This window comes from Actinoplanes sp. NPDC049599 (assembly GCF_044465625.1).
In the GTDB taxonomy this organism is placed as follows: domain Bacteria; phylum Actinomycetota; class Actinomycetes; order Mycobacteriales; family Micromonosporaceae; genus Actinoplanes.
The window spans coordinates 1-55,461 of the sequence record NZ_JBITLX010000043.1 but is presented as its reverse complement, the minus strand read 5'-3'; the positions used below and the strand labels follow the sequence as shown (position 1 = coordinate 55,461).

Sequence of the window (55,461 nt, the reverse complement as noted above, 5' to 3'; positions counted from 1 at the left end):
GCGACTCCGAAGGGCCAAACCTTCATCTCTCGCACAGCATCAACTCCAGAGCCTGCCTACAAACACAACTCCTTCGCTGTTCAGGGCACAAACACGGCTACAAGGTCCACCACTCGCGCCCCTTTCCTCCTGAGATGAACCCTTCAACCTCCACTACCGCCAATCCCGCATACCGGATGAACCCGGCAACGGGCTGGATCACGGGAGGACCGTGATCCAGAAGCGGCGAAAGTCGAGCGATCAGGTCTGCGAAGGAGCGGTTCGCGCTGGTCGCACACCCGCGCCGCGGGGTGATCGCTGACAGCGACGGCACGCCCTGACGCCGACTGCCCAGATTGCCCCGGCGTTGATCATCGGCGTCCACAGCCAGCCCGCACCGCATCCGCCCGCCCGCCCGCACCGCGCCCGCCCGCACCGCATCCGCCCGCACCGCGCCCGCCCGCCCGCCCGCCCGAGCCAGCCCGCCCGAGCCAGCCCGCCCGAGCCCGCCGCGGCTCCGAGCAGCGGGCCGGCCGAGGACGGCGCGCCGATGTAGCCGATCAGCGTCAGCACACCGATCAGCGTCAGCACCGATCGGCTTGGCCAACAGGGAGAGGCCCCGACCTACAGGCGTTCCGGCGTGTCGATGCCGAGCAGGTCCAGCCCCTGCCGCAGCGTCCGCCCCGTGAGGTCGCACAAGCCCAGCCTGCTCTCCCGCACCCCCTCCGGCGCTTTCAACACCGGGCACGCCTCGAAGAACGTGCTGAAGCTCTGCGCCAGCCCGTGCAGGTAACCCGCCAGCCGGTGCGGCTCCAGCGACTCCTCCACCCCCGTCACCACCTGCCCGAAGCCCAGCAGTTCCAGCACCAGCGCCCGTTCCGCCGGCGCCGTGAGCTGGATCGGGCCCGGGGTCGACGCGGCTTTGCGCAGGATGCCACGGGTCCGGGCGTACGCGTACTGCAGGTACGGCCCGGTGTTGCCGGTCAGCGCCAGCATCCGGTCCCAGTCGAAGACGTAGTCCGACATCCGGTCGCCGGACAGGTCCGCGTACTTCACCGCGCCGACGCCCACCGCCCGGGCGATCTCCGGTGCCGGGGCCAGCGCCGCCGCCCTGGTCTCCGCCTCGTCCAGGACCGCTGCCAGTTTCACCGATTCGCCGGAGCGGGTGCGGTACATCCGGCCGTCGGTGCCCAGGATCGAGCCGAAGCCGACGTGTTCCGCCCGCACGTCTGCCGGCAGCCAGCCCGCCGCGGCCGCCACCGCGTAGACCATCGCGAAGTGGTTACGCTGCGGCGCCCCGACGACGTAGAGCAGCCGGGACGCGTTCAGGTCCACCGTGCGGTAGCGCAGGGCGGCCAGGTCCGTGGCCGCGTACCCGAAACCGCCGTCGCTCTTGCGGACGATCAGCGGGAGCGGATCGCCGGAGCGGCCGGTGAAGCCCGGCGGGAATGCGCAGAGCGCGCCCTCGCTCTCGGTCAGCAGGCCCTTCTCGGTCAGCTCGGCCACCACGGCGACCAGCCTGTTGTTGTAGAAGCTCTCGCCGAGGAAGTCGTCCGGGCCGAGCGTGACGCCGAGCCGGTCGTAGGTGGCGAGCAGGTGCCGCTGGGAGGCCGAGACGAAGTGCTGCCACTGGTCCCGGGTGCGTGCGTCGCCGCTCTGCAGCGCCACCACGCGCAGCCGCGACCGGGTCCGGAAATCCTCGTCGGCGTCGAAGCGGGTCCGGGCCGCCTGGTAGAAGGCGGTCAGGTCGGTGATCGTGCCGGCGTCCTGCGCGCCCAGGTGCTCGATGAGCATGCCGAATGCCGTGCCCCAGTCCCCCAGGTGGTTGGCCCGCACCACGTCGTGGCCCCGCCACTGGAGCAGCCGGGCGATCGCGTCGCCGATGACCGTCGAGCGCAGGTGGCCGACGGTCAGTTCCTTGGCGATGTTCGGCGACGAGTAGTCGATGACGACCCGCTCCGGGTGCGCGGCCGTGGGCACCCCGAGCCGCGGGTCGGCGGTCATCGTGTTCGCGCCGGCGGCGAGCACCTCGTCGGTCAGCCGCAGGTTGAGGAAGCCGGGGCCGGAGATCTCCGCGGTGGCGACCCCGGCCAGGTCGGCCGCGGCCAGCACGCCGGCGGCGATGTCGCGCGGCGGGCGGCCGAGCGGGCCGGCCAGCGGCAGGGCCGCCCCGGACTGGTAGTCGGCGTGCCGCGAGCGCCGCACCGCCGGATCGACGGTCGCCTGTGCTACCTGGGCGAAGGCGGGTGCGAGCCGGGCGGTCAGGAGAGCTTCGAGGTTCATCGGTCAACCCATCATCTGGTACGTGATGACGGGTCGGACCGGCGCACCGGCGGGGTCGACCCGCCGGCTGAAGGCACGTGCTAGCGCAACCGGAGGGGGTTCATCCGGCGTCGCTCGCTGCTGGTGCTGTGCACGACGGTGACTGTACCGGGTCGATCCGGGCGGCAGCGAGGAGAATCGACCACCGCGGAGGAGGCACGCATGACATGGGACCCGGCAGCTCCAGGGGTGCTCGCGCTGCCGTCCGGGCGGCTGGTGCGCGGACGGCGCTTGCGGGCGCCACTGCCCGCCGGACCGCCCCCGGAGTTCGGGGTCTTTCTGCTCGGCGCCGAACCACCGCCGGTGGAGTGGGAGAGCCGGTGGCTGCGCTGGCCGGACTTCCGGCTGCCGGCCGACCGGGAACGAGCGGCCGAGGTGCTCCGCGAGGCCTGGCTGCGGGCCGCGGACCAGCGGGTCGAGCTCGCCTGCGGTGGCGGCCGGGGCCGGACCGGCACCGCGCTGGCCTGCCTGGCGGTGCTCGACGGGGTCCCGCCGGCGGAAGCGGTCGCGTACGTCCGCGCGAGCTACCACCGGCGCGCCGTGGAGACGCCCTGGCAGCGCCGCTACGCCGAACGCTTCGGATGAGCGCGGTCAGGTGGCCCGGAGCGCCGCGCCCTCGACCAGGTCGGCGACGTAGCGGTCGATCCGTTCGGCCAGGACGTTGTCGGGCACCATGAACTGCAGGCCGACCTCGCCCTGCTCCTCCCCCACGCCGAGGCTGACCACCCGGGCCTCGATCGAGTCCCGGATCGGCCCGAGGCCCTCGATCCGGATCGCGTCGCCGATGCCCAGCCGCACGTCCGGCGCGACGCGCACCCGCACGCCGCCCCGGCTGACGTTGATCAGCTCGGTGCTCAACAGGTCCTCGCCGCGCAGCAGCCGCACCTTGCCGGACATGGTGACGCGGTCGCTCTCGCGGCGTTCCAGCTGGGCGGAGAGGCCGGACATCTCCTCGACCCGGCCGATGGTCCGGCTCATCTGGTCGGCCAGCCGGCCCACCACCGTGCCCTGGTCGGCGGCGACCGCCCGCAGCGACGTCGCGGCCTCGCCCACGCTGGCGATGCCGGCCACCATCGCGGCGATGGTCTCGGCCATCTGCGCGGTGTCGCGTTCCAGCTCGCCGATGGTCCCGGCGATCTGCTCGGTCGACATCGACGTGCTGTTCGCCAGCTCCTTGACCTCGTCGGCCACGACGGTGAAGCCCAGACCCAGCTCACCCGCCCGGGCCGCCTCGATGGTGGCGTTGAGCGCGAGCAGCCGGGTCTGCCCGGCGATGCCCTTGACCAGGGTGGCCGTCTCGGCGACCCGGCGCAGGCTCTGTTCCAGCGAGCTGATCACGTCCTCGGCCCGCCGGGCGTGGCCGACCACCGTCGTGGTCGCCACGTCGGTCGCCGAGATGCCGCTGTCGATGGTCTCGGCGGCCTGCCGCACGTCGCCGACCTGGTCGGTGACCCGGCGCAGTTCCTCTGCGATGACCGTGGTCGAGCCGTCGATGATGTGCTGGGCCCGGTCGCGCAGCCGCAGCTCGGCCTGGCGCTGGTGCTGGAAGCTGACCCGCAGCTGTTCCTCGCGGATGGCCTGGGCGCGGACCAGTTCCTCCTCCTGCGCCAGCATCCGGGACCGCGCGGTGGTCAGCGCCAGGCCGATGTCGCCCAGCTCGTCGCGGCCGGCCGGCAGCCGGCGCGCTGCCAGGTCGCCGTCGGCGATGGCGGTGACGCCCCGGACCACCAGCGCGACGTCGTGCCGGGTGCGCCACAGCACGGCCACCGCGAACCAGGCCGCCAGCACGAATCCGCCGATGGTGACGACGAGCACGAGCAGCCGTTCCCGGGCGAAGCCGGCCACCCGGGCCGCGAGCAGGTCGTCGAGCACGGCGCCGAGCGGGTCGACCGCGGCGGCGAAGGCGGCGGCCAGCGCCACCACGTCGTACGCCCGGGGGCGCTCCAGGTTGTCGGTGAGCTCGTCGGCGAGTGCGGTCGCCGTCTCCGCCGCCGCGCCGACCTCGGTCAGCCGGTCGGCCAGCCCGGCCATGGCGGTGCTGGCGTCCGCGGTGGCCACGTCGTACGTCAGATTGGCGGCCGCCGTGGCCAGCTCACCGGCCCGCACCGCCTGGGTCGCGACGGCGTTGGTGCCGCTGGTCGCGCCCGCCGCCGCGATCTTGGCGGCGGTCAGCAGCGCCCGCGGCAGCTGCACGATCTGGGCGTCCATGACGTAGAACGAGTCGAGGTCCGGGTCCAGGATCAGGTTCGAGTTGTTGCCCGCGTCGGTGATCAGCCCGGCCAGCGCGGTGGCCAGCGAGAACCGCTGGATCGGGGTGGGACCGAGCCGGCCCGGCACCGCCCGCATCGAGTCCGCCAGCCGCAGGTCGGGGTGGGCCGCCACCGCCGACCGCACCGCCGCCAGGTCGGGTTCCTGGGCGGCCACCGTGTTCGCCAGCGCGAGCAGGGCCGGCCGGACCACCGCGAGGCCGTCCCGCTCGGCGGAGCTGAACGCGATCCGGCTCCTCGCCTGGAGCACGTAGCCGGACGTGGCGAAGATGCCCGGGATCATCAGCACCAGCACCAGGGCGCCCAGGCGCAGGCTGGTGCGCATCCGGTCGGCGATGGGCAGGACCGGGCGCAGCAGTGCCGGGACGGCGGTGTCGTTCCGCATCGCCGGTTAACGCCGATCCGGGCACATCGTGGCCGGTTCGGCGCCCACCGTCATCCGCATTCCCCGATTGCATCATGCACAGGGCCCTTCATCAGCCGAAACAGCGCAGCGGGCACCGTCGCTCCGGCTGACGAGGGCGCGGCCGGCGCTGCCCCGGCGCCGGCCGCCGCCGCTCAGACCCGCGTCGCCAGCACCTCGACGTACGCGGACCGGATCTTCGCGGTGCCGTCCGTGGCCGAGTTGTACCGGCTGACCAGCTCGACCAGGTCGGCGTGCAGCAGCTTGCCCTGGTCCTCGTCGAGCGCCTCGAAGGCCTTGAGCGTGGGGCCGTAGTGCGCCCGGAAGTAGTCGGCGAAGTCCTCCGCGGACCGGAACCGGAAGACGAACTCGCGCCCGGCGACCCGCAGGTCGCGGACCCGGTCGCCGAACAGCTCCCGCAGCCGCGGCTCGCTGCCCCACTCGGCGGGCGCGCGCACGCCGGGCGGCGGCGGCACCCGGCGGCCGATGGTGCGGAAAAGCTCGCCGATGAACCCGTCCGGGGCCCAGTTGGCCAGCGCGATCGTGCCGCCCGACCGGCAGACCCGGGTCAGCTCGGCGGCGGTCTGCTCCTGGTCGGGCGCGAACATGACACCGACGACGGAGAGCACGGCGTCCCACTCGCCGTCCGGGAACGGCAGCGCCTCGGCGTCGCCCTCGACGAACTCGACGGGCAGGTGCTCGGCGGCCGCCCGGGCCCGGCCCCGCTCCAGCAGGTCCGGTACGTAGTCGACGCCGGTGACCGTGCACAGGCAGCGGGCGGCGGCGATCGCCGCGTTGCCCGTACCGGTGGCGACGTCCAGCACCCGCGAGCCGGCGGACAGATCCGCGGCCTGCACGAGCGTCTCGGACATGGCGTGGATGACGGCCGCGACCGCGCCGTAGTCGCCGCTGGCCCAGGTCTTCTGCTGGCGTGCCTTGATGCCCTCAAGCGCAAGTGAACTCGTCATGCGGCAGACGCTACGAGCGCGGACCGGGCGGGCGCGTGGGGAGTTCTCCCTATGTTGGCCGCGCGGGATGACTCAGCCGGCGGCGAGCAGGCCGAGCCGGCGGGCGGCCGCGGCGGCCTGGCCGCGCGACGGTACGCCGAGCTTGCCGAGCACCGCCGACACGTGGTGGTCGACGGTCTTCGCCGACAGCGTCAGGCGGGCGGCGATGTCGGCGTTGCTGAGCCCCTCCGCCACCAGCGTCAGCACCTCACGCTGGCGGGCCGTCAACCCGGTCGGGTGGGCCGCCGTGGACGCCCGCGGCCCGCGCGGCACCTTCGCGCCCCGGTCCCGCAGCTCGGCGCGCAGCCGCCTGGCCGTCCCGGCCGCGCCCAGCCCGTCCACGATGCGCAGCGCCTCCCCGGCCGCCTCCTCGTCGCCGCGGCTCAGCGCCTCGGCCCGGGCGTAGTCGCAGCGCCGGTCGGCCCACTCGGCGGCGGCGCCCCGCCAGTCGCCCTCGATCAGCAACCGGTGCGGCGCCCCGATCCACTCCGGCAGCGCCACCGCCTCGCCGGCCCGCCACTGCCAGTAGGCGAGCTGACCGGCGAACCAGGGGTGCTTGACGCGCAGGGCCAGCGCGTATCCGCGGCGGGCCTCGGCGGCCGACCGGGCCGGGTCGCCGGCGATCCAGTAGTGCTCGGCGAGCCCGACCGAGACCGGCCCGACGAACTGCATCTCGTTCGCCTCGTACGCGGACAGCTCGGCCTTGTGCAGGATGGCGGCCGCGTCCGGCTCCCCGCGCCGCGAGCGCAGCCGGCCCAGCGCCACCTGGGCGGTGCACCGGGACGGACCGGGCCGGGCGAGGCCGGCGAGGGCCGCCTCGGCGTCGGCGCGGGCACCGGCCCAGTCGCCGCGGGCCAGCAGCATCGCGGCGCGGTAGCCCAGCAGATGCCGCACGTAGCCGTCCAGGTCGCGGGCCTCGGCGAAGGTCAGCACCCGCTCCAGCACGTCCGCGGCGGCGGTGTAGTCGCAGAACTCGACCAGCTGGCAGGCCTTGTTGGCCAGGGCCCGGGTGGCGTGGTCGTCGAGCCCGGCCGCGACGGCCAGCGCGTGCGCGCGCTCCAGCTCGGCGCCGCCCGCGGCCGGGTCCCGCTCCATCCGCGTCGAGCCCACGTTGACCAGCGCGTGCACCTCGGTGTCCCGGTCGCCGAAGCGCCGGGCCAGGTCGATGGCGCGCTCGCCCCACTCGATCGCGGTGCTCTCCCCGGCCAGCATGTGCAGCTGCGACAGGTTGCTGTAGGCCATCGCGAGCTGCGGGCCGGGCGGGATCGACTCCAGCACCTCGACGGCCCGCTCGCCGGCCACCCGGGCCTGCGCGGTGTGACCCCGCCACCAGGACAACCGGGAGAGCCAGCGCAGGTTCTCGCCGACCCGGGCCGGGTCGCCCTGCTGCTCCCGCAGGCCCAGCGCGAGCCGCCGGGCGGCCAGCGCCTCCTCGATCAGCCCGGCCAGGTAACCGGCGGTGGCGTACGCCTCCAGCAGCGCGGCCCGCTCGTCCGCGGGAGCACCGGCGGTGTGCCGCAGCGCCAGCTCGTAGTGCGCCGCGGCCTGCTTGTTGGCGCCGACCTCGGCGGCCCGCCGGGCGGCGACCGGGGCCCAGCGCAGCACGGCGGCGGCGTCCCCGGCGTGGTGGGCGTGGTGCACGAGCCGGGCCGGGTCGACCCCGGCCCGGTCGGCGAGCCGGGCCAGCACGTCGGCGTGCAGGGCAGCCCGGCGCACCGGTGACAGCGCCTCCTCGACGGCCCGCCGCAACAGCTCGTGGCGGAACGCGACGCCGTCGGCGGTGGCGCTGAGCAGGCCACCGGCCAGGCACTCCTCGACCCCGTCGCCCCGCGAGGCGAGCAGCGCGGGCTCGGCCTGCGACGGCACGACGGACACGAACCCGGCCGCGTCCCGGGCCGCGGGCGAGAGCGCGGACAGCCGGGACAGCACCAGGTCACGGACGGTCGCGGGCACCCCCGACTCGGCCGCGGCGAGGACCTCGGTGACCAGCAGCGGGTTACCGCCCGTCACCTCGTACACGGAAGCGGAGGACCGGCCCGCGCGGCGGGCGAGCTCGTCGACCGCCGCAACCGACAGCGAGGCCAGCGGCAACCGCCGGACCAGGGCCCGCGGCAGTCCGGCCAGGACGGTCCGGAGCTGGTGATCGGGACCGACCTCATCATCACGGTACGTGAGCACGAGCAGCACCCGGCACAACGCCAGCCGGCGCCCGAGGAACGCGACGAGGTCAAGCGTGGCCTCGTCGGCCCAGTGCAGATCCTCCATGACCACCACCGGCCGGCGCCGCTGCCGCGGCCCGTCCAGCACATCGAGCAGCGCGTCGAAGACGGCACCCCGCTCCCCCGCGGCGAGCCGCTCCCGCAGCGCGCCACCGACCTGCCGGGCGATGTCGTGCAACGGCCCGAGCGCCCGCGGCGTGAGCAACGGATCGCAGGCGCCCCAGAGCACCCAGGCCCGGCTCCCGACAGCAGCGGCAAACGCGGCGGCCAGGCTCGACTTGCCGGCCCCGGCCTCGCCGGAGAGCACAGCGATCCGCCCGCCGCCGGCGGTGTCGGCCAGCAGCGCGTCGAGGTCGGCGAGGGCACGACCCCGCTCCAGCAGCTCCATCCCGGCCGAGCCTACTGACAAGGTCGCCACCGGCACTGCCGTCAACCGGACAGAATCCGCAGCTCAAAGAGGCGAGATGGGACCATCGGTGTTCGCGAAGGACCTGCCCGACTGGAACCCGTTCTTCTATTCGTGCCCGCGGGCGTGGACCTCACGCTGGAGGGCAACCGCGACGGCGGGTCACGCCCATGAGGTCGGCGACCTCGCGCTGGGTGAGACCGAGCCGCTTGCGCTCCTCCGCCAGGTGAAAAGCGGAGACCCAAGCTTCGGTACGCGACCGGATGGCGACATTGACCGACCGGTAGGTGTCGGCGTCGGTCTGGCGCAGAGCCCGCAACCAGTCGCGGATCTCGTTGGTGGCCCGGACAGCCCACTGGCACGACCGGACCGTCTCCGCAGTTCAGACAGGAGACATCGGGATCGCTGCAGGGATCCGGGGGTATTCGTCGCGGAGGTCCTCGATCGGGGTTGCCCGGCCGAAGTGCCAGCCCTGGCCCAGCCCGGCGCCCAGCATCGCCAGCGTGGTGGCGTCCGCCTCGGTCTCGACGCCCTCGGCCACCACCTGGGCGCCGGTGGCCCGGGCCAGGTCGACCAGGGCACGCACCACCACGGTCAGGACGGGGTCGTCGCTCAGCCCGGTGACGATGCTGCGGTCGAGTTTGATGACGTCGGGCGCGGTGACGACGATGTGCCGCAGCGAGGAGAAGCCGGCACCGACGTCGTCGATCGCCAGGCGCATGCCCCGGGCGCGCAGCGGCGCCAGCAGGGTGCGCAGCGCGTCGTAGTCCTCGATCGGCTCGTGCTCGGAGAGTTCCAGCACGACCCGGTCGAGCGGCAGCCCGGCCAGGAAGTCGAGGCAGCCCCGGGTGGCGAGCGTCGCGGGTGAGACGTTCATGGCGACGTAACCCGACACCCGGCCGAGGTGGGCCCCGGCCCGGCGCAGGGCGAGCAGTTCCAGGTTCTCCCGCTCCCCGATCAGATCGGCGTCGGCGAAGCACCGGTCCGGCGGCAGCTGCCAGTGCCCCGGGAACCGGCTCAGCGCCTCCGTGCCGACCCGCCGGCGGGTGACAAGATCAACGATCGGCTGCAACAGCACCACCGGCCCGCCGCCGTCGAGCACCGGACGCAGCCGGCCCTCGATCTCGGCGTTGCGCGCCCGCTCCCGTACACCCGGCTCGATGATCAGCGAGGCGGCCCGGGACAACACCTCCATGAGCGCCTTGTCCCGCTTGCTGAGCTGCTTGTCCGCGGCGAACCCGGCGGCGCAGAAGGTGCCGTAGACGGTGCCGTCGGCGAGCACGACCGGCACCGAGACAAAGCTGCGGATCCGCGGCATCCGGGCCGACGGCAGCTTCATGGCTTCGGGAAAGTCCCGGACGTTCGGCATCACCGCGGGCAGCCGGCCATCCATGATCGCCTGACAGAACGAGGTGTCCTGGCGCTGGGTGTTGCCGTCCCGGAACACCCAGGGGATCGACGAGTCGATCACCTCCAGGTGCTGGGTCGTCCCGTCCATCCGGGTCATGAAGGCCAGGCTGAGCCCGAGCGAGTCCCGGGCGGTCCGCAAGAGCTCGGCGACCTGCTGCTCGGCCCCGCTTCGCTGCTTGCGCACCATCGACGCCTCCTCATCGGGCCGGACGCACGACGGTGCCGCCGGACTGCCACCTCATCGGCCGCCGGACCCGCGAGCTGAGGGCAGGAGGGTGCGGGCTGCGCGCAGTTGCTCCAGGTTCTCGTCCACCCAGCCCTCCCTCAGCGATTCCGTGCCGCGCATCGCCGGTTTCGCGTACAGGTGGAAGTGCAGGTAGTCGATCCGGAGCAGGACGTCCAGCCAGGGCAGCGCCGCCTCGTCCGCCGCGCCCAGCCGTCGCACCTTCCGATAGCCGGCCAGGAACGCCGGCCACTGCGGCGTCGCCGCCACCGGCGAGAGATCCGCCGCCCGGTATCCGTCCGCCGCCCGGTCCAGGTCGAAGAAGACGATCCGGTCGCCGGCCACGTGGATGTTGTCCAGCGTCACGTCGCCGTGGCACACCCCGCGTTCCAGTTCCTCCGCCTCGACCCGGCGGCCGGCCTCCGCCGCCAGCGCGGCGATCAGCGCCCGGTCCGCCGCGTCCGGCACCCGGGCCAGCACCTCCTCGACCAGCGAGCCCACGTCGAACCCCGGGCGGCCGGGGAAGCCCGCGGTCGCCTCGTGGAACAACGCGGTCGCCGCGCCGAAGCGGTGGTACAGCTCGTCGGTGCGCGGTTTCGGCGGTTTGCCGCCCGGCACCCATTCCCAGAGCGTGAAGGCCCGTGGGCCCTCCGCTGCCTGCAGCACACCGGCCGGGTGGCCGGTTGTCAGCGGTACGCCCTGAGCAACTCCCGCCCCCACGTGCGCCGCCAGCGCCACCTCCCAGCCCGCCGAGTCGTGGCCGGTCCGGTAGAGCTTCAGCACCCGCGGGCCGGACGGCGTGTCCAGGCGGTAGACGTCGTTCACGAGCGAGCGCAGCAGCACGCAGCCGGTGACGTCCAGCCCGTACTCGCGGGCTGCCAGGGCCGCCAGCGGGGCCGGGTCGACGATCGAGCGCAGCGCCGGGATCATGCGGCGCTCAGGCCAGTCGCCGCTGGCGGGCCGCCTCGTACAGGGCGACGCCGGCCGCCGAGGCCGCGTTCAGGGAGCTGGCCGCTCCGGTGATCGGGATCCGGACCAGCTGGTCGCAGGCCTCCCGCCAGCCGGCGCTCAGCCCGTGCGTCTCGTTGCCGACCACCAGCACGGTCGGCCCGGTCAGGTCCTGCTCGGCGATCTCCACCGGGCCGCGCTCGTCGGTGCCGACGACCTGCGCGGGTACGCCGTCCGCGCGCAGCTCGCCGACCCGGTCGAGGACCTCGCGGTGGCTCGGCACCCGGACCACCGGCAGGGCGAAGAGCGAGCCCGTGCTGGCGCGCACCGCCTTGGGGTCGTACGGGTCGGCGGCGTGCCCGGTGACGATCACACCGGCCGCCCCGAACGCGTCCGCCGAGCGCACCAGCGTGCCCACGTTGCCCGGGGTGGTGGGCCGGTCGAAGACCACCACCAGCAGGTTCGGGCCCGCGGTGATCCGGCTCAGGTCGTCCGGCGGCATCGCCACCACGGCCAGCAGCTCGGGTGTGTCCTCGTCCTTGCCGCCCAGCTCGCGCATGAGCTCGGCGGCGACCACCGCGCGCGGGGCGCCCGCGGTGTCGATCACGTCGCGGCCCCAGCGGGACAGCCCGGGGCCGTCGGAGACCAGCAGCGTGCGGATCTCCCAGCCACGTTCCACCGCCAGCGAGATCGGGCGTACGCCCTGGACCAGGAACTCGCCGGTGTGCTGCCGCTTGGTCCGGTTGGTCAGCAGCGCCTGCCACTGCTGGAAGGTCGCGTTACGCGTGCTGATCCGCATCGTCCTGGCCACGGCGACCAGTCTGCTGCAGCCGCCCGGTCACATGTCGGGCGGGTAGCTGCTGTAGTCGGGGAAGTTGCCGTACAGCCGCTCGCCGGGGTCGCCGACCGTGACCGCGTGCACGAGCAGGTCGCCGCCGACGAACGCGCCCTTCCAGGAGGCGCCGCGGCCGCCGAAGCACTCGTCGCGGTCGCCGCGGGACCGGGGCCGGTTGATGCCGACCTTGAAGGCCTGCACGTCCCGGGCCAGCTTGGCCGCGAGTTCCTCGTCGTCGACGGCGAGGCTGGCGACCAGCGCGCCGTTGCTGGCGTTCATCGCCGACAGCAGCTCGTCCTCGGTGTCCACCACGATGATCGTGTCGACCGGCCCGAACGGTTCGGCGTGCCGGAGCCGGGACCGCCCCGGCGGCGCCAGCAGCGCGGTCGGCGCCACGTACGCGCTGGTGTCCTGGCCGTCCAGGAACCGGCCGGCCGTGCCCGCGCCGCGGTGCAGCGGCACCGCCCCGCCGCGGATCGCCTCGGTGACCTTGCGCCGCAGCTCGTCGGCCTTGGCGGCGCTGATCAGCGGTCCGAAGTCGAGCTCGGGCAGCGGGTCGCCGGCGTTCTCGACGGCGAGCGGGTGGCCGAACCGGATGCCCTTGACCACCGGCAGGTACACGTCCAGGAACGCGTCGACCAGGTCCCGCTGCACCACAAAACGCGGGTACGCGGTGCACCGCTGCTTGCCGTACTCGAAGCCCTTGCGCAGGTGGCCGGCGAGCAGGTCCCACTGGGAGAACTCCCAGATGCCCCAGGCGTTGAGGCCCTCCTGCTCGATGAAGTGCCGCTTGTCGGAGTCGAGCAGCGCGGCGGCGACCTTGCCGCCGTTGGACCGGCCGCCGACGAACGCCACCGCGCCGATCTCGGGCGCCCGGACCAGCACCTCGGAGAGCTCCTCGCCGCTGCCGGAGAGCAGGGTCACCGGCAGCCCGGCCCGGACCATCAGCGCGTGCGCCAGCGTCAGGCAGACGGCGCCGCCCTGCGACGGCGTCTTGGCGATCACGGCGTTGCCGGCCAGCAGCTGCACCAGCTCGGCGTGCACCAGCACGCTCATCGGGTAGTTCCAGGAGGCGATGTTGCTGACCGGCCCGGGCAGCGGTTCCCGGCCGGCGACCTGCCGGTCGATCTGCGCGGCGTACCAGCGGACGCCGTCCAGCGCGCGGTCGACGTCGGCGCAGGCCAGCCGCCACGGCTTGCCGATCTCCCAGGCCAGCGTGAGGGCCAGCAGGTCGCGGTGCGCGGTCAGCGCGTCGACGGCGGCGGCGACCCGGGCCTTGCGCTCGGCCAGCGGCGTGCCGGACCAGGCCCGGTGGGCCGCGGTCGCGGCCCGCACGGCGTCGGCCGCGGTGGCTGCGTCCACTTTGGCCAGGTGGATGAGCAGGCTTCCGTCGACGGGGGTACGCAGCTCGGCCGGCGTTCCCACGTCGTGCCACCGGCCGGCGTAGAGGTTGCGCAGCCGGTCGGCCGTGAGCGCCTCGGGTGCGGCGGCCGCGACCCGGGCGAGGACGTCGTGCCAGGCGGTTCCAGGGGCGAGGGTCAGGCTCATGCCCCACTCTGCGAACAGCCGCGCCCCGGGCGCCATCCGGATGTGACGTCGCGTGCGGATGTTCTTGCCGCGAGCGAAAGTATGCGGATTTTTCTGGCGGCAGGACGCCGATTCTTCCACGAGCGGGGACGGGGCAGAATGCCGTTCATGGCCAAGTTGCCGTATTCCGTGACCGGACGTTCCGGGGCGACGACCCGTACCGGGGCACTCCCGGTGAGGGTGAGGCGGCTGTTCGAGGTGCCGGGTGGCCGTACCGTCGATCTGGAGCGGATCCATCTCTCGGGCGTGCCGATGGCCTCGATGTTGCGCTTCCGGGTGCGGCCCGCCGGCTGACCGGCGGGCCGGGCCCGGGCCGTCAGATCCGGTCGGTCTGGAGCAGGCCGCCCTCGTCGAGCGCGGCGGGATCGGGCAGCGCGGTCTCCCGCAGGTGACGGTTGTGCCGCGGCTCCTGCTTGGTCTTCGCGTCGTTGAGCTTGCGTCGCAGGTCGTCGCGGACGTCGTTGAGCGCGGCGTGCAGGTCGTCCTCGGAGGAGGTGGTCACGACCTTCTGCCGGCCCGCGATCCAGCACTCCAGGGTGACCTTCTGCCCCGGCGCCTCGCGGTCCTTGACCGATACCTCGAGCTCGGTCGTGTCGGCGTGGAAGCCGGCCAGCCGGGCGTCCAGCGTGCCGAACTGCTCGGCGATCCAGTTCCGGTCGCCCTGGGAGAAACCGGCGCCTACGCGCAGGCACTCGTCGACGGTGGCGGGATTCGCGACAGCGCTCATCGCTGCGCCTCCTGCCGTCGGGCGGACCCGGACCGAGTGATGCACAGCCGTACGGTCACCATCATCGCTGACCCTTCGCTCGGGGGATGTTCCTGATCTTATTGTCCCCCGGGCGGAGGCTTCGGAAACGGACGAGGTCCCGCGATTCGCTCCGGCGGTCAGCGCTGCGGCGGGGTGCGGCGGATCGAGTGGACGTTGGCCTCCACCGGGCCCTCACCGGTCGCCACCCGCATGCCGTTGAGGTAGCCGTCGGTCTCGCGCTGCTCGCCGTACTCCTCGGTCAGCTCCGCGATGCGCTCCTCGAGCACCTGCAGCTCCCGCTCGCGATCCACGGCGAGCTGCGCCCGCAGCTCGACGATGAGCTGGTCGAGCTGCCGCTGGTCGGCGGCCGGGGCGCGCAGCTGCTCGATCCGGCGCAGGATCTGATCGCGGGAGAACGCCACCACGACGGCGAGCCAGGCCAGCACGAACAGGCCGGTGACGACCGGGAAGACCGCCAGCGAGGTCAGCGGCGGCGGGGGCGGCATGGTGCCGGGAGCCGGTGGCGGCGGATGCGCCGGCGGCAGCCCCGCGACCACGGTGATGATGAGCGCGCCGGTGGCGGCCACGGCGGCGATCAGCGCACCCAGCAGCAACTTGCTCACTTGCAGGTGCAGTCCGCCCACGATGGACCCCACTTCGGCGCGGGCCCGCTCAGTCATGGTCCGAGATTACGGACATCGGCCCCCGCGCGCGACCTCCGGTCCTCCCGGGCTGCGCCGATCGTGGCCGCCGTCCGGCGCACCGGCCCTCGATCAGGCCGAACGGCGGCGGCGGAGCACCTTGCGATACGGCTCGAGCATCCGGTTGAGGACCGACTCCAGCGCCGCCCGGTCCGGCTCCGGCACCGGGGAGTCCGGGGCGAGGATCCGGCTCAGCTCGTGCACCAGCGGATGCGCCACCGGCGGCGCGGCCGTCGGCCCGCCGACCCGGTCCGGATAGGCGGCCACCACGATCTCCGGAATGCTGCGGCCCAGCACCGGCGCGATCCGCTCGATGGACCGGATGGTGGGTCGCTGCTCCCCGCTCAGCCAGCGCAGCACGACCGACGGGTCGGTGCCGGCGGCACGGGCGAAGTGCGTGGGCGTCGGGAACCGCGCAGCCTGGATCGCTTCCTTGAGGTAACCGCCGAAGCCAGGCTCCGGCGTGGAAGGCGTCATGGCCCAAGGATAGGCGCGGCCGACCGTCGCCGGGCCGTCCCCGGATCGGGCAATTGGTTGAAGACGCAGGCACTGCTACCGTCATTGGTTAGATAACCAACGGCTCGGGGCGGATCGGAAGGTCGTGGGCAGCATGATGCAGGCGATGGTCCTGGTGGGCATTCTGGCGATCTGTGCCGCGTCGGGCCTGCTGCTGACCTACCGGCACCGGTGGGCGCCCGATCCCGACGAACCGACCGGCAGCTACGCCGCGCCGACGCCACCGGTGCCGAGCCCGCCGCCGGCCACCGCGGCGCCGGGTCCGGCTCCCGTCCCCGCTGCGCCCGGCTCACGCCCGGCGGCCAGCGCGCCGTCGGCCACCGCGTTGCCGCCGGCCGCTGCCGGCGTACCGGTGAAGCCGTCGCAGCCGCTGCCGGCCGCACCGGCCGACGCCTCGCCGGTGGCCGCGGCGCGCCTCGGCCGCAACAGCGGCTTCAACCGGTTCGCGCCGGCCCCGGTGCGCCGGATCACACCCGGGGTGTATCGGTAACCGTCACACCCCGGCGGGCCCGCTCGTCCAGGTGGCATGAAGGAAAACAGCACCAGCCGGCACCGGGTGGTCATCGTGGGCGCGGGTTTCGGCGGCCTGTTCGCCGCCAAGGCACTGCGCCGCGCCGACGTGGACGTGACCCTGATCAACGGCACCACCTACCACCTCTTCCAGCCGCTGCTCTACCAGGTCGCGACGGGCATCCTCTCCGAGGGCGAGGTCGCGCCGCCGATCCGGGAGATCCTCCGCCGGCAGCGCAACGTGGACGTCCGCCTCGGCTGGGTGCGCGACGTCGACGTCGCGGCGAAGTCCGTCGCGGTCGACGGGCCGGGCGTCAGCTACACGGTCGGCTACGACACGCTGATCTTCGCGGCCGGCTCGTCCCAGTCCTACTTCGGCAACGACGGCTTCGCCGCGGACGCCCCCGGCATGAAGAGCGTGGACGACGCCCTGGAGCTGCGCGCCCGCATCTTCACCGCGTTCGAGATCGCCGACCTGCAGACCGACCCGGCCGACATCGAGCGCTGGATGACCTTCGTGATCGTCGGCGCCGGCCCGACCGGCACCGAGATGGCCGGCCAGATCGCCGAACTGGCCCACCGCACGCTGCCCGGCCAGTACCGGCACATCGACCCGCACCGGGCCCGGATCGTGCTGGTCGACGCGGTGGGCACGGTGCTGAGCACCTTCGGCGACCAGCTGTCCACCCGCGCGCTGCGCGAACTGCACCAGCTCGGCGTGGAGGTGGAACTCAACACCAAGGTGGTCGGCGTCGACCCCACCGGCATCAACGTGCAGACCGTACGCGGCCCCGAACGCATCCCCGCGATGACCAAGGTCTGGGCCGCCGGGGTGGCCGCGCCGCTGCTGGCCCGCAGCCTCGCCGAGGCCACGGGTGCCCGTACCGACCGGGCCGGCCGCATCCACGTCGAGCCGGACGGGACGATCCCCGGCCACCCGGAGATCTTCGTGGTCGGCGACCTGATGGCGCTGCCGGGCCGCGACGGACACCAGTTGCCGGGCGTCGCCCAGGTGGCGATCCAGAGCGGCCGGCACGCCGCGGGCCAGATCCGGCGCCGCCTCGCGGGCCGCCCGACCGGCCAGCCGTTCCGCTACTTCGACAAGGGCAGCCTCGCGGTGATCTCCCGCTTCTCGGCGGTGGCGAGCATCGGCCGGTCCCGCCTGTCCGGCTTCCCGGCCTGGCTGATCTGGCTCGGCGTGCACCTGTTCTACCTGGTCGGCTTCAAGAACCGGGTGTCGGCGGTGCTGCACTGGACGGTGAGCTTCCTGGGCCGCGGCCGCTCGGAACGGGTCACGACCCTGCAGCAGGTGCACGCCCGCGCCGCCCTGCGCGAATACGGCGACCCGTTCTCGCCCACGACCGAGCCGGTGGCGGGCCGACGCTGAACCGCGAACCTCAGGCGTCGGGTCGGCCCAGATTCCACGCCACGACGTCCAGCACTCGAAGGGTCGTCACCTCGCCGGCAACCCGCGCGGCGAGGTGACGCCAGACGTCGTCCTGGTCGGCGAGATCCCGGGCGACCCACTCGCCCAACTCGCCGGCGAACCCGGCCCAGCTCCTGGCGCGATCGACCTGGATCGGGAAGCGGCCCCGCTCACCGACGTAGCAGGCCCGGACGAACTGGTCGTACAACGGCACGAAGCTCGGCCGCTTGCGGTGCAACACCTTGGACAGCATTGTCAGCCGGACGCCGCGCAGACCCTTGCCGTCCAGGACACCGGCCAGGTTTCCCAGCCGTTCCCGCAGGGACCCGTCCGCCGCCGAGGCCTGCAGTGACAGCCCGCCGGGAACGGCTCGCAGCCCTTGCTCCAGTCGCGGCCGGGCGGCTTGCAGCGAGTAGAAGGCGGCGATCGTCGGGGCGGCGTTCAGCATTGTCGGGGCGAGCAGGTCGCCGTCGTTGAGCTGGTCCGGACCGCTGCCGGTGCACAGCTCGTCGTAGGCCGGGTAGGCGAACGGCTTGTCCGCCGTACGGTTCGCCGGGCCGTCGAAATACGTGTCCACCCAGCGTTCGGCTCGCGCGAGCGAAACGGCCTTGCCGCCCACCCGGACCGCCGGCCCGGTCGTCACTCCGGGACCGCCGCCGGGGAACGTTCCTCCGCCTGCGCACGCACGCCTCGGGTCAACAGATAGCCGACCATCCACAGCTCCCCCACCGTCGCGGGCACCGTCAGGATGTCGGACACCGCACCCGCCGACGGTACGAGATAACCGACGAACGGGCTCAGCACGTAGCCGATCCCGCCCGCGATGAGCACCCACCCGAGCGCCCGCGGCATCCAGCCCGTGCGGAGCACGCACCAGCCCATCGGGATCAGCCACAGCCCGAAGAACAGCGAGCCCACCGTCCACAGCTGCCCGCTCACCAGGTACAGCATCTGCACGTTCACCGCGGCGTCGCCGATCGGGCTGAGCGCGACCTCCAGCGCGGTGCCGAGCAGCGCCGCGCTGCCCAGGATGGCGACGGCGTTGACCAGGCCGAACGCGGCGATGCTGCCGGCCGCGACCGGGTCGGCGCGGCGGAACAGGCGGTAGAACCAGACCGCGGCCAGCGTCTGGGTGAGCACAACGAGCATCTCGAGGACCACCCCGAAGCGCGCGAGGCCCTCGTGCTCGACCAGGTTGGCGAGGGTCGCCGCCGGGTCGTCGGCCACGAAGAGCCGCGACCGGACGAGCAGGAAGCCGAGCCCGCCGGTGACGGCCAGGCCGAGGTAGAACAGCCCGGTGGTCCGGGCGGTACGGGTCAGGGTCTGCATGCTGCCACTCCTTCGGCCCTGCCTTACAACGTAAGGCACCATACGTTGTAAGGTACCGGAGGCAGTCAAGGAGGCACATGGCGAAGACCGACCGGGAGCCGCTGAGCCGCGAACGCGCGCTGGCGGCAGCCGTCACCCTGGCCGACACGGAAGGCCTCAAGGCGCTGACCATGCGCCGCCTCGCCGCCGACCTGGGCGTCGAGGCGATGTCGCTCTACTACCACCTGCCGGGCAAGGGCGGCCTGCTCGACGGCCTGGCCGAAACCGTCGTCACGGAGATCGCTGCCGCGGTCGCGCTGACGTCGGACCCGGCAGCCGACTGGCGGACGAGCCTCCGGCGCCGGTTCCTCGCCGCCCGCCAGGTGATGCTCCGCCACCCCTGGGCGCCGGGACTGCTCAGCTCCCGGCCGGCCATCCCGTTCGGCGTGTTCGCCTACTACGACGAGATCGTGGCCACCCTGCTCGACGGCGGCTTCTCCCACCGGATCGCGCACCGGGCGCTGCACGCGTTCGGCAGCCTGGCGCTCGGGGTCGCCCAGGAGATCTTCAGCCCGGCGGCGGCGGGCGGGAACACGGACGTGGAGGCGGCGGAGGCCGACCTGCCGGCGATGGCGGCGGCGCTGCCGCACCTGACCGCGATGATGGCGGCGGAGGCCCACGACGCCGCCGAGGAGGTGCTGGGCTGGTGCGACAGCCAGATCGAATTCGAATTCACCATCGACCTGCTGCTGGACGGCATTGATCGCGCCCGTGGGTGACGGACGAGGGCGCCGCCCCGGCGGACGGCGCCCTCTCGTACTTTCCCGGCCCTCACGGCGTGGGCGTCAGCACCACTTCGTCCGATCCACTCAGCGGCGGCAGGCCGCCCTCCGGCGCGTCCGTGTAGCTCGCGACGAACACCCCGCGCAGGTTGGTCGCCCCCGCGTGCCCGGTGTCCACGAACGTCTGGATCGTGCCCGAGCAGCCGGCCGTCGAGCTGAGCGGGTGCCCGTGCTCGTCGTGGCCGAGGATGTACGCCACCGTGACCCGGGCGCAGTCGATCGGCGCGTCGTCCTCGACTGTCACGGTGAAGGTGACCACGTCGCCGAACTGGAACGTGCCGCCGGCCGGCTCCGCGGTGAGCGTCACCACCGGGATCGTGTTGCCGACCACGATGCGTACCGAGGCCGCGGCCCGGCGGCCGGTGGCGTCGGTGACGTTCAGCGTCGCCTCGTAGACGCCGTTCTCGGTGTACGTGTACGTCGGGTTCGGCTCCCGGGAGTCCACCCGGCCGTCGGCGTTCAGGTCCCAGGCGTACCGCAGGGCGTCGCCGTCCGCGTCCGTGGTGCCGGCGCTGCTGAAGTGCACCGTCAGCGGCGCCAGGCCGGCCTCGACGTCGGCTGTCACGACCGGCACCGGGGTGCGGTTGCCGCGGGTCCAGTCGACCCGGGCCAGTTGCGCCTCGGGCAGCTCGGCGAAGTAGCCGGTGCCGTATTCCAGCACGTAGAGCGCGCCGTCGGGGCCGAACTCCAGGTCCATCGGGTTGTCGAACACGACGTCCGGCGCGACGTCCTCGATCGCCGTCACCTCGTTGTGGGTCAGCGAGAACGCCTTGATGTAGTCGCGGGTCCACTCGTAGAACAACGGCTTGCCCTCGAACGCGCGCGGCCACTTGAACCGCGACCGGCTGCGCGGCGAGTAGTCGTACGCCGGCCCGGCCATCGGGCCGATGCCGCCGGTCTCCAGCTCGGGGAAGAGCGGGGACAACGCGTACGAGTAGTAGACCTGGGGTTGCTCCACCTTGGGCAGCACCCGGCGCCCGGTGTTGTACCGGGAGTCGTTCACCGGCGCGGCGCAGTTGAACGCCGGCCCCGCGGTCTCGGTGGCGAAGTCGTAGTCGCGGTACGGCATGGTCGGCGTGACGCAGTACGGCCAGCCGTAGTTGCCGGGCCTGCTGATGACCATCCACCGGCCCTGCCCGGCCGGCCCGCGCTCGGGATCCGGCGCCTGCGCGTCCGGCGAGTAGTCGGCCAGGTGGACCCGGTCGGTCTTGGTATCGACGTCGAACCGGAACGGGTTGCGCAGCCCCATCGCGTAGATCTCGGGCCGGGTCAGCGGCGTGCCGGGCGCGAACAGGTTGCCGCGCGGGATGGTGTACCCGCCACCCGGCTTCACCTTGATCCGCAGCAGCTTGCCGCGCAGGTCGTTGGTGTTGCCGGCGCTGCGGCGCGCGTCGAACGCGGGGTTGCGGCCCACCCGGTCGTCCAGCGGCGCGTAGCCGTCGGACTCGAACGGGTTGGTGTCGTCGCCGGTCGACAGGTACAGGTTTCCCTTGCTGTCGAAGTCGATCTGGCCGCCGACGTGGCAGCAGATGCCGCGGTCCACCGGCACGTCGATGATCTGCTGCTCGCTGCTCAGGTCGACGGTCTTGCCGCGGAGCTTGAACCGGGACAGCCGGAGCGCGCCGGAGAACCGGTCCCAGTCGGCCTGGGTGCCGGTGGTGGGCGCGTCACCCTCGTTGACGTCGGGGGTGCCCGGGTCGTCCACCGGGGTGGTGCCGGGCGGCGAGTAGTAGAGGTAGACCCAGTTGTTGTGGCGGAAGTCCGGGTCGATCGCGACGCCCTGCAGGCCCTCCTCGTCGTGCCGGTAGATGGGCACGTCGGCGGCGAGCGGGTTGAGGCCGGTGCGCGGGTCGTTGATCCGTACCTGTCCGGTCCTGGCGGTGTGCAGCACCCGCAGGTCGGGCAGCACGGCCAGGCTCATCGGTTCGCCGGGCCGGTCGTTCAGCGTCACCTTCTGGAAGGCGGACTGGTCCGCCGGTACGGGCGCCGGCTCGTGACCGGGGTGCGCGGCGGCGGGCAGCGACGTCAGGCCGGCGAGCCCGGCGAAGGTCGCGACCAGGACGGCCACCGTGGTGCCGCGCCTCGGGGTGGTCCGGTAGGCCATGGTGATCACCCCTCAGAACCGGAGATCCCGCAGGAACCGGTAGCCGACGGCCGCCGAGTCCAGCGCGTCCTCGGGTGCGCGGTCGCCGGTGCCGGCGTCGTCGCGTTCCACGATGTACTCCCGCACCCCGGCCGCCTCGGGCCGCGCGAAGATCCGCCGGAAGTCGATCAGGCCGGTGCCGAGGTCGGCGAACCCGCTGTCGATGTTCATGTCCTTGCAGTGGAACTGCCGGACCCGGCCGCGGTGCTCGCGGAGCAGGTCCACCGGGTCGGCGGTGCCGCGCCACGACCAGTACAGGTCCAGTTCCAGGTGCACCAGGCGCGGGTCGGCGACCGAGGTCAGCAGCTCGAACGGGGTCCGGCCGGAGCCGTCGGCCAGCGGGAGGAACTCGAAGTGGTGGTTGTGGTAGCCGAAGTCGAACCCGGCCTGCCGGGCGATCGCGCCGGCCCGGTTCAGATCCTGGGCGAACGCGCGCCACACGGCGGCGTCCCGGATCGGGCCGTTCGCGCCGACGCCGAAGAACGGATGCACGACGAAGTGGCAGCCCAGCGTGCGCGCGTCGGCGAGCGTGGCCCGCCAGGCGGTCGCGTCGAACGGCTGCGGGATGCCGAAGTGCCCGGAGGTGGCGCGGATGCCGTTCGCGTCGAGCAGCGCCCGGAAGGCGGCCGCGGTGAGGCCGGCGGTGCCGGCGGTCTCGACCTTGGTGTAGCCGATGTCGGCGAGGGCGGCGATCGTGCCGGCCGGGTCGGCGGTGAGCACGTCACGCACGGTGTAGAGCTGAATGCTGATCCGGTCGACCGGGATCCGGCGGCGACCGCCGGGTGCGCCGGCGGGAGCCCGGCCGGCCTGGGCGGGCGCGGCCACCGTGCCCGCGACACCGGCGGCGGCCGCCAGCACGGCGCCCGAGCGCAACAACGCGCGACGACCGAACAGCCGTCCGGTCTCGGAATGGTCGGTGAACATGAGCGATCTCCTTCCCGGCCCGCGCGGGGGCGGACCGCGACGACATCGGCGCTGCGGTCTGGAGAGTGACTAGAGATCAGCGATCGCAAATGAACTGCACGCGCGCCTGTGACGTTAACCAGCTTTTTCGGGGCTGTGAAGGACACCACACATCGGCCATTTGACCTTTGTCGGCAGAGGCCGATTTCGACCTTTCACGACAGAGGCCGATTTGAAGTGCCGAGTGTCAATGTCCCGGGCACCGGCCCACAGATACACGAACGCCACTGTCACCCTGACCTGCGCGCGGCAGGCGCGCCGCGCCGGCTGAAGGCACCCTGACCCGGTAACAGCGTGGATCAGTGCCGCTCGGCCTCGTCGATCACGTCACGGAGAAGGTGGCGGAGCTCCCGCAGGAACTGGGCGGCGCCGGCATCCGACGGGTCCTCGAGCACCCAGTTCGCTTCCCAGCCGACCAGGCGCGCCAGGGTGCCGGGCGGCTGAGGCTCGGTGACCACGGCTTCCAGAGCTGCCAGATCGCCGTAATGGCGGGCAGTGGAGAAATGTGCGGTCCGGCGGAGATCGGCGCGAACCTCCTCGAGGTTGTCCGCACCCACGACATGGCTGCTGAGGAACTCGCGGACCCGCTCCAGCGGCGGGAGCGCATTCCGCGCCTCGATGCGCGCACGCATCGGCTCAGGGAGGCGGGAGATGTCCATGGGACTCACATTATCCCGACCGGGAACGCGGTGAGGATGAACGTTTCCGGCGGGTCCGAGCCCGGTACGAGGCGGATTCGAATCTTGACCAGGCTGGTCTCGGCGTAGCGGGAATGGCGTGGGCCGGCGCCGTACATGCCGTCGTTGTAGTAGCCCTGACCCACCCGGTGCCCCGCATCAAAACCGCCGTCGTGCGCGCCTTCGAGGGCCAGGTCGTCGCGGATGCGATCCCAGTTCCGCCGGACGTAGTCGTTGACGGTTCGATTCATGGTGGACGGATCGGTCCACCGGTACGACCAGTTCTCCGGCCTCGGCCAGGGATCGTCACCGTGGACCCGGCCCTCGACCGTCTGCCGGCCCGGCGCCCTCGGCAGCGGAATGCCGGGGCCGTGCCGGTCGTCGGTGTGTGCCCCGTGAGCGCCGTACCCCGCGTCGTTGGCCGCGATGTCGAACCGCGGGGGTTCGTCGCCGAGCTGGTCACGACGACGCATGATCTCGGCGAGCCGGGCATCGTCCGGGCGCCGGGCGGGGGCCGGTGATCCTCCGGCGGCGCTCGCCGAAGGCCGTCCGCGCTGGGCAAGCCCGGCAACGGTCTGCTGCGCCTCGGCCACGTTGCGGGCCGCCGGCGCCGGCGGTCTGGCCGCGCGGGATTCTTGCGGCGCTTCGTCGTCGCCGCTGTGGGGTGCCCGGGGGCGCCCCGTCATTGCACCGAGGGGTCGGGGTGGTCCCGGCGATAGCGATCCGCCGCGTCTTCGTCGATCAATTTGTTGTCCAGCAGCCGTTCGACTGCGCGGCGCGCCGCCCGGGTATCGCGGAAGGCGTTCCAGGCCGGGACCAGTTCGGGGTGTTCGTCGTGCAGTTCGTTCCGGAACCGGCGGAACGACCCTCTGCCCTGCAACGACCGGGCCAGTCGCCGCGCCGCCCGCTCGTCGGTGAGCAGGTCGGTGAAGTCGGCCATGTCCCGGAACCAGACCCGGGACGGCAGCGCCTCGATCGGCGTCAGGCCCAGTTCCTCCAGGTCGTCCGGTGGCTCGCCGGAAATGGCGCTGTCGAATGCCGTGGAGATCTCGCCGGTCGCCGGATCGATCGTCCACTGGTATTCGTCGGCGCTCTGATCGGCCAGCGCGGTGGCCAGCAGGTCAAGATCAATCTGTTCGATCTTCAGCATCGGCACTCCCGGCGGCGAGTCAGGACGGCGTCGGGTCAGCTTGCCACAATCGGCCTCAACCGGCCGCTTCCCATCGATGGGTGAGTTCGGCCAGGTAGGGCAGGTACAGACGGGCGCCGGCCGCCGAGGCTGCCTCGACCGCGGCGGCGAGCAGGGCCGGCGCGGTCGGGTCGCGGCGTGCCACGGCCAGCGCCGCCGCCGCCCAGCGTGCCTCGTGCCGGCCCAGTGCCGGGCCGGTCGCGAGCGCACGGGCGATCAGGTGGTCGGCCTCGGTGAGCCGGTTCAGGTCGATGGCGGTCAGGGCGGCGCGGGCCGCCGCCCAGCAGCCGAAGAGGTCGAGGTTGGCGCAGAGATCCAAGGATCGGTGGAACGCGTCGAGCGCGGCCGGCAGGTCACCCTGGTGCTGGTGGGCGATGCCGATTGCCCGCCACGCGGTCGCTGTCCAGCCGCGGTGGTGCAGTCGCTGGGCGATGGCCAGCGCGGCCCGGCCGTCGGCGAGCGCATCCTCGTGGCGGCCGAGCGCGGAGAGCGCCTCGGAGCGATGCCACAGCGCGTACGTCTGGCCGTCGGGGTGGCCGAGGGTACGGGCCACGTCGAGGGCCCGCTCGGTGTCGGCGAGCCCCTGGGCGGCCCGGTCGAGCAGCACGCGGCCGTGTCCACAGGTCGAGCGCGGGGTCACCGCGCGCATCAGGTCACCCGAGCTCTCGAAGAGGTGGGCGGCACGATCGAGCTCGTCCACGCCTTCCTCGATGCTGCCGTGCAGGAACGCGGCCATCGCCCGCGCGTCGAGGATGCGCGCGGCGCCACGCGAGTCACCCGTACGGGTGTAGATCGCCAGCGCCTCCGCGGCGCGGGCGGCGGACCGCGCGGGCCGGTCGAGGTTCATGTCGATGACCGAGGCGACCTCGAGCACGGACGCTCGGACCTGGTCGTCGTCGCCGGCTTCGATCAGGGCCAGTTCGGCGACCTCGGCCGCACGCCGCATGTCGTCGGCGCCGGAGTCGAGCGCGGCGAGCTGGGCCAGGACGCCCGCGCGCGCCGGGCCGCCCGGATAACCGGCGAGCGCCGCCCGGAGGTCGTCACGGGCGGCGGCGATGTCGCCGCGCCGCCGGCGGGCCTGGGCCCGTGCGGCCAGCAGCTGCGCCCGGACCGGTCCGTCGGCGCCGCCGGTGGCGAGTCCGGCGTCGGCGAGCTGGTCGGCCTCGGCATCGGCCACCTGGTCGAGGGCGTTCGCGGCGGCGCGGGCATATGCCTCGGCCGCCCTGGTGACGTCGCCGGCGCCGAGCCAGTGCCGCGCCTGCTCGGGCGCGTCGCCCTGCGCCGCGTCGAGGACGGTGGCCAGCCGGCCGTGCAGCCGGGCCCGGGTCACGTCGGTGAGACGATCGACCACCACCTCGGCGACCATGTCATGGGCGGTCCGCCAGCCGTGCTCACCGAGGCGGACCAGATTCGCCGCGGCCAGCTCCTCCAGCGAACCGAGCAGTTCCTTCAACGACAGCTCGGCGGCGGCCGCCAGCGTCCGGGCCGGCACCTCGCGGCCCAGGAGCGCCAGGAGCCCCAGCACGGTCGCCGCCTGGCCGGCGTGTGCGGCAGCCCGGTTCTCGATGGCTCTGCGCTGCCCGGCGCGGCCGGCCTGCCGCGCGCGCCGCACGGCCTCCGGCGAAGTGGCGCGCCAACGGCCACCGGCGTCGGCCTGGTCCAGCAGCCCCTCGGAATGCAGCAGCCGGAGCACCTCGGCCACCGCCATCGGGGTCCGGTCGGTCTGGTCGGCGATCGCCGCGACCAGGTCGCCGTCGTCGACGAGATCAACCAGGGCGAAGGCGAGGAGTCCGCCCAGCTCGATCACCGGCGGACCCGGCAGCCGGCGGATCAGCTCCGCCGGGCCGGCGGACAGCTCGTCCGGCCGGTAGGCGACCACCAGCCGGGGCCGGTCGGCGCCGCCGGCGACGCTGCCGAGCAGCTGGACGCTGCTGGGGTCGGCCCACTGGAGATCGTCGACGAGGAGCGCCCGGTCCGGGTGGCCGGTGAGCAGCCGCCGGGCCGCCTCGATGATCAGGGCGTTGCGGGTCTCCGGGTCGAATCCGGCGGGTGGCGGGTCGAGTTCCGGCAGCAGCTCGGCCAGGGCCTCGCGGAGCCGGCTCGGCAGCGTCCCGAGCGCCGATCCGTCCGCGGCGAGCAGTTTCCGCAGGAGCGTCCGGGCCAGCGACCATGGTTCGTCCCGGTCGGCCCAGGACGCGGCCACGTCAACCGTCGCCACGGTGGCCGCGACCTCCTCCAGCAGCCGGGACTTGCCGGTGCCGGACCGGCCGGCTATCCGCACGATGCCGTCCGGCAGACCGGCGACGACCTGCCGGACCACGGCGTCGCGGCCGACGAAGGGCAGCACCCCGAACTCGGCCCGCGGCGCTGACGGCCCGCGGCCGCCGCCCGTACCGGATCGCAGCAGCTGGCCGTGGAGCTCCACCGCGTCCGGCGAGGGGTCGAGGCCGAGCTGGTCGGCGAGGCTGCGCCGGTACCGGTCGAAGCAGGCCAGCGCCGCGACCCGGTCGCCGGCCGCGGCCTGCGCCCGGACCAGCGCCAGCGCGGCGCTCTCCCGCAACGGTTCGGCCGTGGCTGCCGCCGTCGCGTACTCCACTGCCATCGCCGGCGCGCCGAGCCCGGCGGCGAGCGCCGCCGCACGTTCCCAGGCGATCTGGCGGGCCTGCAGCACCCGGTTCCGGTACGGCTGGGACCAGTCCGCGTACAGGTCCTCGGGCAAGGGTTCGGCGGCCGTTCCGAGCGCCTCGCGGTAAGCCGCCAGCGCCGGCGGCCCGACGAGCCGGCCGGCCCGTTCCACCGCCGCGAGGAAGACCTCCGTGTCCACGACGCAGTACGGCGGGGCGGCCAGGGCGTACCCCTGGGGGCCGGTGTGGATCAGCTCGGGCCGGCCGACCGCCCGCCGGGCCCGGTTGACCAGGACCTGAAGGTTGGCGGCCGGGTCTGCCGGCGGTCGCTGCGGCCACAGCGCGTCGATGAGCAGGTCGTTGGCGACGAACTGGCCCTGCCGGCTGGCGAGGACCCGCAGCAGCGCGCGCACCTTGCGGCCCTGGTACGCCGACTCGTCCACCTCCCGGCCGTCGCACACGACCGCGAAGCGGCCCATCAGACGCATCTCCACGGGCGCGGCCGCTAGATTCCCGCCAGTTGTCTGCAAGGCCGTGCTCCTAGCGTCGGGTCGACGGAATCACCGAGAGCCGGAGGGCACGATGTCCGAACAGACCACGCAACATGTCACCTTCACCAAGCCCGACGAGGTCCGCTCCTTCGCCAACGGGCGGCTCGAGCTGCTCCACGTTGATGGCTCCGCCATCGGCCGGCTCGTGCTGGAGCCGGGCTGGCGCTGGTCCAACGACGTCAAGCCGGTCGCCGGCACGCAGCTGTGCGAGGCGCCACATTTTCAATACCACGTGGCGGGCGTGCTGCGTATCGCCATGGCGGACGGAACCACCTTCGACGCGGGCCCGGGCGACGTGACCTCGCTGCCGGCCGGCCATGACGCCTGGGTCGTCGGCGACGAGCCGGCCGTCATCGTGGACTGGTTCGGCGCGAGCGAGTACGCGAAATGACCAGCGGGATCCCGGCCCGGCAGTTGTACGCCCGCGCGATGGCCGGCTTCGACGCGGTGCTGCACGCGGTGCCCGGCGATCGTTGGACGGCGCCGACGCCCTGCGCCGGGTGGGACGTACGGGCGCTGGTCGACCACGTGGTGCGGGAGGACCGGTGGGCGGCGGAACTGCTGGCCGGCCGGACCATCGCCGAGGTCGGCGCTCTCCTCGACGGCGACCTGCTCGGCACGGACCCGGTCGCGGCCTGGGCGGCCGCGAGCGCGGCGGCGGCAAGCGCGGCCACCGCCGCGCCGGACGACGTCATGGTGGCCCTGTCGGCAGGGCCGACGGCGGTTGACGAATACCTGCGGCAGCTCGCCGCCGACCACGTTGTCCACGCCTGGGATCTGGCCACGGCCACCGGCACGAACCTGCGCATCGAGGAGGATCTGATCGACGCCGTGACCGCCTGGTTCGCACCGGTGCGGCGGGTCTACCAGGCCCACGGGCTGGTGGCTCCCCGCCTGCCGGTGCCCGGGCCGGCGGAGAGCCAGGCCGGCCTGCTCGCGATGTTCGGCCGTTCGGAGGCGCTGGCCGCGGTGGAGCGGTTCGGCGACGCGTTCGACGCCAAGGACATCAACGCGATCATGCTGAACATGACCCCCGACTGCTTGTTCGAGACAACCTCACCTCCGGACGGCGTCCGCCACTCCGGCGCCGCGGCCGTCCGCGCCGCATGGCACCGGTTCTTCGAGGCTGCCGGCGATCACCGGTTCACCCCGGAGTCCCGCATCGTGGCCGGCGATCAGGTCATCGTCACGTGGCGATACGAGTGGACCGGCGGGCACGTGCGCGGCGTTGACCTCTTCCGCGTACGCGATGGGCTGGTCGCCGAGAAGCGCGCGTACGTCAAGGGCTGACCGGACCCGCGCGAGCGCGGCAGGGCATGCGGGCCCTGCCGCGCTCGCGTGGTTTCGGTTGACCTGCGGTAGTCGGGCGACTACGTCGCAAGTGCGCACTGGAGTTGCCGCTCCCCGGTGAGCAGAGTGCCAAGGATGCCGACCGGACAGACCGACCCGAGCTCGGAGTGCCGGACCGAGCGGCCTCCGCTGGAACGGATGCTGCAAGACCTCCCGGCCCAGCACCGGGCGATCATCGTGGCGACGTACTTCCGCCACCGGACGACCCGGGAGGCGGCGCTCCAGCTCGGCGTCACCCCGGGCGCGGTGCAGGCCCTGCTGTACGAGGCGATGCGCGAACTGTCCCTCATGGTCGCCGCCTGGCACCCGACGGCGTCGGAGGGCCCGTCAGCACAGCACCTGCAGGTCCAGTAGCGCTGGTCTCGGTCCGCGTCCCGATCGCCGGCGGCGCGAATGCATTTGATATTGCGATCGAGACACCGCTGAGCCGCCCGCCCGAATGCGAAAGCGAAGCGATTCCCCGCGCCCGCGAGAATACTCTCCCGAGGGACACGTAATCGTCCGCGGCGCCCGGCAGCGGGTTCCGCGAGGATGACATCGCTATCGACCGATCGGTGAGCCGGGCCGCGGAACACGACCATCGTCGCAGCTCAGACCAGCGTACGGGCCGATGCGGGGCCTCGAATGAAAGTTACCGGCCGATCAGCCATATTGCCCGCCGAACCGGCTTACCGCGTTTCCGGCCGCTCCTCGTTATGGTCAGGAGCGCCATTCACCCAGGAAAGAGACAACAATGCGAAAGTTCTATCGCTATGCCGTTCCGGCGGCGGCCGGCGTGCTGCTGCTGGGGTTCGCGCCGGCCGCCATGGCCGGTTCCGGCACCACCGCCCAGTCCGTCTGGGCCGGGTTCACCGCCGGTGACGGCGTGTTCGGCTACACCGACAAGCAGACGTATTCGTTCGACAGCCTGGCGGCGGCGACCCACTACGCCAACGTCCTGGAGAGCACGGCGGCACCGACCTGTTCCGGATCGGCGGCGAACTGCGGCGCGAGCAACGCTCCCCTCGCAGCGCCGGCCGCCCCGGCACCGGACGCCACCAAGATCACCCCGCTCGTCCACGCCGACCGGTGCACCTTCTTCACCGGCGGCCTGCTCAGCGGCAGCACCTACACCCAGTCCGTGACCGTCAACGGCAAGAACGGCAAGGGCAACTGGACGTACACCTCGGCGTACCGGATCACCGGGCAGACCGTCTCCCCCGAGACGGAGTGGAGTTCCGTGCTCGACTCGTCGGACGGAGCGCACGTGACCCTGCAGGGCGAGATCGCCGGGGAGTCCGTGCTCGCCAAGAGCGCGGCCACCAGCAAGTACTCGTTCAGCCTGGTCGACAGCGCCGGCGCCAGCCGGGTCACCGGCCTGTCCGTCACGCTGACCGACCCGGCCGGCACGGCGGGCACGCCGACGCCGATCGGTTCGACCGTGGTGACCGCCGCGGACGCCACGAACTTCCGCAACTTCTCCGTCGGCACCGCGCCGGCCGATCCGGCTGACCTGTACCTCGACACCCTGGTGGCGACAAACGGCAACACCGCGCTGCTCGCCAAGGGCGACGCCCGGACGATCCTGAACACCGACAGCTTCGCCGGCAACAACAACGGCGGGTCGGACGGCTCCGCGCTGGCGTACGCGCGCCTCGACCCGACCGAGGTCACGCTGACCGAGGGCGCGTGGACCGCCACCCTCGCCGGCACCGTGAAGGACAACGCGGGCACCGCCACGACGAACCTGTCGGTCGAGCGCAAGCTGGTCGTGGTCGGCTTGAACAACTGCGCGACCCCGTAGTGCACCGGCGGCGGCGCCACCCGACCGGGGGCGCCGCCGCCCGGCCCGGCCCGGCCCCGGCCCCGGTGCCGGCTCCGGCTCCGGCTCCGGCTCCGGGGTCATTCGGTGATCAGAAGACGCTCAGCAGTAACTGCGCGATGACGATCTTGGTGATCATGGCGGCGGGGAACACCGTGGTGTAGCCGAGTTCGGGTAATTCGTTCCCGGCCTGTTCGTCGGCGAAGACCAGCGTCGCCGGTTGGGTGCACATGCCGGCCAGGATCCCGGTCGCCACGCCCATCGGCAATCCGAGCACCTTGTGGCCGATGATGAGGACGCCGAACGCCAGTGGCAGGCACAACCCGAATGCGAGCAGGAGCAGCAGCCAGCCGTCCGCTGTGACGATGGTTGCGGCGAACGACTGCCCGGCGCGGGTGCCTATGCCGGCGAGGAACAGGACGAGCCCGAGTTGGCGCAGAGACTGGTTCACCCCGGCGGGTAGTTGCCAGACCAGTGGGCCGGTGCGGCGCCGGGCGCCGAGCAACAGGCCGACGACGAGGGTGCCGCCGGCCAATCCGATGCTGAAGGAGCCTCCGCCGGGCAACGGGATGCTCACCGAGCCGAGCAACAGGCCGAGCGTCAGACCCAACGCCAGCGAGGCGATGTTGACCTCGCCGAGCTCCTTGTAGGAGTCGCCGAAGAACCGGCTGAGCTCCTTCATCCGCTGTGGCGGCGCGACGACCCGCACCCGGTCGCCGAGCTCGAGCACGATGCCGGGGTCGGCCAGGGAGTCGATGTCGCCGCGGCGGATCCGTGTGATGATCGCTTCGAACCGGTCGGCCAGGTCCAGGCCGGCGATCCGTTGCCCGACGAGCCGCGGGTCGGACACGAAGATGCGGCGTACCTCCAGGTCGGTGCGGTCTGCGTCCAGCCGGTCGGGATACGGCTGCCCGACCAGCCTGGTCACGGCGTCGACCGCCTCGGCGGAGCCGACGACGGTCACCCGGTCGCCGGGCTCCAGCCGCAGGGAGGGCTCGGCGACGCCGACATATTCGTGGTGGCGGATGCGCCCGATGAGTGCCCGACCGCCCGACGCGCGGACCGCCGAGGCGACTGTCAGAGGGTGATGGATCTCGGCGGTGGCGTTGACGATCTGCTCGGTGGCCATCCCGGCGTCCACCGCGTCGGAGGTGTAGTCGATGCGCCACATCCGTTGCAGCACCGCGATCGCGGCGAGGCAGGAGATGACGCTCGCCGGGTACGCCAAGGAGTAGGCGACCACGGGCAGGTCCGCATCGGCCGTTCCACCGAGCCGTTCCACGACGGCGGCCAGGGCCGGGGTGTTGGTGAGCACCCCGGCGAAGAACCCGGCTTCCTTCGCACCGCGGAAGTCCAGCAGCCCGGCCAGCACCGCGACCGCCGCGGTGATCGCGAGGATTCCGCCCAGGGCCAGGGCGTTCCAGCGCAGGCCTGCGCGCCGCTGCGACGAGGCGAACCTCGGCCCGGCGGACAGGCCCACGGTGTAGACGAACAGCGCAAGGCCGAGCAGGTAGACGATCTCGGGCAGTCGCAGCCTCGGGTCCACCGCGCCGGCCGCGATGCCGGCGAAGAGGACGCCGGCGACTCCCAGGCTGAATCCGGCGATGCGGACCTTGCCCGCCAGGTAGCCGACGGCGACGACCAAGAACAACACCAGGAGCGGCTGGTCTGCCAGCACGCGCAGCACCATCAGCGATCGGCCCGCAGCCCGGCACGCAGGTCGGCGAGTTGCGCGGTGAGTCCCGGCGGCAGCCGGTCGAAGCGGGCGAAGTGCTCCTCTATCGAGTCCGCTTCGGCCAGCCACTTGTCGGTGTCCACCCGGAGCAACTCGGCGATGTCCTCATCGGAGAGTTCGAGGCCGTCCAGGTTGAGCTCGCCTGCCGCCGGCAGGTAGCCGATCGCTGACGGTACGGCCGTGGCGCTGTCGTCGGTGCGGTCGAACACCCAGGCCAGGACCCGGCTGTTCTCCCCGAACCCGGGCCACAGCCAGCGCCGGTCGGCAGTCCTGCGGAACCAGTTGACGTGGAACACCTTCGGCAGCCGCGCACCCGGGGTCTCGGCCATGCTCAGCCAGTGGGCCCAGTAGTCGGCCATGTTGTAGCCGCAGAAGGGCAGCATGGCGAACGGGTCGCGGCGCAACTGCCCGACCGCCCCCACGGCCGCGGCGGTCGTCTCCGACGAGACGGTCGCACCCAGGAACACGCCGTGCGCCCAATCGCGGGCCTCGAAGACCAGCGGCAGCACGGTGCCTCGCCGACCGCCGAACAGGATCGCGTCGATCCGTACGCCCGCGGGGTCCTCCCAGTTGTCCGCGATCGACGGGCACTGTGCCGCCGGCGCGGTGAACCTGGCGTTGGGGTGCGATGACAGCGTGCCGGACCGGGGTGTCCAGTCGTTGCCCAGCCAGTCGATCGCGTGCGCCGGAGGCTCCTCGGTCAGTCCCTCCCACCAGACGTCACCGTCATCGGTCAGCGCCACGTTGGTGAAGATGCAGTTGGCATACAGGGTGCCGATCGCATTGGGGTTGGTCTGCGGCCCGGTGCCCGGAGCCACCCCGAAGATGCCGTTCTCCGGGTTGATAGCGCGCAACTCACCGTCGGCGTTGAACCGCATCCAGGCGATGTCGTCGCCGAGCGTCTGCACCGTCCAGCCGGGAATCGTCGGCACCAGCATCGCCAGGTTCGTCTTGCCGCACGCCGACGGGAACGCCGCCGCGATGTGGCGCACCTCCCCAGCCGGGTTGGTCAGCTTCAAGATGAGCATGTGCTCGGCGAGCCAGCCCTCGTCGCGGGCCATCACCGAAGCGATACGCAGCGCGTAACACTTCTTGCCCAGCAGCGCGTTGCCACCGTAGCCGGAGCCGTACGAGACGATCTCCCTGGTCTCCGGGAAGTGGGCGATGTACTTCGTCTCGCTGCACGGCCAGGCCACATCGGGCTGGCCGGGCGAAAGCGGCGCGCCCACGCTGTGCAGCGCCTTGACGAAGTCGCCCGCCGGGCCGATGAGATCGAGGGCCTGCTTGCCCATCCGCGTCATGATGCGCATCGACACGACCACGTACGGCGAATCGGTGATCTGCACACCCAGCTGGGAGATGGGCGAACCGAGCGGGCCCATCGAGAACGGCACCACGTACATCGTCCGGCCCCGCATCGCCCCGGCGAAGAGAGCCGTCAGGGTCTGCCGCATCTGGTCCGGCTCGGCCCAGTTGTTCGTCGGCCCGGCGTCTCCCGGATCCGCGGAGCAGATGAACGTGCGGTCCTCCACCCGGGCGACGTCCGAGGGATGCGAACGGGCCAGGAAGCTGTTCGGCCGCAGCGCCGGATTGAGCCGGATCAGCGTCCCGGCATCGACCAGTTCGTCCGTCAGCCGCGTCCATTCGGCCTCGGAGCCGTCACACCACACCACTTCTTCCGGTTCCGTAAGAGCGGCAACATCCGCTACCCACGACAGAAGACCCGCGTGCTTGGTGGGTTGCTTGAGTTCCATGATTCCGACATCCTCCGGTCTCGTCGCGGAGGTGACCGCAGGGTTGCGGACATCCAGGAGCCAGTCCAACAGGCCCCGGCCCACGCCCGCAGTGCCAGAGGACCCGACCGGGCGGGGTACACCCGCACATAGCGTGTTTCCGGCATGTTGCGGGATACTCACGGGCTGTCGTGAGGCCTGAGCTTTTGCCCCCGGCTGGTCGAGGATGGGAAGGTCGCCGGGCGCGGCCGGTCGTGGTCGGTGGACCTCAACCAGCCACGGTGAACGCCGCCACCGAACCCGCGGCACAAGCCTCGTGCGGCGCGCCGACAAACGCCGTACCCCTGTCCTCCGGCGCCGCGACCTGGAAGCCGGGCACCCGTACCGTCTTCTCGCAGGTCTCGGTGGCCGGTCGGACCGCGGCCCGGACGCGGTCGCCCGGCGCGAGCAGCATGGCCGGCGTCGCCGCGCCGGCCGGGGTGAATGCGCCGGCCGCGGTCTTGACGCCGGGGTGTCCCCGCAGCGAGCAGGCGTGCCCGGTGATGTTCTCGAAGATCAGGGACCCGGCATCGGCGGTGATGCGAAGCTCGCCGGTGCGGCACCGCGAGGGTGGCTCGCCCGTTGCGGGATCCACGTAGTCCGCGCCCGCGTCGGGCAGCACCAGCGTGTACGCCGTGGCAGAGACCGCCGCCAGGTCCAGCACTCCGGCGTTGCCCGCCGCGAAGGTGCCGGCCGTGGCCCCGGAGGGCGCCGCCGCGAGCGTGAGCCCCAGCGCGCCGGCCGCCAGCAATGTTCCCCGACCGATGTTGCGCATCCGTTGCTCCCCCGAGGTCGTGCTTCCGTGTCCTGGTAGACGTTAGGGGGATCGACGATGATCTTGCTCCCCCTTCCGTGCCACATGGGCTGCCAATGCAGGTGCATGGCTTACCCGGCCCTCGGCGGCCTCGGCGTAGGTGCGGACGCTGAGCGCCACGAGGTGTTCGAAGAAAGCCTCCTGGCGGCGACGCGGCGGCGACGGGCCGCCGAGTCCGCCTTAATGCCGCTCCCCACTGTTAGGCAATGGCGGTTCTCCCGCCCACCGCACTACTCGGTTCCAGCGCGCTCCAGGTCGGGATCCTCGCGATAGTCGCTGATCATTTCGACGGCTTCGGTCTCCGGCCGGTATTCGGGGTCCAGCCGTACCAGATCCCATTCGTTGATCCAGGCCCGAACGTACTGCCGCATGCGGGTCGCCCCGAGCCGTTCGAGGCCCTTCACATCGGGGGGTCGCCAGCCGAAAGCCTGCCCATGCAGCTCACGCAGCCGGGCGTACACCTGCTTGAGTTCGGTGTCGTCCGGCGGGGTGAGAAGATGCGTCTCCCGGTCGATGATTCGCATTCCGAGCTCAGCGGCCGTTGCGAGCTCGCCCGCTTCCGGAGTGCCCTTGGCGCGCAACCGCGCCGGGACGACGTCCCGGTCGTTGCGCCCGGTGATGACTGCCGCTTCGTAGTCGTCGGTCATCGCGAAAACCGCAGCCATCGGGATACCGCCGCCGGCGTGCTCGCCGCGCATCCACCGGGCCAGTTCCGCGTACGATTTCGCGCGCTGGAGCAGCGAGTAGCGGCCGATGAGTTCGACCTCGTCGAAGAGGAGCAGCCACCCGGGGGAGTCCGCGGCCGCGAGCAGCCGGGCCGCGAAGCGCATCCGCTGCCGTGCCAGTTCCGGCGCCGCGATCGGCGGCAGGAGGGGCCGCTGCTCGCCGATCTCCTTCAGCCGCCTCCGCAGTTCCGGGACCGCGATCGGATCGCCCGACCAGAACCGCAGAATCGTCTCGGCATACGCCGCATCCCGATCACGAAGGTGCGCGAACAGTGCGAGGGTCGCCGGGAACCGTTCGTTCAGCTCCGCGCCGCTCGAAGAGGCCCAGCGCAGCAGCTCGGCGTATGACCGGCCGTCGAGGTCGAGCTCGGCGGCCGCTTCGACGATCGCCGGACGGGCCTGTCCCTCCCGCCAAGCCGAGTCGGCCGCCGCCCGGAAGACCTTGGCGGGATCGTGAAGCGGGGTCTCCTTGCTGATCACTACGCGACTGACGGTCCAGCCGGCGTTCAGTGCCAGCCGGGCGAGGTGCTCCAGGAGATGGCTCTTCCCAGCACCGAAGCCGCCACCGATCAGCATGCTGCCCGGGGTGCCGGCCTTCACCGATGCGCACAGAGATTCGAAGCGGTCTTCGATCGCCGACTGCCCGCTCCCCAGCGCCGCGACCGCGTCCCGGCTGGGCACTCCCGAACGCAACGCCTCGATCGCGCGGCGGGCGGCGACGGCCGCCGCGCTTTCGCTGTCCGTGCCGGTCATCAGGACACCTCCGTTGCTTCGGCGCCGAGACGCACCAGCGCGGCGTACGGGTTCTGCCGGCGCCTGTCGCGCACCTCGTCGGTGACCCGCATTTGCAGAGCCGTATATGACGGCAGCCCTCGGGCCTCGTCGTGGACCAGGACGGTCGGCACCTGGACGGCAACGAACAACCCGGCGATCTCGTCGATCGCGTCGATCAGCTGGCGAACCAGCTCGTACGCGTCCAGGGTCGCGGCCTTCGCGTAGTAGAACCCGTCCCGCAACCCCACCGGCGGGCGCCGGGTCACCGCAAGGCGGTCCAGATCCAGCCGCAGCACCAGGCCGGTCCGCCCGGCGACACGCAGCCATCGGGTCAGCGACAGCAGCAGCGGCCGGGCGTTGTAGCGGTTCACCTTGGTGTTCAGCCCCACGCCGCGCAGGTCCGCAGCGGGTAGCCGTTCGCCTTGCAGCCAGCCGATCACCGTCTCCCGCTCGCGGAGAGTCACATCGCCCCGGCCCAGACGTTCCTGACACAGTCGGAGCATCGCCACCCGGAACTCGTGGCTCATCTCCGCGTCTCGCAGCACCAGCCGTTCGATGGCCCGGCGGACGCTGCGGTACAGCTCAGCGGCGTCCACATCGTGATGCCGGGCGATCACCGCGAGATCGATGCCGTCGGCGCCGGCGGGCGCGGGGAAACCCGCCAGGTCCAGGGAGGATCGTACGACGGCGTCCGCCAGCCCCACCCAGTCCATCTGCCGGGCTACAGCGGTGAAGACCTGGTCGATCAGGTGGATCCGGGTGGACACGGCATCCACTTCGGCATATGCGTAACCGTTGCCGAGCTCGGGAAACGCGGAGGCCAGCCGGCCACGGACCTCGTCGTCCGCGGGACACAGCAGCTTGACCGAGGCGCCGCCGCCGGCGATGTATCCGGCCAGGTACTCGCGCTCGACGAAGTCGAGATAGGCGGCGACGCCGAGCTCGGCGGTGCTCACGACTCGGCCGGCTCGGTGGCGGTGGTGAAGGAGACCCCCCAGTATCGCTGCTCCTGGCCGTTGCGAGTCACCGTGGTCAGCACGCCGGAGCCCTTGGTTCCGGTGCTGGCCGACCAGCGCAACTCCCGCGGATTGCGTTCGGTGTGGGTGACCCCGCTCTGGTCGAGCAGATAGAGGTCACGGGCGAACTCCTGCCGGGAGTACTGGGTACGCTGCCCCGGCAGCATGGTCAGCACCGTCCAGATGTCGACCAGCCGGATCACGGCGTCGGCACGGGCGCCATCGACGGCGACGCGCAGTTCGTAGGCGGATCGCAAGCTGTCCAGGAACTGCTCGGCCTTGAAGCGGGTACCCCGTTCCTGTGCCCGGGCCAGCGCGCTGACCAGCACCGAGGGGCGCAAGCGCCGGTCACGCACCTTGTCGATCTCGATCGCCGCGTCGTTGGGCAGAATCCGCAGCAGCGAGGGGTAGCAGAGCAGCCGGTCATCGTCGCCCTCGACGATCGACAGTCCTCGCACCGCCGCCTCCGCCAGCAGCTCCTTCACGAACCCGCCCGATGCGAGGTATTCGCGCTCATCGAAGTCGAATGCCTCACCGAGCACACGCGTCTCGGCCGCGAGCCCGTCGGCCGCGGTCTGTGCGGCTGACAACCCTTTCCGCAGGTCACGAACCTGACCGGTACGAGCCGCGCCGAGCGCCCGCTTCAGCTCCCGCACCGCCGCGTTCGCGCCGCGCAGTGCGGTCTCCAGCGCCCGTTCGGTGGCCGCGAGCGACGTCTCGATACTCTCCGCAGCGGACGGCTGCTCCGAGTCCCCGGTCAACTCGACGGAGGTTGGATCTGACACGTTTGCGGTCCCATCTCGTGGAGCGTAGCGGCTGCCCCGGTCCGGCGGCATCACCCTGCGGATTACAGTGCGACGTGTGGTCAGCGCATCGCGATCCCCATGGCGATGGGTGCCGCCCAGGGAGCCTGCGGCGGTCGGCGGCCATGTTATCCCCGGCGGACTCCTCTACATCGGCGGGCACCTCGCCGAGCCGGCTCTGATCAACCCCGACCTGCCGGTGGCTGCCTCGCCCGGCCGTTTCATCGTGCCCAGCAGCGGCCCGGAACTGGCGTACCGTCTGCTCTCGCCCGGCGCCCGCAAGGCCTATCTGGACTGGCTGGCCGGCGGCCGGCGTACGGAGGTCCCGCCCGGCCTGGTCCTGCTCTTCTGCTTCGGACTCGAACGCCGCCTGCTGCTGGACGGGGACGACGATCCCGCGGTGCACCGCGAGCTGCCCGCGCTCACCATGGCGGTACGAGGGCTGAGGGCGAGGTACGGCGCCGGTGCGACAGCTCTGCGTGACACCCTCGAACAGCTGCTCGACCTGCTCGAACTGTTGACAGCCCCGCACCGGGCGCCGACTGCCCAGCCCGACCGGGAGTCGGCGATGGCGGTACGGACGGGGCTGGCTCGTTTCGCGGTCACCTCGGCTCCGGTGCCGGCCGGCTGGGCGCGTGCATGGCTTCGTCACCATCCGTCGCTGACGCCGCGCCGGAGTGAGACCGACTGCCAGGCGGAGTTCAACCGCCTCTTCACCCTCCGGTACCAAGATCGCTTCGGACGCGGGATGATCCCACCGAGAGACAGCGTCGGCATCCGGCTGCGCTACCGGCCCGCCAACCCCGGCCTGGCCACCACCCTGGTCTGCCGTGCCGACCTACCCGACCTGCTGGTTGAGCCGCAGGACGTACGGCCACTCGCCGCGCTGCGCGACGAGGTGGCCACCGCCCTGGATCCGTACCGCCGCTGGCTGGCACGGTTTCCGCAGGGACGCGAGACGCTTGCGGCCGTACCGATGCTGCCCACCGAACTGGTCGACGCCCGGTACGGCCGACTCGGCGCGGTGCGCGTCTGGGCCGAACGTCACCTCGACGGGCAATCGCGGGCCTTCATCAACGCCGGCGAGTTCTGGGAGTTCTGGTCGGCCGCGGCACCGGAGCGGATGGCCGCTGACGAGGCCGCCGCGCTTCTGGCAGTGCTCGCGAAGCTCGACCTCGGGGTCGAGCCGGACGTGCGTTTCGGCGCCACGGCCCTGGCTCCCGGCCCGGCGGTCCTGTTCCGGCTGGCCCCGCCGACGGCCGACCGGCCGGGCCCCTCGTTCCCCTCCGCGGCAGCCATCGCCCGGTGCGCCGCCGCAGTGGCCTCAGCAGCCGGCCCCGTCGATCCACGAGGCCGGATCGGAACCGCACTGCTGGCCACGACCACTGACCTGGCCGCCGTCCTGCGCCTGGATCCCGGCGAGGACCTGCGGCTGGCCGCGCGGCTGGGCTGGCTGCTGACCACCCGCGTGGACATCGACCGGCTCGGCCGGCAGACGACCATGATGACAGCCGCCGACCGGGAGACAGCCGGGCATTACCTGGTGACGGTGGCGGTCACGGCCGACCCCGCAGTCAGCCCGGCCACCGTCGCGGCGCTGACGCGGATCTATCGGATCCTCGGGCTGCAACCGGACCTCGTCTTCCACCGGCTCCACGAACGCAGCACGGCAGACGTGCCGACGATCCTGCCGCGCATCGCCGGCCCGCCGGATCCCATCGCCGAGACCGCGGATGCCGCCCGGGCGGATGAACCGGTCGTCGTCCAGACCGGGGAAAATCACTCGAACGGGTACGCCCTGCCCTGGACGACACCCGCTGGGCCGCAACGCACCGGCTTCCTCATCGACCCGGCCCTGGTCCGGAAGAAGCAAACGGAGAGCAGCGCCGCCGCCGCGGTCCTCCACGCGATTTTCGAAGAGCAACCCCCTGAAGAGCAGGAACGGCAGCCACCGGCCGATCAACCAGTCACCGGTCTTGATCATGCCCACGGCGCCCTGCTGCGCGCCCTGGCAGTGCGTCCCTCGTGGAATCGGGAGGAGTACGTGGCCCTCGCGATGGTGCACGGCGTCATGCCGGACGGCGCCCTGGATCTGCTGAACGAGGTGGCGATCGACACCACTGGAGCCCCGGTGGTCGAGGGCGACGCTACCCTCACCGTTGCCGACGACATTCTCACGGAGCTGCTCGCGTGACCGCCTGCACGCCAGTGGCATCCGGCCATGCCAAAGATGGGCGCGCGCCATGACACACCCGGGTACACCATCCGCGGCCGGACGAATCCGGCCCCGGGAGCGGGACGCGATCGTTGCCTCGCTGCGGGCAGGCATGGTCCCGCGCGCCGGGCAACAGCACATCCAGGTCGGCCGGGCAGCCGAGGTGCAGGCGGCGGTGCATGACGTCGACAGAATCGCCGGCGGCGGCGCCGGCTGCCGGTTCATCATCGGAGAGTACGGTTCGGGAAAGACCTTCTTCCTGCATCTGGTCCGCTCGGTCGCCCTTGAGCGGCGGCTGGTCACCGTACACGCGGATCTGTCTCCGGACCGGCGCCTGCACGCCGGTGCCGGGCAGGCGCGCGCTCTCTACGCGGAGCTGATGAGCAACATGGCGACCAGGGCCCGGCCGGACGGCGCGGCGCTGGCCACGGTGGTGGAGCGGTTCGTCACCTCCGCGCTCGGCGACGCCGCCGCTTCGGGTGACGACCCGGCGGAGACGATCCGGACACGGCTCGCCTCGTTGACCGAGATGACCGGCGGCTACGACTTCGCCGCAGTGGTCGGCGCCTACTGGCGCGGTTACGACAGCGGGGACGACCGATTGCGTACGGACGCCGTGCGCTGGATGCGTGGCGAGTTCACCAGCCGGGTGGACGCCCGCGCCGCACTGGGCGTACGGACGATCGTCGACGACAGCACCTTCTACGACCACCTGCGACTGATGGCTCGCTTCGTACGCCTGGCCGGTTTCAACGGCTTGCTCGTCTGCCTCGACGAGATGGTCAACCTCTACAAGATCATCGGATCAGCCGCGCGAAACGCCAACTACGAACAGGTATTGCGGATCGTCAACGACACGACCCAGGGCAGCGCGGCCCATCTGGGCTTCCTGTTCGGCGGCACCCCCGAGTTCCTGCTCGACCCGCGGCGCGGCCTGTTCTCCTACCCGGCCCTGGCATCGCGGCTCGCGCCGAACCGGTTCGCCGGCAGCGACCGGATCGACCACTCCGGCCCGGTGATCCGGTTGGGCAGTCTGGCCCCGGAGGACGTCTTCGTTCTGCTGACGAAACTCCGGCACGTGTTCGCCGCAGGCGACCCGGCACGGTACCTGGTGCCGGACGAGGCACTCACCGCGTACATGGCGTACTGCTCGGAGCGGCTCGGTGACGCGTACTTCCGTACCCCCCGAGAGACCATCCGCGGCTTCCTCGACCTGCTGGCGCTGCTCGAGCAGCACCCCGGCCTGCACTGGTCAGCTCTTCTCGGCATGCTCGACCTCGCGCCGGCCGGCTCCGCGCCCGGAGACGACGAACTCACCTCCTTTCAGCTCTGAGCCGGTGAACGAGAACCCGCCGTCACAGGCGTACGCCCTCTACCATCCGGCCATCCAGCGATGGATCTACAACCAGGGCTGGGACCGCCTGCGTGATGTCCAGGAACGCGCCGCCGCGCTGATCAGTGCCGGGGAACGCGACGTCATCATCGCCTCGGCCACCGCGAGCGGCAAGACCGAGGCGGCGCTGCTACCGATCCTCTCGGTCCTCGCCCGCCTGCACGCGCAGGGCATCGGCGCGGGCGTCGGGGCACTCACGGTGAGCCCGTTGAAAGCGCTGATCAACGACCAGTACGACCGGATAGCCGGCCTGGCGGATCCACTCGGCCTCCGCGTGCACCGATGGCATGGCGACGCGCCGGCAGCCGGGAAAGCCAGAGTGTTACGCGCCCCGGACGGGCTGCTGTTGATCACCCCCGAGTCCTTGGAGGCGCTTTTCGTCCGGCACGGCGACCGCGCGGGCCGGATCTTCGGAGGCCTGCGGTACATCGTCGTCGACGAGTTGCACTCCTTCATCGGGACCGAACGGGGTGCCCAACTCCAGGCACTGCTTCACCGGGTCGAACGGGCTGCCGGCCGGCGAATACCGCGGGTGGCGCTCTCCGCGACGCTCGGCGATTTCGCGGGCGCGGCGGAATTCCTCCGGCCGCGTGGTGGCGCCGAGGTCGCGGTGGTGTCCTCCACCGAGCCCGGCGGCGAGATCCGGCTCCAGGTCCGCGGCTACCTCGACCCTGCCACCCCGCCACCTCCAGGGGAGGAACCCGGTGATCGCGCCGCCATAGCCGATCATTTGTTCCGGACCCTGCGAGGCACCGACAATCTTGTCTTCGCCAACTCACGCGCAGCCGTCGAGGTGTACGCCGACCTGCTCACCCAACGCGCTGTCCGGGCCAACGCCCCGGCACGTTTCCTCGCCCACCACGGCAGCCTGTCCAAAGAGGTACGCGAACACGTCGAGGAACGCCTCAAGGATCCGGCCACCCCGGTGACCGCGATCTGCACCTCCACCCTGGAACTCGGCATCGATGTCGGCTCGGTGGACTCGGTCGCCCAGATCGGAGCCCCGCCGACCGTCTCGGGCCTGCGGCAACGACTCGGACGCTCCGGCCGTCGGCCGGGTCAGCCGGCCGTCCTGCGGGTGTACGTGGCAGAACCGGAACTCACGCCTGGCATCGCCCAGGCGGACACGCTTCGTCCCGAGCTGTTCCAGACCGTCGCCATGATCGAGCTGCTGATCGCGGCCTGGTACGAGCCTCCGGACGACGCGGGCCTCCACCTCTCCGCGCTGATCCAGCAGATCCTGTCCATCACCGCGCACCAGGGCGGTGCGACCGCTGGCGAGTTGTTCGCGACGCTCTGTGACACCGGCCCTTTCCGGCGCGTCGACCAGGGCCTCTTCCTCCGCGTCCTACGCGACATGGGCCGGCATCAACTCCTCGAACAGCATCCCGACGGCGCCCTGCTCCCAGGCCGGGAAGGCGAACGGCTCCTCGGGCACTACAGTTTCTACGCCTCGTTCCACACGTCCCTCGACTACCGGCTCGTCGCCGACGGCTACACCCTCGGCTCGCTCCCCGTGGACCGCCCGATCCTCCCCGGCACGCTGCTCATCTTCAGCGGCGCGCGATGGCGGGTCCTGTCCGTGGACACCGCACAACGGCTGATCGAGCTGACTGCCGCCGAGGCAGGCAAGCCACCCGTCTTCCCCGGCACCGGCGGAGAGATCGCGGACGACGTGAGGCAACGGATGTTCCAGCTGTATCGCTCCGGCGACGTCCCCCGCTATCTCGACGCCACGGCACGGACTCTGCTGGCCGAGGGGCGAGCCGCATTCCATGCGTACGGGCACGCCACCCGCCGCATCTTCGCCCAGGACCAGGAGACATTGCTGTTCCCCTGGTGCGGCGATCGGATCATGAACACGCTCGTCGCGGTCCTCGGACTGCACGGGCTGACCGTGGGGCAGGACGGGCTGGCGATCACCGTCGCCAGATGCACACCCCATCGGCTCCTCGGATTGATCACAAACCTGGTGGCCGGTCCGGCGCCCGACCCCGTCGCCGTAGCCGCCACCATACGAACGAAGCAACACGACAAGTACGACCGCTACCTGAGCGAAGATCTCCTCGACGTCGCGTACGCGGCACGTGCGCTGGACGTACCTGGCGCCTGGACCTGCCTCACCGGCCTCGCCGATATCACCGCTCCACCGCCGTGATCACTCAGCTCGGTCGACGTCCTCCAGGCCGTCGCTGTATTGGGCCAGGAGTTCCGGCACCGCCCGGTCGTAGCGTGAGCCGTCAGAACGACCCCGTCACGGGGTGCCTCGTTCGGGTGATCAGTCGATCAGACGCCGAGCGAGGCGTTCGGCATTGAGTCCCTGCATTGCTCCGTCGACAGCCTCCGGGTCGGTGAGGTCGATACCGCGGGCCGCCAGCTCCGCAGCGATCTGCTTGGCCGGACCCCACGCCGCCCTGCCGCCGACCACGCCGCGCCGAGCCACCCACTGGCCCACCGCTCGACCTCGAGCGCACTGTCCTCGGACACGATCGACGGCGCATCACGCATCAACCGATCCGACAACCGCAACTCACGCACCGCTCGCTGCGGACGCTTCGGCTTACCCCGTCCCGCGGGACGACCACGACTCTTGGGCATATACCCGTGTACCACATCGAGCCCGGGACAACGCCCGAGCGAACCGCGGTTCGCGCAATGCCATATTCGACCAAGCGGTATCAGTATGCGAAATCCGTACCGACGGTCGCCGGTGACCCGCTGCCCGTACGGATGGCCAGGTCACGGGCAGCGGGATGAGGCCCGATGACATGTGGTCCGGCGTTTTCGCTGGTCGTCGGAGGCGGGTTTTCGTTAGCGGTCAACGAGCGCGCTGGAGCGTTCGTCGCACTATTGGTACTATCGCTCCATGTCGAGACGCACTGCGCTAGCCGCGATCAGCCCGGTGGCCAGCGAACAGTGGGGCATGATCACCGCAGGACAAGCCCGCTTGCTCGGGGTATCCCGGCAAGACCTGAACCGACTCGTCGATGACGGCACGCTGGCCATCGCCGATCAGGCCACGCGGGTATATCGACTCACGGGCGTGCCGGAAGACCCTGACCTCGACGCGCTACGTGCGGCCTGGCTGCAACTCGGCGGCGCCCAGTCGTGGCACGAACGCACCACCGCCCCGAACCTCGTCATCAGCCACCGCAGTGCCGCGCACCTGCGCGGACTCGGTGACCTGATTCCGTACGAACACGAGTTCTACGCCACCACCCGACTGCGACCACGACGCAACGACATCAAACTGCGCGTCCGGTCACAGATCGCCCCGGACAGCTGGGAGATCTGGGGTGGGCTTCCGGTACACACCGTACCGGCGATCGTTGACGATCTGCTTTCCGACGGCGAGGACGAGTCCGCGGTGGCTCAGGTCGTCCAGGATGCTCTCGCGCTGGGCCTGCTGCGCGATGAGGCGCTCACTGCCATCGTCGCGCCCTACATTCGCGTGAACGAAGGCGCAGGCCAGTTGGGTGGGCTCCGGATCCATACCCTTCAGACCTGACCGTCGATGGCCATGCTGGAAGCATGCGAATTCGGATGTCGACCGGGCTGGCAGTGGTGTTTCTGATTCTGGTCGGTGCGGGCATGTTCTGGGCGGGCCGGGTGACGGGCGCCGGGCCGAGGCCGGCGGCCGATCGAGGGTACGACGCCGGGCATGTCGACGGCGTACGTGAGGGCCGCGCCGAGCAGGCCACGTTGAACCTGCCGGCGACCGACAAGGCGATCTTCGAATCCGGCTACGCCGCCGGGGCAACCGACGTCTTCGCCGGCTACGACGGTGGCTGGGACCACAATGCCCCGTACGTCATCGTGCTGGCGCCGGGCGGCCCGGCCGTCACCTACCGCATCGCATCGCGGATGCGTCTGGAGCCGGGCGTGGACTACTACCTCTGCCCCGACGGCCATACGTTGTGCCGGCGGCCGCGCTGACCCCTGTTGTGCGTAGACTTCCGCGCCATGCCGCAGGTATGGAAAGTGTCCCCGCTCGGGCGGTTCGGCAGCCTCGCGTGGGTCGTGCTGATGGCGGTGTTCGCCTTCCTCACGGCTGGCCCGGTGACGGGCGCCGCGGCGCTCGTGGTCGGCCTCGCGGCCGTCTGGCGCTTCGCGTTCTGGCCGGCTCTGACCCTCACCGGCACAGACGTCGTCGTCCGCAATCCGTGGGGCACGAGCCGGGTGCCACTGGGCGATGTCGCCGGCACCGGGGGGCGCCTATGCCGGACTGAGCATCCGGCGCCGCTCCGGAGGGGCGGTCACGGCCTGGGCGGTGCAGAAGCCCAACGCGGCGAAATGGTCCGGCAAGACTTCCCGGGCGGACGAGGTGGCCGCAGCCGTCATGGCAGCGGCCGGGCGCGTACAGGTCGAGCACGCGTCCTAGCTTGTTTCGCCAGGCAAAGCCGGCTCGAGCTGGTCAGAGACGGTCGGCCACGGCGATGATGAAGGCTTTGACCTGGTCCGGTGCGCTGGTCTGGTCAGGGTGGACCGTAATGGTGACCACCAGGTTGCTGACCCGCACATAAAAATCACGATCTCGGACGTACGCGTCGTCGCCGACACCAGCAAAGGCGGTCACGCCCGGCCGGGAACGGATGTCGTTCATCAGCTGCTTCGCACCGGCGATGTCGCGCACCGGCTCAATCTTGGGGCACGCGCGCGGGGCCATGTCGTAGCGTCCCTCCTGCTGCGTGACCACGTACCAGACGCCGACACCGGCCGCGATCAGCAGGGCGGGCACGAGGGCGAGTACGACGAGAGCACGCAGGCGCATAGCCGCCGATCGTAGATCACGCAAAATCGTGATCCGTGATGCGAGATCCAACGCGCTTGGTGCCGCCGATGCCCATCGACCTTCGATGCGTGTGCGCTGGGGCACTCGTCGCACAGCGATGTATCGACGGCGTCGGCCCCCGTGTATGAAAAGCATTCATCTATAACTGTCATCCGCATGCGTGGCAGTCGACCAGTGCCCGGACCGGCGGGACATCGGAAGAGGCGATACGTGGCCAGGACCCTGCCCGAAAGAACGTTCACCGGAAGACCACAGACGAGAGTCGGCGCTCTGCTCGCGGCCGCACTGTGCGTCGTGTTGGTCGTGGCCGGCTCCGCGGAACCGGCCGCCGCCGCCGACGCGGCCTGCGGCACGGCCGGTTCGAATTTCGACCCTCAGGCCATCGCGTCGAACACTGCCGCCCTGCGCATGGGCTGCGCCAGGGACGCCGGCAGCCTGCGGTCGCTGGCCGCCGGCGACAACGACATGGTGAGTGCTGTCGACTTCAACGTCACGACGCGACTCGACCAGTGGCAGCAGCTGATGCGCGGGGTGGTCGACACCACGCGCGCCGACCAGGGGCGGGGACTGACGCTCAGCGAGTCCCTCGCCCAGCAGGCGCAGCGCAACGCGGTGGGCGTCTACAAGCAGGAGCCCGGCGCCCGGTTCGACGGCAGCATCCAGGTCGTCGGCAACAGCCTCGTCATGGTCATCCCGGCGGGAGAGGTCAGCACGGCCGCCAACTGGTGGCAGAAGTCGCTGGCGTTCATCGTCGGCACCGCCGTACTCATCGTGTCCACGGCGCTCTGCATGGCCGCGTTCAACGTCGGCGCACCCCTGGCCGCCCCCATCTGCGGTGCCGTCGGCGGGGCCTTGTCGGGCCTGGTCGGCGAGCTGATGAACGCCTATTTCGACGGCCGGTCCCTCGGTGACGGCGACGTCTGGGCCGAAGCGGTCGCCATCGCGTTGCTCAGCGGGGTGACCGGGGCCGCCGTCGGCAAGCTGGTGGAGTTCGCCGCCGCCGGGCTGAACACCTCGATCAGCGCTGCTCAGCAGAGCATGCGCAACATCATCACCCGGTGGGGCTCCTGGTCGAACCCGCTCCCGCTCATCGCGGGCGTGTGGAGCAACGACGGTTGGGGCGTGCTTGTCTACAACTACGTCGAACGCCTGGCCCGCGGCGTCACGGCGACCGACGTACGCCTCAAGGTCATGCCCCTGGGCGACTCGATCACCTACGGCACGGGGAGCACCAACAGCGCGGGCTACCGGCAGGCGCTCTACGGCTTGCTGACGCAGCACGGCGCCGGTGTCGAGTTCGTCGGCTCCCAGAACTCCGGGCCGGCACCCGGTGCCCATGAGGGCCATTCCGGCTGGCTGATCGACGACGTCGCCGGCATCGTCGACGGCGCACTGTCCAGGTACAAACCGAACGTGGTGCTGCTGCACCTCGGCACCAATGACATGAACAACAACGTCAACCCGGCGGGTGCCCCGGGCCGGCTCGGCAGCCTGATCGACCGGATCTTCCGCAACCAGCCCGGGGTCACGGTCGTGGTCTCGACCATCGTCCCCGCGACCATCGCGGCGACCCAGACGCGGATCAACGCCTTCAACGCGGCGATCCCCGACGTGGTGGCCAGCCGCCGCTCGGCCGGCAAGCACGTGCAACTGGTCAGCATGAACTCCGTGACACCGCCGGATCTGGCGGACTGGCTGCACCCCAACGACCGCGGCTACCAGAAGATGGCGGCGAACTTTTACCACGGAATCCTCAAGGCGCGCGATGCCGGCTGGGTGACGGCCCCGCCGGCCGGCGGGGACTCGGCCGGCGGCCCCGTGCAGGGCTGGTCACCGCAAGGTGTCGTGGCCTCCGGAACGATGGGCGCCGGCTCCTACCCCGGCGGCCTTTCGCTGGGCAGCGGCGACCAGGTGCGGCTGGCCGACGTCAGCGGGGACGGCCGGGCCGACTACCTGGTCACGCACCCGAGCGGCAAGGTCGACATCTGGAACAACGGTGGCACCGACCCGGTCACCTGGCTGGGACACCGCACGATCGACCTCCCCGCCCACGATGACGACTGGGAGTTCGCCGACGTGATCGGCGACGACCGGGCCGAGCTGCTCCAGCAGGATCCCGACTCCAACCCGACCTTCGGGACCGTCCGGGGCTACGACGGCGACGGCAAGTTCGTCTTCTTCGGGTCCTACGACCGGATGGGGCGGAACATGAACTGGGCCGACCTCGACGGCGACGGCGACGGCGACCTCCTCGACGTGGCCGACGACAGTTCGGTGCAGTTCGAGTCGAACGAGGGCGCCGGTGAGTTCGCACCGCGCACGCTGGTCGCCACCGGCGTCGGCGTGCCGGGGGCCAACGTCCGGTTCGCCGACCTCAACGGCGACCGGCGCGCCGACTACCTCGTCGTCAACTCGGACGGCTCGGTGAACGCCTGGCAGAACGCCGGCCCCGGCGGCACCGGCTATCTCTGGCAGCCGCTCGGAGTGATCGCCACCGGCGTCGGCTCCACCGGCAGCCGGACCCAGTTCGCCGACGTCGACGGCGACCGCAGAGCCGACTATCTCGTCGTCGACCCGGCATCCGGCAACACCCAGATGTGGCGCAACGGCGGTCCCGGCGGCAGCGGCTACCTGTGGCTCCCGCAGGGCTCGATCACCACGGGAAACGCCGACCGCGTCGTCTACGCCGACCTGGACGGCGACCACCGGGCGGACTACCTCCAGGTGAACGCGGACAGCTCCGTCCAGGCTTGGGCGAACGGCGGCCAGAACCCGACCACCTGGCCGTGGTATCCCCGGGGAACCGTCGCGAGTGGCGTCGGTAAGCCCGGCGCCAACGTCAGGTTCGCGGACATCAACGGCGACTCCCGGGACGACTACCTCGTCGTGAACGCGGACAGCTCCGTGCAGGCGTGGCTCAACGGCGGACCCGGCGGAGCCAACTGGCTCTGGTATCCGCAAGGCACGGTGGCCACCGGCGTCGGCGTCCCGGGCAGCCAGATCCGGTTCGCCGACCTCAACGGCGACATGCGGGACGACTACCTGGCGGTGAACCCGGACAGCTCCGTCAAAGCCTGGCTGAACGGCGGAGCCGGCGGTGCGAACTGGCTATGGTTCCCCGAGAACACCGTTGCCACAGGCGTGGGTGCTCCCGGCAACCAGATCAGGTTCGCCCACCTGTACGGCACCGCGAGCGCCGACTTCCTGGTCCTGGGCGACAACGGCTCGGTCAAGGTCTGGCAGAACGGCGGGCCCGGCACCAACGGTTACCTCTGGTTCCCCGGCGGTGAAGTGGCCAGCGGCGTCGGCGCTCCCAGCAGCCAGATCCAGTTCGCCGACCTCAACGCCGACGGACGAGACGAGTACCTCGACGTCGACCCCCGCACCGGCGCCACCAGGGTGTGGCTCAACGTCGGATGAGCCGCCGGGGATGCCGCTGCCCGCACCACCTCGGGCAGCGGCATCCCGCTGTGGCATCCGCCGCGACCGCTCAGCGGCCGAGCGGCTTGCGGTACCGGCGGTGCTCACCCCTGACGCGACAGGGCGGTCAGCATACGGGTGAGCATCGCGGTCGCCAATCCTCGAATCGCGGGCTGCGTCATTCCCGACGCCTTCGCCAGCTGCGTCTGGCTGCGTCGTACGCCTCCGCGGCACCTGGCTCAGCCATCCGCTGCTCCCGCATCGCGGGCCCATTCGCGCAACGCCAAGGCTCGGTCGAGATGACCGCAGGTCATCAGAGTGCTGGTGGGGCGGACGTTGCACCATGCGAACCGTCTCGTCAGCGTTGCCGGGACACCAATTCTGGGAAGTTTCGCCAGGATGTTTGACCAGTTCAAGAAAGGCGTCGTCGGTTTCGTGACCGAACTCAGAAGCTGTCCGCGATGCTCGGAAGAGCCCACCGGCTCCCGGCGCCGGGTCGGAGGCGGAAGCCTGGCTACGGCCTTACGCCTTTGGACACGCCGGAGTAGAGATGACGTTGGCCCGGCCAGGAACCTGTCATCAGGGGCCGAGCAATGCCAAAGGGACGACGGCTACGTCGTCGCGGCGGCGGTATGCACGCTCGCCTGCATAGATGACGACGGCGTCGATCAGGTTTTCGCCAATCCGGTCGCGGAGCCAATGCAGCTGCTTGGTGTCGGCGTCCTCGACGCGGTCGGCCAGCTTGACCTCGATGCCCAGCACCCTTCCGTCGGCGTGCTGGACTATGAGATCCACTTCGTGGATGTTGTTACGCGTCCGTAGGTGGCTTACCCGGCCCTCGGCTGCCTCGGCGTAGGTGTCGACGCTGAGCGCCACGAGGTGTTCGAAGAGAGCGCCGAGGATCGTGCCTCCGGACAGGTTGGTACTGCCTTGTTCGGCTCGTAGCTCCGCCGCTGATCACGGCTCGGCGTCCCCGCTCACGATGGAGTCGAGGTTGCTCCCGAACTCCCAACGGCAGACAGGTAGTTCCATTTATCAATGGAAGGCTAGGATCTCCCCACTCACGACACATGGGGGAACCGATGAGTCGCATCCGTCTGGCTCGCCTTGGATCTGCCGTCGCCGTCGGGATGCTGGTGGCGGGGGCTTTCGCCGCGCCGGCCCTCGCCGCCACAGGCACGGTCCAGGGCGTCTTCACTACCAGCGCCGGCGCACCGATTGCCGGCGCCAGCGTCACCGCTTATTCGGGCGAGGGCGACTGGCTCAAGGACACCACGACAAATTCCGCAGGCAGCTACCGCCTCACCGGCGTGACCGCCGGCGGCGTACAGCTCCAGTTCAACAACAACGGCCTCGAGCACTGGTCTCCAGGCGTCACCGACCAAGAGCACGCCACGACCTACCCGCTGGCCGCGGGCGGCACCCTCACGGTCAACGAGAAACAGCCTGCCACCGGCACCATCGCCGGGCATTTCAGCGACGCGAGCGGCGAGCCGGTGCCCTACGCGAACATCACCGTCAGGGGCATCGGCTCGTGGGCGTGGCTCTACGGCTCCACCGACGAGCAGGGCGCCTATTCAGTCGAGGCCCTGCCGGGCACCTACAAGGTCTCCTTCAAGTGGGAGAGCGCCGAGCAGTGGGCCGTCCAGGCCGCCGACGAGGACGCCGCGACCGCCGTCACCGTCACGGCCGGCCAGACCACCACGGTTGACGACCACAAACTTCCGACCGGCACGGTCAGCGGCCACCTGACCGCGAGCGACGGGTCGCCGCTGACCGACGCGCGGATCACCCTGCACCGCGGCCAGAACCAGGTCGGCTCGGCCACCACCGGCGAGGAGGGCAACTACTCGCTCGGCGAGGCGCTGGCCGGCGACGGCTACACGGTGTCCTACTCGGTCGGCGGCGGTCCCGACATCTACGTGCCCGGCACGGCCGACCCGGCCAAGGCCCGCGAGTTCACCGTCGTGGCGGGTCAGCAGATCACGGTCGACGACATCCAGCCCCTCCCAGCCACCGTGCACGGCACGCTGACCGGCGACGACGGCGGCCCCAAAGCGGGCTACCAGGTCACGGTCGCCCTCGCCAGCAACGACAACTGGATCCAGCTCAACGCCACCACCGACGCCGACGGCACCTGGACGGTGCGCGACGTGTCCCCTGGCGACTACCGGGTGTCCTTCGTCGGTCCCGACGGCGGGCGCAGCCAATGGGCGTACGGGAAGAGCACCGAGGGCACCGCCACGCTGATCCCGGTCCCGGGCGGTGGCGACATCACGGTCGATGACACCTGGCTGCCCGGTGCCACCCTGGTGGTCAACGCGGTCGACGCCTCCACCGGCGCCCCGGTCAGCGACTACTGTGTATGGATCACCTCGCCCGGCGACGGCTCCGGCTGTGCTACCAGTGGCAGCCAGATCACCGTCACCGACCTGCCGGGCGGCACCTACCAGATGTCGGCCAACCCGGGCGAGGGCAGCTACTACCTCTCCACCGATTTCCAGCCGGTGACGCTGACACCCGGCGAGACCACCACAGCGACGATCAAGCTGGCGCTCGGCGGTAAGGTCTCGTTCACGGCCACTGACCACGTGAGCGGCGCCGCCGTCAACCGCGTGTGCCCGGCGTTCGCGGTGCTCGGCCACGGCGGCCTGCCGGACGGCTACGGCGACTGCACCGACACCACCGGCAAGGCGACCTCGACCAGCATGGCCGCCGGCACCTATGAGATGTATGCGGTCGCACCCACCGGCTACGGCGACCAGTGGGTCGGCAGGAACGGCGGTACCGGCGAGCAGAAGGCAGCGGCCCGCATCAAGGTCGTGCCGGGCAAGACCGTGTCGGCGCCGGCCGTGCTGCTCGACAAGGCGGGCACCATCACCGGCATGGTCACCGACGCGGCCGGCAAGCCGCTGGCCGGTATGGACGTGGCGTGGAGCGCCTGGGGCGACGCCGGCCCGAGTTGGGACACCGACACCGATGCCCAGGGCCGCTACACGATCACCGACCTCGGCCCGTACGCGTGGCCGTTGCTCTTCAGCGGTGCTGGTTATCCGCGGCAGTGGTCAGGCCACGTAGGCAACCGCTACCAGGCTGAGACGGTGCCCGTGCTCCCGTCCGGGACCACCACCTACAACTTCACCCCGGTGGCCGGCTCGACCCTGAAGGGCAAAGTAACCGCACCGGCCGGCGCGACGTGGCGGATCCACGCGTTCAACGCGGCTACCGGCGACCAGATGGGCACGTTCGACTCGTCCGCCGCCGGCCCCGGCGGCACGTACGAGCTGAAGGTGATCGGTAGCCAGCAGGTGAAGGTCGACTGGAGCTGGTACATCGGCGAGAACGATCATCACGGCTGGCACCACAACGCCACCGACATCGACACCGCCACCAAGGTCGGCATCCCGGCCAACGGCGGCACGAAGAAGCTGAATCTGACGCTCAGCTAGGCGCCCGTAGGGGCGGACCGGTCCGGTTCGCCCCTGCCTCGCCCAGGACGCTTCCGGGCGCGGTGACACCCGATCGCCTTGGTGTGGCGGCACGGGTCGCGGGCCGGCTCGGCGTGAGATGGGCGACTGCGGGCTCGATCAGGTCTGACCCGAAAATCGATGAGTGAGTGGGCAGGCGGCAGCACCCGGCGGAGCCGGGTTGTGTTTGGGCTGTTCAGGCGGCTTGGTCGGTGTCGATGATGTGGGCTTTGCCGTCGCGGATGAGGATGTTCTGGCCGGTGACGGCTTCGAGAGCGGCGGCGAGGTGGCGGGCTCGCCGGTCGCGGTTGATCAGGGTGTCGTGGTAGGTGGGGCCGAGGTCCTGGTAGGTGGCGCCGGGATCGGCGAGTAGGTGGTAGACGCTGGTCAGTAGCGAGTTGCCGGCGGCGACCATGGCTTTGCCCGCGCCGCGGCGGCGGGCGATGCGCCGGTAGCGGGCGCCGAGGAAGGTCGGGGTGCGGGTCAGCGCGCCGATCGTGTTCCCGATCGTGGCTCCCAGCCACGGGTTGCCCTTGGTACGGCCCTTGGGTTTCTTCTTGCCCGCCGACTCGTGCGTGGCCGGGCAGAACTTCGCCCAGGACACCAGATGCCCGGCGCTGGCGTATCGGGTCATGTCCACGCCGAGTTCAGCGATCAGTTCCGCGGCGGTGAAGCGACCCACGCACGGGATCGTGGTGAGTTGCTCCACCTGGCGGCAGAAAGGGGCGACCAGCTCCTCGATGTTCTGTTCCAGGGTGGCGATCTGGTCGGTGAGCCGGTCGATGTTATCCAGCATCATCCTCAGCAGCATCGCGTGGTGGTCGGTGAAGAACCCGGTCAGCGCTTCCCGCAGCAACGCGATCTTGCCGCGCATCGAGGCCCGGGCCAGGTCGGCCAGCACGGCCGGGTCTCGTTGCCCGCCGGCCAGAGCGTCCAGCATCGCCCGGCCGGACACCCCGAACAGGTCACTGATCACCGACCTGAGCTTGATCTGTGCGTCTTCCAGGAGTTTCTCCACGCGTTGCCGTTCCCGGGTCCGGTCGCCGATCAAGGAACGCCGGTAGCGAGTGAAGTCACGCAATCTGCGGATCGGTTCCGGGTGAACCAGCGAGGGCCGGAACATGCCCCGTTCGGCGACCTTGGCCAGCCACACCGCGTCGGCCTTGTCGGTCTTGGCCCGGCCCGGCACGTTCTTGACCTCCCGGGCATTGGCCAGCCGGCAGTCGAACCCCTCGGCCTCCAGCAGGTAGTAGACGCCCTTCCAGTAATCGCTGGTGGACTCCATCACCACCACGGTGACCTGTTCGCAGCGCAGCCAATCGGCCAGCTCCAGCAGCCGCGCCGTCGTGGTGGCATACGAGCGGACCTCCTGCATCCGGCGGCCCGGCCGGTCCGGGTGCGGCGTGCGCACACACGCCTGCAACCCGGCCTTGCCCAGATCCAGCGCGGCCACCCGCTCGACAAACAACTCCTCGTCCGTGATCTTGAAGTTCCACCTTCGAGCCGGACACCTTGAAACCAGACAGTGGTCTGGGGGAAGGATGTCCCGGTGCCCCGCCCTTCGAAGTATTCCGAGGATT

45 protein-coding genes and 1 pseudogene are annotated in these 55,461 nt (G+C 71.5%); 16 read left to right on the top strand and 30 right to left on the bottom strand.

The features are described 5' to 3' along the window. Positions 1 to 603 precede the first annotated feature (603 nt). Positions 604 to 2,262, bottom strand: coding sequence for an arginine--tRNA ligase (gene argS / locus ACIBQZ_RS40755; protein WP_396094316.1), 1,659 nt, complete (start codon positions 2,260 to 2,262; stop codon positions 604 to 606). Positions 2,263 to 2,463: 201 nt separating this feature from the next. Between argS and ACIBQZ_RS40750 the strand changes: the two genes are divergently transcribed. Further along, on the top strand, positions 2,464 to 2,886 hold the full coding sequence (locus ACIBQZ_RS40750) for a protein phosphatase (protein ID WP_396094315.1): 423 nt from the start codon (positions 2,464 to 2,466) through the stop codon (positions 2,884 to 2,886). A 6-nt stretch (positions 2,887 to 2,892) separates the two neighbouring features. Here ACIBQZ_RS40750 and ACIBQZ_RS40745 read toward each other — a convergent pair whose 3' ends face one another. The 8 genes from ACIBQZ_RS40745 to ACIBQZ_RS40710 all read right to left on the bottom strand — a co-directional run bounded on the left by ACIBQZ_RS40745 (position 2,893) and on the right by ACIBQZ_RS40710 (position 13,567). Beyond that, entirely contained in the window at positions 2,893 to 4,953 is a 2,061-nt protein-coding gene (locus ACIBQZ_RS40745; RefSeq protein WP_396094314.1) for a methyl-accepting chemotaxis protein, read from the bottom strand. Between the two features lie 173 nt (positions 4,954 to 5,126). After that, positions 5,127 to 5,939 carry a class I SAM-dependent methyltransferase gene (locus ACIBQZ_RS40740; protein WP_396094313.1) on the bottom strand — a complete coding sequence of 271 codons (813 nt, stop codon included), beginning with the start codon at positions 5,937 to 5,939 and terminating at the stop codon, positions 5,127 to 5,129. 72 nt (positions 5,940 to 6,011) lie between these two features. Next, the gene (locus ACIBQZ_RS40735; protein ID WP_396094312.1) at positions 6,012 to 8,585 is read right to left on the bottom strand and encodes an ATP-binding protein; all 2,574 of its coding nucleotides are present in this window, start codon (positions 8,583 to 8,585) and stop codon (positions 6,012 to 6,014) included. 151 nt (positions 8,586 to 8,736) lie between these two features. Beyond that, positions 8,737 to 8,922, bottom strand: coding sequence for a helix-turn-helix domain-containing protein (locus tag ACIBQZ_RS40730; protein ID WP_396094311.1), 186 nt, complete (start codon positions 8,920 to 8,922; stop codon positions 8,737 to 8,739). Positions 8,923 to 8,985: 63 nt separating this feature from the next. Next, positions 8,986 to 10,200, bottom strand: coding sequence for an EAL domain-containing protein (locus ACIBQZ_RS40725; protein ID WP_396094310.1), 1,215 nt, complete (start codon positions 10,198 to 10,200; stop codon positions 8,986 to 8,988). 51 nt (positions 10,201 to 10,251) lie between these two features. Beyond that, positions 10,252 to 11,166: a phosphotransferase enzyme family protein gene (locus ACIBQZ_RS40720; RefSeq protein WP_396094309.1), complete on the bottom strand. Its 915-nt coding sequence runs from the start codon at positions 11,164 to 11,166 to the stop codon at positions 10,252 to 10,254. Between the two features lie 7 nt (positions 11,167 to 11,173). After that, positions 11,174 to 11,995, bottom strand: a complete 822-nt coding sequence (locus tag ACIBQZ_RS40715) for a TrmH family RNA methyltransferase (RefSeq protein ID WP_396094308.1) — start codon at positions 11,993 to 11,995, stop codon at positions 11,174 to 11,176. Between the two features lie 27 nt (positions 11,996 to 12,022). Next, complete coding sequence (locus ACIBQZ_RS40710) at positions 12,023 to 13,567, bottom strand: aldehyde dehydrogenase family protein (RefSeq protein WP_396094307.1); 1,545 nt, start codon at positions 13,565 to 13,567, stop codon at positions 12,023 to 12,025. Positions 13,568 to 13,714: 147 nt separating this feature from the next. On the opposite strand from ACIBQZ_RS40710, the gene ACIBQZ_RS40705 reads away from it, so the two are divergent. After that, complete coding sequence (locus ACIBQZ_RS40705; RefSeq protein WP_396094306.1) at positions 13,715 to 13,900, top strand: hypothetical protein; 186 nt, start codon at positions 13,715 to 13,717, stop codon at positions 13,898 to 13,900. Between the two features lie 22 nt (positions 13,901 to 13,922). Here ACIBQZ_RS40705 and ACIBQZ_RS40700 read toward each other — a convergent pair whose 3' ends face one another. The 3 genes from ACIBQZ_RS40700 to ACIBQZ_RS40690 form a co-directional block, all read right to left on the bottom strand. Next, positions 13,923 to 14,333: an HPF/RaiA family ribosome-associated protein gene (locus ACIBQZ_RS40700; protein WP_396094305.1), complete on the bottom strand. Its 411-nt coding sequence runs from the start codon at positions 14,331 to 14,333 to the stop codon at positions 13,923 to 13,925. A gap of 158 nt (positions 14,334 to 14,491) precedes the next feature. After that, a complete protein-coding gene (locus ACIBQZ_RS40695; protein WP_396094304.1) occupies positions 14,492 to 15,034 on the bottom strand; it encodes a hypothetical protein in 543 nt (180 codons plus the stop codon). Positions 15,035 to 15,127: 93 nt separating this feature from the next. After that, complete coding sequence (locus tag ACIBQZ_RS40690; protein ID WP_396094303.1) at positions 15,128 to 15,532, bottom strand: multiprotein-bridging factor 1 family protein; 405 nt, start codon at positions 15,530 to 15,532, stop codon at positions 15,128 to 15,130. Positions 15,533 to 15,656: 124 nt separating this feature from the next. Between ACIBQZ_RS40690 and ACIBQZ_RS40685 the strand changes: the two genes are divergently transcribed. Further along, positions 15,657 to 16,061 (top strand): hypothetical protein, encoded by a 405-nt coding sequence (locus ACIBQZ_RS40685; protein WP_396094302.1) that lies wholly within the window; start codon positions 15,657 to 15,659, stop codon positions 16,059 to 16,061. 36 nt (positions 16,062 to 16,097) lie between these two features. Continuing rightward, complete coding sequence (locus ACIBQZ_RS40680; protein WP_396094301.1) at positions 16,098 to 17,468, top strand: NAD(P)/FAD-dependent oxidoreductase; 1,371 nt, start codon at positions 16,098 to 16,100, stop codon at positions 17,466 to 17,468. Positions 17,469 to 17,478: 10 nt separating this feature from the next. Here the strand turns inward: ACIBQZ_RS40680 and ACIBQZ_RS40675 are convergent, their stop codons facing one another. Both ACIBQZ_RS40675 and ACIBQZ_RS40670 read right to left on the bottom strand, forming a co-directional pair. Continuing rightward, entirely contained in the window at positions 17,479 to 18,150 is a 672-nt protein-coding gene (locus ACIBQZ_RS40675) for a DUF6308 family protein (protein ID WP_396094300.1), read from the bottom strand. Beyond that, positions 18,147 to 18,836, bottom strand: a complete 690-nt coding sequence (locus ACIBQZ_RS40670) for a DUF4386 domain-containing protein (protein ID WP_396094299.1) — start codon at positions 18,834 to 18,836, stop codon at positions 18,147 to 18,149. Before ACIBQZ_RS40670 ends, ACIBQZ_RS40675 begins: the two co-directional genes overlap by 4 nt. A 77-nt stretch (positions 18,837 to 18,913) precedes the next feature. Between ACIBQZ_RS40670 and ACIBQZ_RS40665 the strand changes: the two genes are divergently transcribed. Next, entirely contained in the window at positions 18,914 to 19,594 is a 681-nt protein-coding gene (locus ACIBQZ_RS40665) for a TetR/AcrR family transcriptional regulator C-terminal domain-containing protein (protein ID WP_396094298.1), read from the top strand. A 52-nt stretch (positions 19,595 to 19,646) separates the two neighbouring features. On the opposite strand, the gene ACIBQZ_RS40660 is transcribed toward ACIBQZ_RS40665, so the two are convergent. The 6 genes from ACIBQZ_RS40660 to ACIBQZ_RS40635 form a co-directional block, all read right to left on the bottom strand. Continuing rightward, entirely contained in the window at positions 19,647 to 21,761 is a 2,115-nt protein-coding gene (locus ACIBQZ_RS40660) for a PQQ-dependent sugar dehydrogenase (RefSeq protein ID WP_396094297.1), read from the bottom strand. 12 nt (positions 21,762 to 21,773) lie between these two features. Then, positions 21,774 to 22,724: a sugar phosphate isomerase/epimerase family protein gene (locus tag ACIBQZ_RS40655; RefSeq protein ID WP_396094296.1), complete on the bottom strand. Its 951-nt coding sequence runs from the start codon at positions 22,722 to 22,724 to the stop codon at positions 21,774 to 21,776. Positions 22,725 to 23,062: 338 nt separating this feature from the next. Continuing rightward, the gene (locus tag ACIBQZ_RS40650) at positions 23,063 to 23,422 is read right to left on the bottom strand and encodes a hypothetical protein (protein WP_396094295.1); all 360 of its coding nucleotides are present in this window, start codon (positions 23,420 to 23,422) and stop codon (positions 23,063 to 23,065) included. A gap of 5 nt (positions 23,423 to 23,427) precedes the next feature. After that, positions 23,428 to 23,913, bottom strand: coding sequence for a hypothetical protein (locus ACIBQZ_RS40645; protein WP_396094294.1), 486 nt, complete (start codon positions 23,911 to 23,913; stop codon positions 23,428 to 23,430). A gap of 209 nt (positions 23,914 to 24,122) precedes the next feature. Continuing rightward, complete coding sequence (locus ACIBQZ_RS40640; RefSeq protein WP_396094293.1) at positions 24,123 to 24,590, bottom strand: hypothetical protein; 468 nt, start codon at positions 24,588 to 24,590, stop codon at positions 24,123 to 24,125. Positions 24,591 to 24,645: 55 nt separating this feature from the next. Beyond that, complete coding sequence (locus ACIBQZ_RS40635; protein ID WP_396094318.1) at positions 24,646 to 27,741, bottom strand: AAA family ATPase; 3,096 nt, start codon at positions 27,739 to 27,741, stop codon at positions 24,646 to 24,648. Positions 27,742 to 27,835: 94 nt separating this feature from the next. Here ACIBQZ_RS40635 and ACIBQZ_RS40630 point away from each other — a divergent pair, with 94 nt between their 5' ends. From ACIBQZ_RS40630 to ACIBQZ_RS40615, 4 genes are all read left to right on the top strand, one after another. Next, positions 27,836 to 28,195 carry a cupin domain-containing protein gene (locus tag ACIBQZ_RS40630; RefSeq protein ID WP_396094292.1) on the top strand — a complete coding sequence of 120 codons (360 nt, stop codon included), beginning with the start codon at positions 27,836 to 27,838 and terminating at the stop codon, positions 28,193 to 28,195. After that, the gene (locus ACIBQZ_RS40625; RefSeq protein WP_396094291.1) at positions 28,192 to 29,094 is read left to right on the top strand and encodes a TIGR03086 family metal-binding protein; all 903 of its coding nucleotides are present in this window, start codon (positions 28,192 to 28,194) and stop codon (positions 29,092 to 29,094) included. The genes ACIBQZ_RS40630 and ACIBQZ_RS40625 overlap by 4 nt, the downstream gene beginning before the upstream one ends. Positions 29,095 to 29,292: 198 nt before the next feature. Then, entirely contained in the window at positions 29,293 to 29,508 is a 216-nt protein-coding gene (locus ACIBQZ_RS40620; RefSeq protein ID WP_396094290.1) for a sigma factor-like helix-turn-helix DNA-binding protein, read from the top strand. A gap of 379 nt (positions 29,509 to 29,887) precedes the next feature. Continuing rightward, positions 29,888 to 30,937 carry a hypothetical protein gene (locus ACIBQZ_RS40615; protein WP_396094289.1) on the top strand — a complete coding sequence of 350 codons (1,050 nt, stop codon included), beginning with the start codon at positions 29,888 to 29,890 and terminating at the stop codon, positions 30,935 to 30,937. Positions 30,938 to 31,046: 109 nt separating this feature from the next. Here the strand turns inward: ACIBQZ_RS40615 and ACIBQZ_RS40610 are convergent, their stop codons facing one another. The 6 genes from ACIBQZ_RS40610 to ACIBQZ_RS40585 all read right to left on the bottom strand — a co-directional run bounded on the left by ACIBQZ_RS40610 (position 31,047) and on the right by ACIBQZ_RS40585 (position 38,630). Further along, positions 31,047 to 32,633 carry an aspartate:alanine exchanger family transporter gene (locus tag ACIBQZ_RS40610; protein WP_396094288.1) on the bottom strand — a complete coding sequence of 529 codons (1,587 nt, stop codon included), beginning with the start codon at positions 32,631 to 32,633 and terminating at the stop codon, positions 31,047 to 31,049. A gap of 11 nt (positions 32,634 to 32,644) precedes the next feature. Further along, positions 32,645 to 34,444: a phosphoenolpyruvate carboxykinase (GTP) gene (locus tag ACIBQZ_RS40605; protein ID WP_396094317.1), complete on the bottom strand. Its 1,800-nt coding sequence runs from the start codon at positions 34,442 to 34,444 to the stop codon at positions 32,645 to 32,647. A 247-nt stretch (positions 34,445 to 34,691) separates the two neighbouring features. Beyond that, positions 34,692 to 35,237 (bottom strand): DUF4232 domain-containing protein, encoded by a 546-nt coding sequence (locus ACIBQZ_RS40600; RefSeq protein ID WP_396094287.1) that lies wholly within the window; start codon positions 35,235 to 35,237, stop codon positions 34,692 to 34,694. 269 nt (positions 35,238 to 35,506) lie between these two features. Then, positions 35,507 to 36,754 (bottom strand): BREX system ATP-binding domain-containing protein, encoded by a 1,248-nt coding sequence (locus ACIBQZ_RS40595; protein WP_396094286.1) that lies wholly within the window; start codon positions 36,752 to 36,754, stop codon positions 35,507 to 35,509. Continuing rightward, positions 36,754 to 37,731, bottom strand: a complete 978-nt coding sequence (locus ACIBQZ_RS40590; protein WP_396094285.1) for a BREX system ATP-binding domain-containing protein — start codon at positions 37,729 to 37,731, stop codon at positions 36,754 to 36,756. Before ACIBQZ_RS40590 ends, ACIBQZ_RS40595 begins: the two co-directional genes overlap by 1 nt. Then, the gene (locus ACIBQZ_RS40585) at positions 37,728 to 38,630 is read right to left on the bottom strand and encodes a hypothetical protein (protein ID WP_396094284.1); all 903 of its coding nucleotides are present in this window, start codon (positions 38,628 to 38,630) and stop codon (positions 37,728 to 37,730) included. The genes ACIBQZ_RS40590 and ACIBQZ_RS40585 overlap by 4 nt, the downstream gene beginning before the upstream one ends. Before the next feature lie 55 nt (positions 38,631 to 38,685). Between ACIBQZ_RS40585 and ACIBQZ_RS40580 the strand changes: the two genes are divergently transcribed. From ACIBQZ_RS40580 to ACIBQZ_RS40570, 3 genes are read left to right on the top strand one after another with little or no spacing between them, the layout of a single operon-like run. Next, positions 38,686 to 40,788, top strand: a complete 2,103-nt coding sequence (locus ACIBQZ_RS40580) for a TerB N-terminal domain-containing protein (RefSeq protein ID WP_396094283.1) — start codon at positions 38,686 to 38,688, stop codon at positions 40,786 to 40,788. Next, positions 40,754 to 42,142, top strand: a complete 1,389-nt coding sequence (locus tag ACIBQZ_RS40575) for an ATP-binding protein (protein WP_396094282.1) — start codon at positions 40,754 to 40,756, stop codon at positions 42,140 to 42,142. The genes ACIBQZ_RS40580 and ACIBQZ_RS40575 overlap by 35 nt, the downstream gene beginning before the upstream one ends. Positions 42,143 to 42,146: 4 nt before the next feature. Continuing rightward, positions 42,147 to 44,360 (top strand): DEAD/DEAH box helicase, encoded by a 2,214-nt coding sequence (locus ACIBQZ_RS40570; RefSeq protein ID WP_396094281.1) that lies wholly within the window; start codon positions 42,147 to 42,149, stop codon positions 44,358 to 44,360. Positions 44,361 to 44,480: 120 nt separating this feature from the next. Here ACIBQZ_RS40570 and ACIBQZ_RS40565 read toward each other — a convergent pair whose 3' ends face one another. Further along, positions 44,481 to 44,657: a hypothetical protein gene (locus tag ACIBQZ_RS40565; RefSeq protein ID WP_396094280.1), complete on the bottom strand. Its 177-nt coding sequence runs from the start codon at positions 44,655 to 44,657 to the stop codon at positions 44,481 to 44,483. 411 nt (positions 44,658 to 45,068) lie between these two features. On the opposite strand from ACIBQZ_RS40565, the gene ACIBQZ_RS40560 reads away from it, so the two are divergent. Then, positions 45,069 to 45,710 (top strand): type IV toxin-antitoxin system AbiEi family antitoxin domain-containing protein, encoded by a 642-nt coding sequence (locus ACIBQZ_RS40560; RefSeq protein WP_396094279.1) that lies wholly within the window; start codon positions 45,069 to 45,071, stop codon positions 45,708 to 45,710. 35 nt (positions 45,711 to 45,745) lie between these two features. Beyond that, positions 45,746 to 46,138, top strand: coding sequence for a hypothetical protein (locus tag ACIBQZ_RS40555; protein ID WP_396094278.1), 393 nt, complete (start codon positions 45,746 to 45,748; stop codon positions 46,136 to 46,138). A gap of 478 nt (positions 46,139 to 46,616) precedes the next feature. On the opposite strand, the gene ACIBQZ_RS40550 is transcribed toward ACIBQZ_RS40555, so the two are convergent. Then, entirely contained in the window at positions 46,617 to 46,973 is a 357-nt protein-coding gene (locus tag ACIBQZ_RS40550; protein WP_396094277.1) for a hypothetical protein, read from the bottom strand. Positions 46,974 to 47,288: 315 nt separating this feature from the next. Here ACIBQZ_RS40550 and ACIBQZ_RS40545 point away from each other — a divergent pair, with 315 nt between their 5' ends. Next, positions 47,289 to 50,414: an FG-GAP-like repeat-containing protein gene (locus ACIBQZ_RS40545; RefSeq protein ID WP_396094276.1), complete on the top strand. Its 3,126-nt coding sequence runs from the start codon at positions 47,289 to 47,291 to the stop codon at positions 50,412 to 50,414. A gap of 579 nt (positions 50,415 to 50,993) precedes the next feature. On the opposite strand, the pseudogene ACIBQZ_RS40540 reads toward ACIBQZ_RS40545, so the two are convergent. Continuing rightward, a pseudogene (locus ACIBQZ_RS40540) lies at positions 50,994 to 51,335 on the bottom strand (DUF4143 domain-containing protein); the annotation flags it as partial. 161 nt (positions 51,336 to 51,496) lie between these two features. Here ACIBQZ_RS40540 and ACIBQZ_RS40535 point away from each other — a divergent pair. Continuing rightward, entirely contained in the window at positions 51,497 to 53,863 is a 2,367-nt protein-coding gene (locus ACIBQZ_RS40535; RefSeq protein ID WP_396094275.1) for a carboxypeptidase regulatory-like domain-containing protein, read from the top strand. A 214-nt stretch (positions 53,864 to 54,077) separates the two neighbouring features. Here ACIBQZ_RS40535 and ACIBQZ_RS40530 read toward each other — a convergent pair whose 3' ends face one another. Beyond that, positions 54,078 to 55,349: an IS110 family transposase gene (locus ACIBQZ_RS40530; protein ID WP_396094274.1), complete on the bottom strand. Its 1,272-nt coding sequence runs from the start codon at positions 55,347 to 55,349 to the stop codon at positions 54,078 to 54,080. Between the last annotated feature and the right edge of the window lie 112 nt (positions 55,350 to 55,461).

Excerpts from the sequence above, each read along its gene's own strand:
- argS (WP_396094316.1), bottom strand. The coding sequence starts at position 2,262 with ATGAACCTCGAAGCTCTCCTGACCGCCCGGCTCGCACCCGCCTTCGCC.
- ACIBQZ_RS40750 (WP_396094315.1), top strand. The coding sequence starts at position 2,464 with ATGACATGGGACCCGGCAGCTCCAGGGGTGCTCGCGCTGCCGTCCGGG.
- ACIBQZ_RS40745 (WP_396094314.1), bottom strand. The coding sequence starts at position 4,953 with ATGCGGAACGACACCGCCGTCCCGGCACTGCTGCGCCCGGTCCTGCCC.
- ACIBQZ_RS40740 (WP_396094313.1), bottom strand. The coding sequence starts at position 5,939 with ATGACGAGTTCACTTGCGCTTGAGGGCATCAAGGCACGCCAGCAGAAG.
- ACIBQZ_RS40735 (WP_396094312.1), bottom strand. The coding sequence starts at position 8,585 with ATGGAGCTGCTGGAGCGGGGTCGTGCCCTCGCCGACCTCGACGCGCTG.
- ACIBQZ_RS40725 (WP_396094310.1), bottom strand. The coding sequence starts at position 10,200 with ATGGTGCGCAAGCAGCGAAGCGGGGCCGAGCAGCAGGTCGCCGAGCTC.
- ACIBQZ_RS40720 (WP_396094309.1), bottom strand. The coding sequence starts at position 11,166 with ATGATCCCGGCGCTGCGCTCGATCGTCGACCCGGCCCCGCTGGCGGCC.
- ACIBQZ_RS40710 (WP_396094307.1), bottom strand. The coding sequence starts at position 13,567 with ATGAGCCTGACCCTCGCCCCTGGAACCGCCTGGCACGACGTCCTCGCC.
- ACIBQZ_RS40705 (WP_396094306.1), top strand. The coding sequence starts at position 13,715 with ATGGCCAAGTTGCCGTATTCCGTGACCGGACGTTCCGGGGCGACGACC.
- ACIBQZ_RS40700 (WP_396094305.1), bottom strand. The coding sequence starts at position 14,333 with ATGAGCGCTGTCGCGAATCCCGCCACCGTCGACGAGTGCCTGCGCGTA.
- ACIBQZ_RS40695 (WP_396094304.1), bottom strand. The coding sequence starts at position 15,034 with ATGACTGAGCGGGCCCGCGCCGAAGTGGGGTCCATCGTGGGCGGACTG.
- ACIBQZ_RS40690 (WP_396094303.1), bottom strand. The coding sequence starts at position 15,532 with ATGACGCCTTCCACGCCGGAGCCTGGCTTCGGCGGTTACCTCAAGGAA.
- ACIBQZ_RS40680 (WP_396094301.1), top strand. The coding sequence starts at position 16,098 with ATGAAGGAAAACAGCACCAGCCGGCACCGGGTGGTCATCGTGGGCGCG.
- ACIBQZ_RS40670 (WP_396094299.1), bottom strand. The coding sequence starts at position 18,836 with ATGCAGACCCTGACCCGTACCGCCCGGACCACCGGGCTGTTCTACCTC.
- ACIBQZ_RS40665 (WP_396094298.1), top strand. The coding sequence starts at position 18,914 with ATGGCGAAGACCGACCGGGAGCCGCTGAGCCGCGAACGCGCGCTGGCG.
- ACIBQZ_RS40660 (WP_396094297.1), bottom strand. The coding sequence starts at position 21,761 with ATGGCCTACCGGACCACCCCGAGGCGCGGCACCACGGTGGCCGTCCTG.
- ACIBQZ_RS40655 (WP_396094296.1), bottom strand. The coding sequence starts at position 22,724 with ATGTTCACCGACCATTCCGAGACCGGACGGCTGTTCGGTCGTCGCGCG.
- ACIBQZ_RS40650 (WP_396094295.1), bottom strand. The coding sequence starts at position 23,422 with ATGGACATCTCCCGCCTCCCTGAGCCGATGCGTGCGCGCATCGAGGCG.
- ACIBQZ_RS40645 (WP_396094294.1), bottom strand. The coding sequence starts at position 23,913 with ATGCGTCGTCGTGACCAGCTCGGCGACGAACCCCCGCGGTTCGACATC.
- ACIBQZ_RS40640 (WP_396094293.1), bottom strand. The coding sequence starts at position 24,590 with ATGCTGAAGATCGAACAGATTGATCTTGACCTGCTGGCCACCGCGCTG.
- ACIBQZ_RS40635 (WP_396094318.1), bottom strand. The coding sequence starts at position 27,741 with ATGCGTCTGATGGGCCGCTTCGCGGTCGTGTGCGACGGCCGGGAGGTG.
- ACIBQZ_RS40630 (WP_396094292.1), top strand. The coding sequence starts at position 27,836 with ATGTCCGAACAGACCACGCAACATGTCACCTTCACCAAGCCCGACGAG.
- ACIBQZ_RS40625 (WP_396094291.1), top strand. The coding sequence starts at position 28,192 with ATGACCAGCGGGATCCCGGCCCGGCAGTTGTACGCCCGCGCGATGGCC.
- ACIBQZ_RS40620 (WP_396094290.1), top strand. The coding sequence starts at position 29,293 with ATGCTGCAAGACCTCCCGGCCCAGCACCGGGCGATCATCGTGGCGACG.
- ACIBQZ_RS40615 (WP_396094289.1), top strand. The coding sequence starts at position 29,888 with ATGCGAAAGTTCTATCGCTATGCCGTTCCGGCGGCGGCCGGCGTGCTG.
- ACIBQZ_RS40605 (WP_396094317.1), bottom strand. The coding sequence starts at position 34,444 with ATGGAACTCAAGCAACCCACCAAGCACGCGGGTCTTCTGTCGTGGGTA.
- ACIBQZ_RS40600 (WP_396094287.1), bottom strand. The coding sequence starts at position 35,237 with ATGCGCAACATCGGTCGGGGAACATTGCTGGCGGCCGGCGCGCTGGGG.
- ACIBQZ_RS40595 (WP_396094286.1), bottom strand. The coding sequence starts at position 36,754 with ATGACCGGCACGGACAGCGAAAGCGCGGCGGCCGTCGCCGCCCGCCGC.
- ACIBQZ_RS40560 (WP_396094279.1), top strand. The coding sequence starts at position 45,069 with ATGTCGAGACGCACTGCGCTAGCCGCGATCAGCCCGGTGGCCAGCGAA.
- ACIBQZ_RS40555 (WP_396094278.1), top strand. The coding sequence starts at position 45,746 with ATGTCGACCGGGCTGGCAGTGGTGTTTCTGATTCTGGTCGGTGCGGGC.
- ACIBQZ_RS40550 (WP_396094277.1), bottom strand. The coding sequence starts at position 46,973 with ATGCGCCTGCGTGCTCTCGTCGTACTCGCCCTCGTGCCCGCCCTGCTG.
- ACIBQZ_RS40535 (WP_396094275.1), top strand. The coding sequence starts at position 51,497 with ATGAGTCGCATCCGTCTGGCTCGCCTTGGATCTGCCGTCGCCGTCGGG.